This window comes from Amycolatopsis sp. DSM 110486, from assembly GCF_019468465.1.
Taxonomy (GTDB): Bacteria; Actinomycetota; Actinomycetes; order Mycobacteriales; family Pseudonocardiaceae; genus Amycolatopsis.
On sequence record NZ_CP080519.1, the window covers coordinates 5,154,481 to 5,210,777 of the forward strand.

Annotated in this window: 56 protein-coding genes (2 of these 56 only partly in view); 29 read left to right on the forward strand and 27 right to left on the reverse strand. The window is 70.1% G+C overall.

From position 1 onward, the window contains the following. A protein-coding gene (locus tag K1T34_RS25130; RefSeq protein WP_220246631.1) for an SDR family oxidoreductase crosses the window boundary here: on the forward strand, positions 1 to 125 show its 3' portion. It extends 580 nt beyond the left edge of the window; only the last 125 of its 705 coding nucleotides appear in the window; its start codon lies off the left edge, out of view; the stop codon is at positions 123 to 125. A gap of 173 nt (positions 126 to 298) precedes the next feature. On the opposite strand, the gene K1T34_RS25135 is transcribed toward K1T34_RS25130, so the two are convergent. Genes K1T34_RS25135 through K1T34_RS25145 form a run of 3 tightly spaced genes read right to left on the reverse strand, consistent with a single transcriptional unit; the run spans position 299 to position 3,634 of the window. Continuing rightward, positions 299 to 2,650: a WXG100 family type VII secretion target gene (locus K1T34_RS25135; protein WP_220246632.1), complete on the reverse strand. Its 2,352-nt coding sequence runs from the start codon at positions 2,648 to 2,650 to the stop codon at positions 299 to 301. Next, positions 2,647 to 2,964 (reverse strand): type VII secretion target, encoded by a 318-nt coding sequence (locus K1T34_RS25140; RefSeq protein ID WP_220246633.1) that lies wholly within the window; start codon positions 2,962 to 2,964, stop codon positions 2,647 to 2,649. Before K1T34_RS25140 ends, K1T34_RS25135 begins: the two co-directional genes overlap by 4 nt. Before the next feature lie 16 nt (positions 2,965 to 2,980). After that, positions 2,981 to 3,634: a YbaB/EbfC family nucleoid-associated protein gene (locus K1T34_RS25145; RefSeq protein ID WP_255638694.1), complete on the reverse strand. Its 654-nt coding sequence runs from the start codon at positions 3,632 to 3,634 to the stop codon at positions 2,981 to 2,983. 116 nt (positions 3,635 to 3,750) lie between these two features. On the opposite strand from K1T34_RS25145, the gene K1T34_RS25150 reads away from it, so the two are divergent. From K1T34_RS25150 to K1T34_RS25170, 5 genes are all read left to right on the forward strand, one after another. Then, complete coding sequence (locus tag K1T34_RS25150; RefSeq protein WP_255638695.1) at positions 3,751 to 4,377, forward strand: TetR/AcrR family transcriptional regulator; 627 nt, start codon at positions 3,751 to 3,753, stop codon at positions 4,375 to 4,377. Between the two features lie 154 nt (positions 4,378 to 4,531). Next, positions 4,532 to 5,770 (forward strand): cytochrome P450, encoded by a 1,239-nt coding sequence (locus K1T34_RS25155; protein WP_220246634.1) that lies wholly within the window; start codon positions 4,532 to 4,534, stop codon positions 5,768 to 5,770. A gap of 24 nt (positions 5,771 to 5,794) precedes the next feature. Beyond that, complete coding sequence (locus tag K1T34_RS25160; RefSeq protein WP_220246635.1) at positions 5,795 to 5,989, forward strand: ferredoxin; 195 nt, start codon at positions 5,795 to 5,797, stop codon at positions 5,987 to 5,989. 133 nt (positions 5,990 to 6,122) lie between these two features. Continuing rightward, the gene (locus K1T34_RS25165) at positions 6,123 to 6,644 is read left to right on the forward strand and encodes a hypothetical protein (protein ID WP_220246636.1); all 522 of its coding nucleotides are present in this window, start codon (positions 6,123 to 6,125) and stop codon (positions 6,642 to 6,644) included. Between the two features lie 44 nt (positions 6,645 to 6,688). Beyond that, entirely contained in the window at positions 6,689 to 7,474 is a 786-nt protein-coding gene (locus tag K1T34_RS25170) for a TetR/AcrR family transcriptional regulator (RefSeq protein WP_220246637.1), read from the forward strand. Between the two features lie 134 nt (positions 7,475 to 7,608). Here K1T34_RS25170 and K1T34_RS25175 read toward each other — a convergent pair whose 3' ends face one another. From K1T34_RS25175 to K1T34_RS25200, 6 genes are all read right to left on the reverse strand, one after another. Continuing rightward, positions 7,609 to 7,845 carry a ferrous iron transport protein A gene (locus K1T34_RS25175; RefSeq protein ID WP_220246638.1) on the reverse strand — a complete coding sequence of 79 codons (237 nt, stop codon included), beginning with the start codon at positions 7,843 to 7,845 and terminating at the stop codon, positions 7,609 to 7,611. Then, on the reverse strand, positions 7,842 to 8,066 hold the full coding sequence (locus tag K1T34_RS25180) for a glutaredoxin family protein (RefSeq protein WP_220246639.1): 225 nt from the start codon (positions 8,064 to 8,066) through the stop codon (positions 7,842 to 7,844). Before K1T34_RS25180 ends, K1T34_RS25175 begins: the two co-directional genes overlap by 4 nt. Then, entirely contained in the window at positions 8,063 to 10,183 is a 2,121-nt protein-coding gene (locus tag K1T34_RS25185) for a phage holin family protein (RefSeq protein ID WP_220246640.1), read from the reverse strand. The genes K1T34_RS25180 and K1T34_RS25185 overlap by 4 nt, the downstream gene beginning before the upstream one ends. Then, positions 10,180 to 10,773, reverse strand: coding sequence for a DedA family protein (locus K1T34_RS25190; RefSeq protein WP_220246641.1), 594 nt, complete (start codon positions 10,771 to 10,773; stop codon positions 10,180 to 10,182). Before K1T34_RS25190 ends, K1T34_RS25185 begins: the two co-directional genes overlap by 4 nt. Next, positions 10,770 to 11,558: an MBL fold metallo-hydrolase gene (locus K1T34_RS25195; RefSeq protein WP_220246642.1), complete on the reverse strand. Its 789-nt coding sequence runs from the start codon at positions 11,556 to 11,558 to the stop codon at positions 10,770 to 10,772. The genes K1T34_RS25190 and K1T34_RS25195 overlap by 4 nt, the downstream gene beginning before the upstream one ends. A gap of 446 nt (positions 11,559 to 12,004) precedes the next feature. Beyond that, entirely contained in the window at positions 12,005 to 14,239 is a 2,235-nt protein-coding gene (locus K1T34_RS25200) for a germacradienol/geosmin synthase (RefSeq protein WP_370643782.1), read from the reverse strand. Positions 14,240 to 14,492: 253 nt separating this feature from the next. Here K1T34_RS25200 and K1T34_RS25205 point away from each other — a divergent pair, with 253 nt between their 5' ends. Further along, positions 14,493 to 14,804, forward strand: a complete 312-nt coding sequence (locus K1T34_RS25205) for a GNAT family N-acetyltransferase (RefSeq protein WP_220246643.1) — start codon at positions 14,493 to 14,495, stop codon at positions 14,802 to 14,804. A gap of 13 nt (positions 14,805 to 14,817) precedes the next feature. Here K1T34_RS25205 and K1T34_RS25210 read toward each other — a convergent pair whose 3' ends face one another. After that, a complete protein-coding gene (locus K1T34_RS25210; protein ID WP_220246644.1) occupies positions 14,818 to 15,252 on the reverse strand; it encodes an SRPBCC family protein in 435 nt (144 codons plus the stop codon). A 274-nt stretch (positions 15,253 to 15,526) separates the two neighbouring features. Between K1T34_RS25210 and K1T34_RS25215 the strand changes: the two genes are divergently transcribed. The 5 genes from K1T34_RS25215 (at position 15,527) to K1T34_RS25235 (ending at position 19,753) form a co-directional block, all read left to right on the forward strand. Then, entirely contained in the window at positions 15,527 to 16,543 is a 1,017-nt protein-coding gene (locus K1T34_RS25215; RefSeq protein WP_220246645.1) for a S1 family peptidase, read from the forward strand. Between the two features lie 72 nt (positions 16,544 to 16,615). Then, complete coding sequence (locus tag K1T34_RS25220) at positions 16,616 to 17,470, forward strand: hypothetical protein (protein ID WP_220246646.1); 855 nt, start codon at positions 16,616 to 16,618, stop codon at positions 17,468 to 17,470. 98 nt (positions 17,471 to 17,568) lie between these two features. Beyond that, complete coding sequence (locus K1T34_RS25225) at positions 17,569 to 17,985, forward strand: hypothetical protein (protein WP_220246647.1); 417 nt, start codon at positions 17,569 to 17,571, stop codon at positions 17,983 to 17,985. Next, entirely contained in the window at positions 17,986 to 18,945 is a 960-nt protein-coding gene (locus K1T34_RS25230) for a zinc-binding dehydrogenase (protein WP_220246648.1), read from the forward strand. A gap of 52 nt (positions 18,946 to 18,997) precedes the next feature. Further along, on the forward strand, positions 18,998 to 19,753 hold the full coding sequence (locus K1T34_RS25235) for an SDR family NAD(P)-dependent oxidoreductase (protein WP_220246649.1): 756 nt from the start codon (positions 18,998 to 19,000) through the stop codon (positions 19,751 to 19,753). Here K1T34_RS25235 and K1T34_RS25240 read toward each other — a convergent pair. The 6 genes from K1T34_RS25240 to K1T34_RS25265 all read right to left on the reverse strand — a co-directional run bounded on the left by K1T34_RS25240 (position 19,750) and on the right by K1T34_RS25265 (position 26,083). Beyond that, complete coding sequence (locus K1T34_RS25240) at positions 19,750 to 20,166, reverse strand: VOC family protein (protein ID WP_220246650.1); 417 nt, start codon at positions 20,164 to 20,166, stop codon at positions 19,750 to 19,752. The genes K1T34_RS25235 and K1T34_RS25240 overlap by 4 nt on opposite strands. A gap of 61 nt (positions 20,167 to 20,227) precedes the next feature. Further along, the gene (locus K1T34_RS25245) at positions 20,228 to 20,644 is read right to left on the reverse strand and encodes a hypothetical protein (protein WP_220246651.1); all 417 of its coding nucleotides are present in this window, start codon (positions 20,642 to 20,644) and stop codon (positions 20,228 to 20,230) included. After that, a complete protein-coding gene (locus K1T34_RS25250) occupies positions 20,644 to 21,462 on the reverse strand; it encodes a heavy metal-binding domain-containing protein (protein ID WP_255638696.1) in 819 nt (272 codons plus the stop codon). The genes K1T34_RS25245 and K1T34_RS25250 overlap by 1 nt, the downstream gene beginning before the upstream one ends. Before the next feature lie 10 nt (positions 21,463 to 21,472). Then, complete coding sequence (locus K1T34_RS25255; protein ID WP_220246652.1) at positions 21,473 to 22,315, reverse strand: heavy metal-binding domain-containing protein; 843 nt, start codon at positions 22,313 to 22,315, stop codon at positions 21,473 to 21,475. Positions 22,316 to 22,373: 58 nt separating this feature from the next. Continuing rightward, positions 22,374 to 23,612, reverse strand: coding sequence for a diguanylate cyclase (locus K1T34_RS25260; RefSeq protein ID WP_255638697.1), 1,239 nt, complete (start codon positions 23,610 to 23,612; stop codon positions 22,374 to 22,376). 1,229 nt (positions 23,613 to 24,841) lie between these two features. Further along, complete coding sequence (locus K1T34_RS25265) at positions 24,842 to 26,083, reverse strand: MFS transporter (RefSeq protein ID WP_220246654.1); 1,242 nt, start codon at positions 26,081 to 26,083, stop codon at positions 24,842 to 24,844. Positions 26,084 to 26,216: 133 nt separating this feature from the next. On the opposite strand from K1T34_RS25265, the gene K1T34_RS25270 reads away from it, so the two are divergent. After that, complete coding sequence (locus tag K1T34_RS25270) at positions 26,217 to 27,707, forward strand: serine/threonine-protein kinase (RefSeq protein WP_220246655.1); 1,491 nt, start codon at positions 26,217 to 26,219, stop codon at positions 27,705 to 27,707. A 4-nt stretch (positions 27,708 to 27,711) separates the two neighbouring features. Here K1T34_RS25270 and K1T34_RS25275 read toward each other — a convergent pair whose 3' ends face one another. Continuing rightward, entirely contained in the window at positions 27,712 to 28,353 is a 642-nt protein-coding gene (locus tag K1T34_RS25275; protein ID WP_220246656.1) for an HAD family hydrolase, read from the reverse strand. A gap of 82 nt (positions 28,354 to 28,435) precedes the next feature. After that, positions 28,436 to 29,356, reverse strand: a complete 921-nt coding sequence (locus tag K1T34_RS25280; RefSeq protein WP_220246657.1) for an SDR family NAD(P)-dependent oxidoreductase — start codon at positions 29,354 to 29,356, stop codon at positions 28,436 to 28,438. A 126-nt stretch (positions 29,357 to 29,482) separates the two neighbouring features. Between K1T34_RS25280 and K1T34_RS25285 the strand changes: the two genes are divergently transcribed. The 5 genes from K1T34_RS25285 (at position 29,483) to K1T34_RS25305 (ending at position 34,226) form a co-directional block, all read left to right on the forward strand. After that, positions 29,483 to 30,043: a TetR/AcrR family transcriptional regulator gene (locus tag K1T34_RS25285; protein ID WP_220246658.1), complete on the forward strand. Its 561-nt coding sequence runs from the start codon at positions 29,483 to 29,485 to the stop codon at positions 30,041 to 30,043. A 232-nt stretch (positions 30,044 to 30,275) separates the two neighbouring features. Further along, the gene (locus K1T34_RS25290; protein ID WP_220247405.1) at positions 30,276 to 30,962 is read left to right on the forward strand and encodes a HEAT repeat domain-containing protein; all 687 of its coding nucleotides are present in this window, start codon (positions 30,276 to 30,278) and stop codon (positions 30,960 to 30,962) included. Beyond that, positions 30,949 to 31,944 carry a HEAT repeat domain-containing protein gene (locus K1T34_RS25295; RefSeq protein WP_220246659.1) on the forward strand — a complete coding sequence of 332 codons (996 nt, stop codon included), beginning with the start codon at positions 30,949 to 30,951 and terminating at the stop codon, positions 31,942 to 31,944. The genes K1T34_RS25290 and K1T34_RS25295 overlap by 14 nt, the downstream gene beginning before the upstream one ends. Positions 31,945 to 32,000: 56 nt before the next feature. Further along, positions 32,001 to 33,197 (forward strand): DNA polymerase IV, encoded by a 1,197-nt coding sequence (gene dinB / locus K1T34_RS25300; RefSeq protein WP_220246660.1) that lies wholly within the window; start codon positions 32,001 to 32,003, stop codon positions 33,195 to 33,197. A gap of 216 nt (positions 33,198 to 33,413) precedes the next feature. Next, positions 33,414 to 34,226: a DUF11 domain-containing protein gene (locus K1T34_RS25305; RefSeq protein WP_220246661.1), complete on the forward strand. Its 813-nt coding sequence runs from the start codon at positions 33,414 to 33,416 to the stop codon at positions 34,224 to 34,226. A gap of 251 nt (positions 34,227 to 34,477) precedes the next feature. Here K1T34_RS25305 and K1T34_RS25310 read toward each other — a convergent pair whose 3' ends face one another. The 4 genes from K1T34_RS25310 to K1T34_RS25325 all read right to left on the reverse strand — a co-directional run bounded on the left by K1T34_RS25310 (position 34,478) and on the right by K1T34_RS25325 (position 40,431). Then, positions 34,478 to 37,105 carry a PKD domain-containing protein gene (locus tag K1T34_RS25310; protein WP_220246662.1) on the reverse strand — a complete coding sequence of 876 codons (2,628 nt, stop codon included), beginning with the start codon at positions 37,103 to 37,105 and terminating at the stop codon, positions 34,478 to 34,480. A 117-nt stretch (positions 37,106 to 37,222) separates the two neighbouring features. Then, positions 37,223 to 38,434, reverse strand: coding sequence for a monodechloroaminopyrrolnitrin synthase PrnB family protein (locus K1T34_RS25315; protein ID WP_220246663.1), 1,212 nt, complete (start codon positions 38,432 to 38,434; stop codon positions 37,223 to 37,225). 22 nt (positions 38,435 to 38,456) lie between these two features. Next, positions 38,457 to 38,867 carry a DUF742 domain-containing protein gene (locus K1T34_RS25320; protein ID WP_220246664.1) on the reverse strand — a complete coding sequence of 137 codons (411 nt, stop codon included), beginning with the start codon at positions 38,865 to 38,867 and terminating at the stop codon, positions 38,457 to 38,459. A 163-nt stretch (positions 38,868 to 39,030) separates the two neighbouring features. Continuing rightward, the gene (locus tag K1T34_RS25325; RefSeq protein ID WP_220246665.1) at positions 39,031 to 40,431 is read right to left on the reverse strand and encodes a sugar porter family MFS transporter; all 1,401 of its coding nucleotides are present in this window, start codon (positions 40,429 to 40,431) and stop codon (positions 39,031 to 39,033) included. A 449-nt stretch (positions 40,432 to 40,880) separates the two neighbouring features. Here K1T34_RS25325 and K1T34_RS25330 point away from each other — a divergent pair, with 449 nt between their 5' ends. Genes K1T34_RS25330 through K1T34_RS25340 form a run of 3 tightly spaced genes read left to right on the forward strand, consistent with a single transcriptional unit; the run spans position 40,881 to position 43,368 of the window. Continuing rightward, complete coding sequence (locus K1T34_RS25330; RefSeq protein WP_220246666.1) at positions 40,881 to 41,180, forward strand: hypothetical protein; 300 nt, start codon at positions 40,881 to 40,883, stop codon at positions 41,178 to 41,180. After that, complete coding sequence (locus K1T34_RS25335; RefSeq protein WP_220246667.1) at positions 41,177 to 42,745, forward strand: alpha/beta hydrolase; 1,569 nt, start codon at positions 41,177 to 41,179, stop codon at positions 42,743 to 42,745. The genes K1T34_RS25330 and K1T34_RS25335 overlap by 4 nt, the downstream gene beginning before the upstream one ends. Beyond that, positions 42,742 to 43,368 (forward strand): hypothetical protein, encoded by a 627-nt coding sequence (locus K1T34_RS25340; RefSeq protein ID WP_360588343.1) that lies wholly within the window; start codon positions 42,742 to 42,744, stop codon positions 43,366 to 43,368. Before K1T34_RS25335 ends, K1T34_RS25340 begins: the two co-directional genes overlap by 4 nt. Before the next feature lies 1 nt (position 43,369). On the opposite strand, the gene K1T34_RS25345 is transcribed toward K1T34_RS25340, so the two are convergent. After that, positions 43,370 to 44,140, reverse strand: coding sequence for an SDR family NAD(P)-dependent oxidoreductase (locus K1T34_RS25345; protein WP_220247902.1), 771 nt, complete (start codon positions 44,138 to 44,140; stop codon positions 43,370 to 43,372). An 85-nt stretch (positions 44,141 to 44,225) separates the two neighbouring features. Here K1T34_RS25345 and K1T34_RS25350 point away from each other — a divergent pair, with 85 nt between their 5' ends. The 3 genes from K1T34_RS25350 to K1T34_RS25360 all read left to right on the forward strand — a co-directional run bounded on the left by K1T34_RS25350 (position 44,226) and on the right by K1T34_RS25360 (position 46,129). Beyond that, positions 44,226 to 44,819 (forward strand): TetR/AcrR family transcriptional regulator, encoded by a 594-nt coding sequence (locus K1T34_RS25350; protein ID WP_255638699.1) that lies wholly within the window; start codon positions 44,226 to 44,228, stop codon positions 44,817 to 44,819. A gap of 43 nt (positions 44,820 to 44,862) precedes the next feature. Continuing rightward, positions 44,863 to 45,177 (forward strand): helix-turn-helix transcriptional regulator, encoded by a 315-nt coding sequence (locus tag K1T34_RS25355; RefSeq protein ID WP_220246669.1) that lies wholly within the window; start codon positions 44,863 to 44,865, stop codon positions 45,175 to 45,177. 85 nt (positions 45,178 to 45,262) lie between these two features. Beyond that, positions 45,263 to 46,129 carry a TIGR03620 family F420-dependent LLM class oxidoreductase gene (locus K1T34_RS25360; protein ID WP_220246670.1) on the forward strand — a complete coding sequence of 289 codons (867 nt, stop codon included), beginning with the start codon at positions 45,263 to 45,265 and terminating at the stop codon, positions 46,127 to 46,129. A gap of 88 nt (positions 46,130 to 46,217) precedes the next feature. Here K1T34_RS25360 and K1T34_RS25365 read toward each other — a convergent pair whose 3' ends face one another. Further along, the gene (locus K1T34_RS25365) at positions 46,218 to 46,778 is read right to left on the reverse strand and encodes a YceI family protein (RefSeq protein WP_220246671.1); all 561 of its coding nucleotides are present in this window, start codon (positions 46,776 to 46,778) and stop codon (positions 46,218 to 46,220) included. Positions 46,779 to 46,887: 109 nt separating this feature from the next. Here K1T34_RS25365 and K1T34_RS25370 point away from each other — a divergent pair, with 109 nt between their 5' ends. From K1T34_RS25370 to K1T34_RS25380, 3 genes are all read left to right on the forward strand, one after another. Then, positions 46,888 to 47,367 (forward strand): MarR family winged helix-turn-helix transcriptional regulator, encoded by a 480-nt coding sequence (locus tag K1T34_RS25370; protein ID WP_220246672.1) that lies wholly within the window; start codon positions 46,888 to 46,890, stop codon positions 47,365 to 47,367. Between the two features lie 28 nt (positions 47,368 to 47,395). Beyond that, positions 47,396 to 48,388, forward strand: a complete 993-nt coding sequence (locus tag K1T34_RS25375) for a glutathione S-transferase family protein (protein ID WP_220246673.1) — start codon at positions 47,396 to 47,398, stop codon at positions 48,386 to 48,388. 108 nt (positions 48,389 to 48,496) lie between these two features. Beyond that, on the forward strand, positions 48,497 to 49,411 hold the full coding sequence (locus K1T34_RS25380) for a GlxA family transcriptional regulator (protein WP_220246674.1): 915 nt from the start codon (positions 48,497 to 48,499) through the stop codon (positions 49,409 to 49,411). A gap of 70 nt (positions 49,412 to 49,481) precedes the next feature. Here the strand turns inward: K1T34_RS25380 and K1T34_RS25385 are convergent, their stop codons facing one another. From K1T34_RS25385 to K1T34_RS25395, 3 genes are all read right to left on the reverse strand, one after another. Beyond that, positions 49,482 to 50,228, reverse strand: a complete 747-nt coding sequence (locus K1T34_RS25385; protein WP_220246675.1) for an SDR family NAD(P)-dependent oxidoreductase — start codon at positions 50,226 to 50,228, stop codon at positions 49,482 to 49,484. A gap of 108 nt (positions 50,229 to 50,336) precedes the next feature. After that, positions 50,337 to 51,221, reverse strand: a complete 885-nt coding sequence (locus K1T34_RS25390; protein ID WP_255638700.1) for a LysR family transcriptional regulator — start codon at positions 51,219 to 51,221, stop codon at positions 50,337 to 50,339. A 644-nt stretch (positions 51,222 to 51,865) separates the two neighbouring features. Then, positions 51,866 to 54,952: a BTAD domain-containing putative transcriptional regulator gene (locus K1T34_RS25395; protein WP_220246677.1), complete on the reverse strand. Its 3,087-nt coding sequence runs from the start codon at positions 54,950 to 54,952 to the stop codon at positions 51,866 to 51,868. A gap of 437 nt (positions 54,953 to 55,389) precedes the next feature. On the opposite strand from K1T34_RS25395, the gene K1T34_RS25400 reads away from it, so the two are divergent. Continuing rightward, complete coding sequence (locus tag K1T34_RS25400; RefSeq protein WP_220246678.1) at positions 55,390 to 55,995, forward strand: hypothetical protein; 606 nt, start codon at positions 55,390 to 55,392, stop codon at positions 55,993 to 55,995. 71 nt (positions 55,996 to 56,066) lie between these two features. Next, on the forward strand, positions 56,067 to 56,297 hold the start of the coding sequence (locus K1T34_RS25405; RefSeq protein ID WP_220246679.1) for a hypothetical protein. Its footprint extends 327 nt past the window's final position; only the first 231 of its 558 coding nucleotides appear in the window; it begins with the start codon at positions 56,067 to 56,069; the stop codon falls past the right edge of the window.

A 56,297-nucleotide genomic window follows, 5' to 3' on the forward strand; every position in this document is an offset into this window, starting at 1 on the left:
CCGCGCTGGCCCTGGACGGCCTTGAAAAGGGCGACTTCGAGATCGTCGCGGACGACGTCAGCCGCTCCGTGCGCGCGAGCCTGTCGGGCGACATCGCGGGGCAGTACCCGCAGCTCGTTTCCTGACTTCCGGCTCGCTTCGGCGGGCATCCACTGCTGGTTCAGGGCCGGCTTTTGGTCTGCCGTGGGGGTGAGGGCGCGCGCCGAGCCGGCTCGGTTGTTTCGTTGGTGTGCGGGCAAAACACCGCGCCCCTGGCGGCCTTGTGGGCTGCCAGGGCCGCGGTGGTTTTCGTGGCGGGCTAGTGGCCGCCGTCTGCTGGGGGCTGGTCGCCGCCCGCGTTGGCGTTGGCCCAGCCGGTTTCGGCTGTTTTCTGGATGTCGAGCATCTGCTTCATGATCTCCTGGCCGCCCTTGACCGGCCACGCCCACATTTCCTTGGCGCTGTCGGAGTCTGCGACCCACTGCTTGAGGATCGAGAAGGCTTGCGGGTGGTTCGCCTTCAGCTGGTTCTCGAGGTACTTGTACTTGGCGAAGGCGTCCGGCTGGTGCTGCTTCAGCCAATCCTCGTGCGCCTTCGTCCACGGGGTCTTCGGCGGCTGGTTGGCCGGGGGCGCGGCGGCGTCGTCGCCGTGGTGACTGGCAGGCGGCGTGCCGTCGTCTCCGTGGTGGCTGCCTTGGGTTCCGCCGTGGCTGCCGTCGGAGGCTGCGTCGTCTCCGTGGTGACTGCCTTGCGTGCCACCGTGGCTGCTGTCCGAGGCGGCGTCGTCGCCGTGGTGGCCGCCCTGGGTTCCGGCCGTCGAAGCCGCGTCGTCACCGGAGTGGGTGCCGGGCGGGGGCACGTCGTCCTTGGGTGAGACGGGCGGCGGCGCGTCGTCGCCCGCGTGGCTGCTCGGCGGAGGTGTCGCGGCGTCGTCGCCGGAGTGGGTGCCCGGCGGGGGGACGTCGTCCCTGGGCGGGACCGGCGGTGGGACGTCGTCACCGGCGTGGGAGGCCGGCGGAGGTGTCGCGGCGTCGTCGCCCGAATGGGTTGCCGGTGGCGGAACGTCGTCCTTGGGCGGCACCGGCGGCGGGACGTCGTCGCCCGCGTGGGAGGCCGGCGGAGGCGTCGCGGCGTCGTCGCCCGCGTGGGAGGCGGGTGGCGGGGTGGCCGCGTCGTCGCCGGAGTGGGTTGCCGGGGGTGGGACGTCGTCCTTCGGGGGCACGGGCGGCGGCACGTCGTCGTCGGCGTGGGAGGCCGGCGGGGGTGTGGCTGCGTCGTCGGTGTGGGTTGCCAGGGGCGGGACGTCGTCCTTCGGTGGGACCGGAGGTGGGACGTCGTCACCGGCGTGGGAAGCCGGGGGAGGCGTGGCGGCGTCGTCGCCGCCGTGGGTGCCGCTGCCGGAGCCGCTGCCAGAACCGGACCCGCTGCCAGAACCGCTGCCGCCGGCGGGCGGGGGGACGTCGTCCTTCGGGGGAACCGGCGGTGGGACGTCGTCGCCGGCGTGCGAGGCCGGGGGTGGGGTCGCGGCGTCGTCGCCGCTGTGGGCCGGGGGCGGAGGCGTGGCGGCGTCGTCGCCGGCGTGGGTGCCGCTGCCAGAACCACTGCCACTGCCCGAGCCGCTGCCAGAACCACTACCCGAGCCTGAACCCGAGCCCGAACCACTGCCGCTACCCGAGCCCGATCCAGAACCCGAACCACCCGCGGGCGGAGGCACATCGTCCTTCGGCGGCACCGGCGGCGGAGTAGCCGCATCATCACCACTGTGCGCACCGGAAGACCCAGCGCCGCCACCCGAGCCGCCGCGGCTGGGGACCGGGCCCAGCGGGATGTCGTCACCAGCGTGGGCCCCGCTGCCGGCGGCGCCGCTCGCGCCCGGGCGGGTCTTGAGGCCCTTGACGACGTTGCCGATGCGCGCGGCCGAGCGGGTGGCCTGCGCGACGACCGCGGCGAGCTTCGCGCCGAGCGAGGTGGCGGTGAGCGTCGCCTGCGCGACGCACCAGCCGACGCCCGCGACGATCGAGGCGCCGAAAGTCGGGATGGCCGCCGCCAAAGCGATCAGCATCGTGGAGATCATGTCGCCCAGCACCGTGGTGATGAGGTCGCGGAACAGACCCCGCACGGCGGCGATGATGGCCATGTTCGTCTGGATCAGGTACGCCACGATGTCGGTGCCGTGGGCCTTGCTGTCCAGGTCGGCGGCGAGCTCCTGCATGCGCTGCCGGAACGTGTCGCCGGCGTTGCCCTGCCACTCCTTGATGTCGCCGTCCAAAGAGGACTTCTGGTCCTCGCCGATCTGCCGGATGGTCTCGGCGATCGTGTGCACTTCCTGGCTCAGCAGCTGGATCTGGTCCGGGTCGCCCATCAGCATGTCGAGCGGCTCGCGCAGGAAGCTCACGTGCTCGATCAGCCAGCCGAGCCCGGCCGAGATCAGGCTGCCCAGCGGGTTGAGCGCGAACTTCACCGTGTCCACGGCCGAAGCCACCACGCCGAGCCCGATCGAGACGCCCAGGGCCGCCTTGTCGGAGTCGTCGGCGGTCTTCATGTCCTCGCAGCTCTTGATGAGGAACGAGTACGAGTCGAGGAAACCCGCGCCGGAGAACTTGTTGGAGTCGGTGATCACCACCCCGGCACCGAAGTCGGGCTTGGCGTTCGGGTCGAACGTCGTGGTCACGTCGGGGTCCCCGCTGTCGTGATCGTCTGTGCGTGGTTGGTTTCCGTGGTGCGGTACTGGTCCGCGGCTGTGCGCGTGTTGTTGGCCTGGTCCGTGATCGCCTTCGCGGCGCCGTTGACCTGGTCGTGCAGCACACCGAGCGCGATGCGCGTCGGGATCCCCAGCACCTGGCCGACGACCACGCCGAAGGCGTTGATGTCGCCGCCGTTGACTTCTTGGATGCGGTTGGCCGCGGCCGTCACCTTGCCGCCGCGATCGTCCAGACCACTCGCGTACGTCGTCAGCACGTCGGGTTCGACGGTGTACCCGTCCATCAGCGCATCTCCCTCGTCACCACGGCTGCATCTCGTCGTCGTCGCCGTCCATGCGGCGGCGGTGCGGGCCCGACTGCGGCCTCGGCTGCTGGTCCGGCCGCGGCTGCGGCGGCGCGGGCGGCCCCGGCTGCGGAGCCGGCGGAACGGGGGGAGCGGGCGGCAAGGGCGGCGGCGGCATCCGCGGCGGCAGAGGCGGAACCTGAGACGGCTGCGGCGGCACGCCACCGGCGGACGGCATCCGCGGCGGCGCGGGCGGCGGCGGGGTGCGGTCCTCGGCCTCGGGTTCACCGGGCTGGCGCGGCGCGTCCTGCGGTTCGTCTTCCTCGGGCTCCGGCGCGGGCAGGAAGGACCGGACCACGTCCATCACCTCGGTGCCGCCGGCCAGTGGTTCGAGCGCGTCGGCGACCTCGCGCGACACCTGTCGCTGGGCCTTGCCGTAGGTCTCCATGATGGTGGCGGTGAGCTGGGCCCCGCCGGACGAACGCAGCGCCCGGTCGTCGATGTGCAGGTTCTTCAGCGCGCCGTTGGGGGTGACGGTGACCGTGACCAGTCCGTCCGACGAGCGGGCCTTGCCTTCGGCCTCGGTGAGCTTCTCTTGCAACGCAACGCTTTTCGCGCGCATGTCGTCCACGCGCCGCTGGAAGTCGTCCAGCCACTCCTGCTCGTCCACCAGGAAAAAAATATCGAGATGTCCGGCCTGCCGGGGTGAACCACAGATGACGGGTCGACGACGAAACGAGACGGCCCGTCCGACGCCCGGGCAGGTCAAGCGGTAAGAATGGGCACGTGCCGGAAGAAGTCGAGGTCAGCGCCGGGCGCACCCGGAACAGGTGGGGCGAGGGCGACCGGCTGCGCGGGGAGATCCTCGACGCGGCCAGCCGGCTGCTGTCCGAGCTCGGCGGTGAGGACGGCCTGACGATCCGCGGCGTCGCCCGCGCGGTCGGCATCGCGCCGGCGAGTATCTACCAGCACTTCACGGACCGCTCCGCGCTCGTCGCGGGCTTGCTCGACCACGAGTTCGCGCGGCTGCGCGCCGCGATGGAGGCGGCCGAGGCGAGCGAGGACCCGGCGGACGTCGTCGGCCGCGTGCGCTCGCTGATCCATGCGTACTGCAGCTTCGCCATGGAGAACCCCGGCCACCACCGGCTGATGATGGCCAACGGCGCCACCCGCGCGACGCCCGACGCGTACCCGAAGGGTCCGTTGCCCGACCTCATCGAATTGCTCACGACCGGCTTCGCGCGGTGCGACGCGGCGGGCTTCTCGCTCAGAGTGCCCGCCGAGCGGGCCGGCGTGATCGCGTTCGTCGGCGCCCACGGCCGCGTCGCGCTGTTCCACAACTCGCCCGTGCGGGGCGGCGCCGACTCCGTCCTGCCGTTCGTCGACGAGCTCGTTTCGCTCGTTTTCGCCTGAGTCACGGGCGTTTTCTCCCGTTTCCACCCGACCGCTCTCGGCCGTCCCGGTGATCTTGTCCACGGAGGTGGCCAACTCTCCACCAGATTGCCTAACATGTGTTCAGTAAGTATCCGAACAATCGTTTGGTAACTCTCCGTGGGAGGGATTGTCGATGACGGAGGTTCTCTCGTCCTCGTCGCAAGGCGTGTCCGACGCCCGTGAGCCCGAGTACCCGATGTCGCGCGGGCGCTGCCCGTTCGACCCGCCGCCCGAGCTCGAGCGGCGGCTGCACGACGAGCCGGTGTCCCGCGTCCGGATCTGGGACGGCAGCGAGCCCTGGCTGTTCACGCGTTACGAAGACGTCCGCGCGCTGCTCCGCGACGCGCGCGTCAGCGCCGACACCGACCTGCCGGGCTACCCGCCGCAGTCGCCGGGCGTCGCGGCCCGGCGCAAGCGCGCCAAGGCGTTCATCAGCATGGACGACCCCGAGCACGCTTCCCAGCGCCGGATGCTGACCGCCGACTTCATGGTCAAGAAGATGGAGCGCCTGCGCCCGCGCATCCAGAAGATCGTCGACGAGCTGATCGACGACATGCTGGCCGGCCCGAAGCCCGCGGACCTCGTGCAGGCCTTCGCGCTTCCCCTGCCTTCGCTGGTGATCTGCGAGCTGCTCGGCGTGCCGTACGAAGACCGCGCGCTGTTCCACCGCCTCAGCAAGGTGCTGGTCTCGCAGGAGGCCACACCGCAGCAGTCGCTGGACGCGGTCGAGGAACTGCTGGCCTACCTGAGCCGGCTGGTGGAGCAGAAGCTGACGGACCCGGGCGACGACGTGCTGAGCCGTCTCGCGACCGAGCAGGTGGCCACCGGGACCATGACCGCCGACGACGTCGCGGCGATGGGCCAGCTGCTGCTCGTGGCCGGTCACGAGACCACGGCCAACATGATCGCGCTCGGCACCGTGGCGCTGCTGGAGCATCCGGAGCAGCTCGACCTCGTGCGCGACGGTGACGCACCGCTGGTCGCCAACGCCGTGGAGGAGCTGCTGCGCTACCTCACGATCGTCCACACGGGACGCCGGCGCGTCGCGTTGGAGGACATGGAGGTCGCGGGCCGGCGGATCCGCAAGGGCGAGGGCCTCATCGCCGCTTCGGACGTCGCCAACCGCGACGCCGAGGCCTTCCCTGACCCGGACAAGCTCGACGTGACGCGCAAGGCCCGCCACCACGTGGCGTTCGGCTACGGCGTGCACCAGTGCCTCGGGCAGCCGCTCGCGCGCGTCGAGCTGCAGGTGGTCTACAGCACGCTCTACCGGCGGATCCCGACGCTGAAGCTGGCGGCGCCGTTGGCGGAACTGGACTTCAAGAACGACATGCTGGTCTACGGCGTGCACTCGCTGCCGGTGACCTGGTGACTCTTTCGGAAAGGACTTGCTGAGATGAAGGTGGTCATCGACCAGGACCGGTGCGTCGGGGCGGGCCAGTGCGTGCTCGCGGCGCCGGAGGTGTTCGACCAGCGCGAGGACGACGGCATCGTCGTGCTGCTGGACGACAACCCGCCCGAACAGCTGCACGACCAGGTCCGCGAGGCGGCGCAGATCTGTCCCGCGCTGGCGATCGAGCTGGCGGGCTAGCGCGTTCCTTGTTGTCCATTGTGGAACCGGTCGGGCGCCACACGGTGGTGTGACGCCCGACCGGGGAATGTCGTGGTCGGCGCGGTGCTGGCTAGGGTGACTCGTCCTGGTTGCCGGGGAAGGGAAATCCGCCGTGTCGCTCCGCCGTCTCGTGTCCGTGCTGATCGCCGCGCCGGCCCTGCTCGCGGCGGGCGCCGTGCCCGCCGCGGCGTCCATCGCACCGATCCCGCCGTCGCCGCTGCGGTGTGCCGCGGTCGGTGACGTCGCGGCCACGCTGAATTCCCGCGTCGAGGCCATCGTCGCCGAGATGGGCTCCAACCCGAACGGCACGGCGAACCCGGTGGCCACGGCGTTCAACGACGCCACCGCCGACCTGCCCGCCGCGCCGGCCACGGGCTGCGCCACCGATTCGGCCGCGGCCGACACCGTCGTGCACTCGGTCTTCACCTACGTGCGCGCCGTGAACCGCTTCTCGCCCACATTGACGCCGACGATCAGCCTCGTCGTGGACCCGAGCGTGAGCAACTTCGTGTACGCCGTGCAGACCGCGTCTCCGGGCACCTACACCGACACGTCGCGCGCCATCACGCCGGAAATGCGCGGCGAGCTGCTGCAGGGCAAGTACGTGCTGACGGTCACCGCGCTCGGGTTCTGACCCGGGCTTTATGCTGTAAGGAGTCGCCGTTCAGGGGGTTCCTCGTGGTCGTCTTCGCCGGGCAAGGGGACGCCCGCCGCTCGATGGAGCTCCTGTGGCGCAAGGACGTCGCGCCTCGTGGCGGCGGGCCGGGGCCCAAACCCGGGCTGAGCGTGGACGCCATCGTCGCGGCGGCCGTGGAAATCGCCGACGCCTCGGGAATGGGCGCGCTGTCCATGCGGGCGGTGGGCGAGCGCCTGGGCCGGACGGCGATGGCGCTGTACACGTACGTGCCGGGCAAGACCGAGCTCATCGACCTCATGTACGACCAGACGCTGACCGAGCTGCGCGACGACCACGACCTGTCCGGCGGCTGGCGCCCCGCGGTGGTCGCTCTGGCGCGGGAGCTCTGGGACTTCCACCTGCGGCACCCCTGGTTGCTGCAGGTGTCCTACGCCCGGCCGGTGCTGGGGCCGGGCGAGTTCCGGATGCAGCAGCTGGTGCTGCGGGTCCTCTTCGCGACCGGTCTGCCTGCCGCGCGGGTGCGATGGATCGTGGGCGCGTTGCTGAATACGGTCCGCGGCTCGGTGCAGATCGCCGCCGAATCACGCCAGGTCTCCCGCGAGACAGGACTGTCCGAAGAGGACTGGTGGTCCTCGCGGGCGGCGGTGCTGGGGGAGCTGGTGCCGGATTTGGTGTCGCGGTATCCGTTGGTGGGCCGGTTGGGTTCGGAGCAGCCACCGGTCGCGTCGGACGAGCCTTATCTTGAGCGTGAGGCGCGGCTCAGCCTGGAGTCGGGTCTGGATCTCCTTCTGGACGGTATCGAGGCGGCTATCGCTCGGGAGAGCTGATCGACCACCGGACTGCGAAACGTTGGCGCGCTGAGTCGGGCAGGCGTTGTTCGGTTGCGTGAAAGGATCGAGCGACGAGAAGCCTCCGCGAGGGAGCGACTAGGGTCCCTTTGCTTGTTGAAGGGCACCGATCGTCACAGGTCTCCGGGTGGCGGGCCACTCGATTTCGGACGGCGGCGCTCCGGAGCGGGCGGCACCGGCTTCGCCGCGACTACGTCGGACAACGGCACCACCACGAGGCCACGCTTCGTTTCCACTGTGCAGGAAGAAGAATCACGGTCCCGCAGCTCGCCGAGGGCGTCCGTGAAGCCGCCCTCGATGCGGTAGCGGACCACGACGCGGGTGCCCAGTGGCAGGTCCAGGAGGATCACAGGCGTGCCGCGAGTTCGTCGTCCGACGGTTCCACCAGGTGGGTGCCGTCGGTGAAGACGATGGTCGGGATGCGGCGCGCGCCGTGCTGGAGGGAGCGCACCAGCGTCTCGGCGGCGGGGTCCGCCTCGACGTCCACGTAGTCGTACGCCACGCCGCGGGAGTCGAGCAGCGCGCGGCTGCGTTTGACGTCCGGGCACCAGTTCGCGCCGTACACGATCATGAAGCCACCTCCGAAACGGCAACCGAAGCAGACGAAGCGGGCACTCCATGCCCCAGGAACGTCAGCCAGTCGCGGAACACGTGGTGCACCGCCTCCGCCCCGACGGGTTCGCCGGGCGCGGGGAACGAGCGCGGGTGCAGGATGAAGCCGCGCTGCTGCGGGCCGCCGAGGGCGCCGTGGGACCCGACGTGCCGCTCGAACGGCGACGACTGGTCCGACTCCGGGTCGTAGCGGCTGTTGATCATGATGTCCGCGCAGTGCGGGAACGAGTCGACACGTTTGACCAGCTCGTCGGCGTACGGGCCGTAGTCCGCCAGCGGGTCCTCGCCGACGACGACGCCCGTCGCGAGGCGCTTCAGGCCGTCGCGGCCGAGGACGACGGGGCCGAACTCCGAGCTGTGCACCAGCATGAACCCGACGCCGTCGTGGTCGACCAGCGTCGGCAGCAGGTCCGGGTACTCGCGCTCGATCGTCTCCAGGTTCACGCGGCCCTCGTGCTCGGTGAACGACACCATCGCCAGGTGCCCGGACACCACGCAGACCACGCCGGGCGCCACGCGCGTGACCTCGCCGGGCGAGCCGCTCGTGGTGCGCGGCCGGTTCTCGGCGCACTCGGCGTCCTCGACGCGCGAACGCAGCCGGCGCGCGATCAGGCCGCCGGTGGTGGTCGCCTCGGCGAGCGCCGCGTTGACCTGCCAGCTCTCGGCCTGCCGGCGCTTGCCGTGCTCGGCCACGGGCGCGCCGCCGCACAGGCGGCCGACCAGGGCTTCCATGGTTTCGCCGAAGCGGTCGACGAACGCGTGGCCCTGGGTCTGGCCGTGGTCCGACAGCCCGACGATGTGGTAGCGCCGCGGCGCGATGCGGCTCGTGCGCAGCAGTCGCGCGAACTGCTGGTCGATCGAGCGCAGCACCTCCAGCGTGTCGAAGCGCTCGATGCCTGAGTGGTGCGCGACCTCGTCGTAGCCGAGGAAGTCCGCGTACACCACGGGCCGGCCCGCCAGCATGTCGCCGATGATCGCCGAGACGACCACGTCCCGCGCGATCACCGTGGTGCCCGGGCGCGCGAGCGGGTAGAAGCCGCCGCGCGGGATCCGCGGCACCACGCCCGCGCGGCGCTGCTTGGCGGCCGCGGACAGCTCGCGGAAGACGTCGATGAGGGCCACGCCGAACGTCCGCAAGACGTTGACCGGGTTCGCGAAGTACGCGCGGTAGCCGGCGCCGACGGAGTCGTGCCGCGGGCCGCGAACCTTGCGCGGCACGAGGACCGGGATGGAGCTCATGGTGAGGCTCACGTGCTCGGCGTCGCCGGAGAACAGGTTGCCGTGGCTGGCGCCGTCGCCCGCGAGCAGGCCGCGCCCGTTGGTGTGGCGGCGCTCGATCTCGGCCGCGTCGCTCGGGTGCGCGCACGCCATCACGTGGTCGCGGTCCTTCTCGTACCAGCGGAACCCGAGGATGTCGTGGTTGGAGCCGTGGAGGATGCCACACACGCTGGCGCCGGTCTGCGAGCTCCAGTCGGTGTGCCAGCGCGTGAGCGAATGCGTGCCTTCCGACAGCCACGCGGCGAACGTCGGCATGTCCCCGTCGCGCACGGCGCGGCGCACGGTGTCGTAGCCCAGCCCGTCGATCTGTAGGAAGACGACGCCGGGCGGCTCCTCGGCGAGGTCCTCACCGGGCGCGTGCTTGCGCCGACGGCGTGCGGCCCGGCGGAAGAAGATCTCGTCCTCGTCCACGGCGAGCGCGCTCGAGATCAGCGCGCCGACGGCCGACATCACCACCGTGATGATCACCGCCGTCCCGAACCCGGACAGCTCGACGCCCGGCACGGCCTGCAGGATCGCCAATGTCGCCGCGCCCAGCAGCAGGTACGTGCCCACGCCGAGCGTGAAGTACGCGATCGGCCACGCGACCCGCACCACCCACGGCCACACCACGGACGTGAGCAGCCCGAGGATCAGCGCGCACACGGTGGGCTGCCACCACGACCGCATGCTGAACCCGTCGAGCCACATGTCGAGCAGCCGCAACGCGCCCGTCACCGCGGCCCACACCAGCACCACGCGGGCGACGACCCGGCCGCCGCCCAGCAGGCGCCCCTTCGACGGAGCGGGTGTCGTCACTGATGTCCTCCAGTCCGTTCGGCCGCCCGCGCGCGCAGCTTGCTGATCACCGTCAACAACACGGTCACCAGCAGCACGAGCACGGTGGCCAGCAGCGTGGCGATCAACGGCGAATCGAAGATGCCGCCGCTCACGATGCCGAGCAGAGAATAGGCAACGGCCCACAACACGCAGGCCACGAGCCCCGCCGGCAGCAACTTGCGCCACGGGTACCCCAGCGTGCCCGCGGCCAGCAGCACCGGGATGCGCCCGGCCGGCACGAGCCTTCCGATCACGACCAGCTGCCAGCCTCGGCGCGCGAACTGCTCCCGCCCCTTGGCCAGCCGTTCGGCCTGCTGGCGCTTCTCCACCCACCGCAGCAGCGGTTCGCTCCCGAACCTGGGCACGGCGAAGGTCAGTACGTCCCCGAGATACGCGCCGGCGATCGCCAGCAGGATGACCAGCGGCAGCGACAGGTGATCCGTCGTCGTCGCGACGGCCGCCGCCGCACCCACCAACGCTCCCGTCGGCACGATCGGGATCACCGACCCCAGCAGGACCCCGCCGAACAGCGCCGGGTAGCCGATCGCCGACGGGTCCGACCAGTTCACGCCCGTTCCTCGGGGGCGGGCAAGGTCACTTCGGCGCCGGGCCGGGTGATCAGGACGTCCGTCGGCAAGCCCGCTTCGACCACGTGCTCGGCGAATGTTTCCGGCGGCTCTACGAGGAGCTTCTTCATCTGCTTCGTCAGGTGGATTCCGGGGACGGCCAGCGTCCCCCAATGGACGGGGACGACCGCCGCGGCTTTGAGCAACCCTGCTGCCACGGCGGCGCGTTCGGGGGTGAGGTGCCCGGGCCCGAGGTTCGGGCCCCAACCCCAGACGGGCAGCAGGGCGACGTCGACGGGACCGAGTTGCTTCATGCCTTCGAAGAGGTCAGTGTCTCCGGCCGAGTAGACCCTGGTGCCGTCCGCTTCGAGGAGGTGGCCGAGGGCCGGGCTCTGCGGCCCGTGGGTGAGCCGCGGTCCCCAGCGGTGGCCGGAATGGACGGCTTCTGTCGCGGTGATCCGGAGGTCGCCGTCCTGGAGGGTTTCTCCGGGGGCGATTTCTTCGACGTTGTGGACCCCGTGCTTCCTCAGCCACGCGCCGGCGCCCTTGGGGACGACGATCCGCGCCTTGCTGAGCAGGCGGAGCGAGGGAAGGTGCAGGTGGTCACCGTGCAGGTGGGAGATGAGGACCGTGTCCACCCCGGCCCAAGCCGACGAATCGGGCAGCGGGACCACCCGCGTTAACGGTCCCACACGCTTCGTGAGCACCGGGTCCGTCAGCACCACCCGCCCACCGAGCTCCACTCGCGTCGTCGCGTGGCCGAGGAAGTGCAGGTTCAAGCCTCTCACGCTTCGAGTATCACCTGATGAGGGCGAAAACGCCCGGAGGAGTGGTGGGTTGCACCCTGATCGGGTCGATCTTGTGTGGGGTTGGTGCGTGGTGGACGTGGTCGGATGGCTCGGCTACCTACGGAGCTGCTGGGCGGGGCGGGGCAAGCATGTTCCCAACGGTCACCGGTCCACCGTCACGCAGCTGAACCACCCGCCGGACGTACCGGCAAGACGGCCAACCATCTACCCAATGGTCACTTATCCACCGTCACGCAGCTGAACCACCCGCCGGACGTACCGGCAAGACGGCCAACCATCTGCCTAATGGTCACCGATCGGCAGACACGATTCCCGACTCAACCACCCGACAAAGCCGTCGGTTTCTCCGGCTAACCTTTCCCCGGCCGGCCCCCGGCGAAGCACTTTCTTCTACAGTTGGACGGTAGGTGGCTGCTTGGGGTGGGTTACCTGGCGGCAGAGAGGATGGAGGAGATCCTCAGTGAGCCTGTCCCCAAACCCGTTGGGCCTGCTGAGAAGGCCAGCGCGGCCAGGGCATCATCCGGAACGCCAGGGCGGCGGCGGATTTCCTCTTCCGTGTACCTGGCGCAGCCTTCGTGCCAGTTCAGGATTCCCGCCATCCAGTCCTTCAGTTCATCTGTGTAAGCCGTCAGTGCGGCTCGGACGTCCTCGTCGAGGGAGAAGTCCGAGAACAGGCCCGGTAAACCGACGTCGACAGCGTGTTCGAATTCCTTCATTCGGGCGGTCATCAAATCGTTGACGATCTCGAAAGCCGTCTGCTCATCCACGTCGAGGAAGTTGCGGACCACCAGTACCGAGTTGTGAAGCTCGCCTTCGTACTGGATTTCCTTCTTGTACGAGAACACGTCGTTCAGCAGGCAGGCATAATCCATCGCCGAGTGCTCGATGGCCTGGATGGTTCGAGTCCGGTAGATCTCCGGCGGTATCAACCGCCCGTGAGAAATTCGGGACAGGCTCATCGTGAGGTCTGAGCCGAAGGTCTTGCGCCGCATTTCGACATAGTCGATTGGATCAGGGATTCGGTTCTCGGCCTGGTTTGCCATTTCCCAGAGCCAGCTCTCGCACATGTCGACAACGGCCTTGCGGAAGGCGCGGCGTGACTCCAGGCTCATCGGGCCGGCCGTCCGAAGCCACAGGTCGGCGAGGCCGGCCTCCAGTGACCCCTCTGGAGCAGGTATGGGCTCGTCGTCGAGTGGCATGAAGAGCTTGAAGCGCTCCGTGGCCGCCTTCGCCGCGCCCAGGTTGCGGGAAGCTCCGAAGACCACGGGGTAGTAGTCGTCCCCATAGGTGCCCCAGGCCAGCCAGGCGCTGGTCAGGTCCAGTTGCTCAGGGGAAGCGTCGGGGTGGATGCCGGCCGAGCACAGGGGGAGGTCCATGGCCCGCATCTTGTGCTCGTCCCAGACCACGCCGTCGAGGAAGCCCATCGAGGTGCACCAGTCGGCCAGGCGGTCGCGGACAGCGGCCAGGTGCGGGCTCAGGCGGAGCTCGAAAGGCATGTAGATCTCGGGTCGGACGATCGGGCCCACGGCCTCGTGCGGCTGGTGGGAGAAGGACCGCAAACGCTGGGGAGCGGTGCTCACCAAGGAGGAGAAGATGCGAGCAGCCGAGGTGCCCAAGCCGGTCGGGCCGCCCAGCAACTCGGGGCCGCCGCGCGAGTCGAGCGCGCCTTCGTTCATGTAGCGGCTGGAGCGCAGGTGCCATTCGTGGCCGCCGGACTGCCAGTCCTGGAGGCCCTTGACGTAGGCGAAGGTCTCGGCGCGGCCGGACAGGTCCACGGCGTGTTCGTCGAATAGAGCCGGGACTTCGGTGAGGGCGGTGTGTTCGAACTGGTGCAACCGGGACGTGAGGAGGTCGTTGACGGCGTCGGCGGCTTCCTGGGTGGTGCAGCCGAGGAACTTCTCGAAGACGAGCACGCCATTCGAAAGCTCGCCCTCGTCTTCGACCTCGCGTTGGTAGGAGAACAAGTCGTTGCGGAGGTGGACGGCGTCGGCGAAGCAGTCGCGCAGGACCTCCATGGGGCGGGAGGCGGCGATGGCGTCGGGAACTTCGGCGTGGACCGAGTGCTCGATGAGGTTCGCGGACCAGGGTGCGCCGCCGACCTTGCGGCGCATTTCGATGTACTCGATGGGGTTTGAGACGCGGCCCTCGTTGATGTTGGCGAGTTCCCACAAGGACTCGTCCAGCAGGTTGCGCGTGCTTTCCACGAAGCGGCGGCGCCAGCCCTCGGAACGATGCGGGACGGTGCGGTTCCACAGGTCCTCGAGCCCACGTTCGACGGGGTTCTCCGCGGTCGCCGTGATGTCGCCCGTGACCGGCATGAACAGGGCGATCCGGTCGAGGTAGGCGCGGGCGCTGTCGATGTCGCCGGTGCGCTTGAACAGCTCCAGGAAGTGGTCGTCGAAGTAGAAGACCCAGACGTACCAGTCGGTGATGAGGTCGAGCTCCGTCGCGCCCGCGTCCGGGTGGGTGTAGGCGCAGAGCAGCGCGTAGTCGTGGGAGTCGAAGTCGTGTTCGTCCCAGATTACGGTGCCGTGCTGGGGGACGTCGATCATGTCCATCGTGTACGCCCACGCCTTGCTGTGCTCCCGCGCACCGTCGAGGTGCGGGTTCAGCCGGGCCGGGTAGGGCATGTAGAACTCGGGCAGAGCGAACGGCTGCACAGCGCGGTCCTGGCCTTCCCAGTGGTGGTCACCGACCCAGAGAATCAACCAAACGCGCCGGGCGCCCCGGAAGGTCCGCGCGGGCGTTCCACCCGATCGCTCGCACCGTGTCGCCCGGGCGGCCCAGCCCGGATCACGCCTGAGTCGTTTCCGGGGCCGCCGCGTCATACTTCGGTGAAGATCAACGCACGCCGGGGAAGTACGGCAGGCTGTCCGGCGTTCACCTGAATGCCCAGACTTCGAGGAGCGACGAATGAGCGACGAGACCCGCGTGGTCCGCAACGACGAGAAGCACCGCTACGAGGTGTACGCGGACGACCAGCTGGCCGGCTTCACGCAGTACCTCCTGCGCGACAACCAGACGGTGTTCACCCACACCGAGATCGACAAGGCCTTCGGCGGCCGCGGCCTCGGCACCACGCTGGCCACCTACGCGCTGGACGACGTCGTGGCCAACGGCGGGGTGATCGTGCCGGTTTGCCCGTTCATCGCGGCTTTCCTGCGCAAGCACACCGGCTACGAAGAGCACGTCCAGTGGCCGGAAGGCACTTCTGACGCGCAGTAAGTCCTTTGTGGACTCAGCCGAGCCGCTCGGCGAGGACGCCCGCGCGGGCGAGTTGTACCGCGCGGGCCCGTGAAGCGGCGAAGCGAAGTAGGCCCGGCGGCGTGTGCAGCCGCAGCGTGTCGGTGACGCGCGTGCCGCCGCCGTCGGGTTCGAGGTCGAACCGGTAACCCATCCGCACGCCGCCGGGCGACACCACGTCGCCGTGGACCGCCGCCGTGCCGGTGGTGCGGAGCGTGACGACGATCGGGTTGTCGTGGCGCAGAAAGCCGAAGAAGCGGAACCGCTCCACCGCGGTGTACCGCGTCAAGCCTTCTTCCCGTGCGACGTCGCGCACCTCCACCACCAGCGGTGACAAGCCGACGTAATTCGAAGGCTCCGCGAGGTGGGCGACGACGTCCGCGGGCGGTGCGGCCACGGTGAACGCGTGGCTCAGCTCGGTGTCGGGCACGCGCCGACCTTAACCGGAAGCGCCGCCCCGCGATTGCCCCGTGGCGCCCGGCGGGTAACCCATCCCGGTGAATGGTGCGGTCGCACGGCTGTTCGGCCTAGTGCTCCTGAGCCGAACGGGTGCGAGCAGGCCGATTTGCCCGGATGACTTGGTTATTAACCAACCTTCGTCGGTGGTGCGTTGGTTGCCTGGCAACAAAAGTGTGGGGAGTCCCACCGTGGTTTGCGCGAGCCGCTCGCGCAGGATCCGTCCAGCTCAACTGGAGGAAGATTCCATGACTTCCCGGAAAACGTTCGTCGCCGGCTTCACCGTGTTCTCCGCGGCGGCGCTTACGGCCGGCCTTTGCGTGAGCGCGGCTTCGGCCAGCCCGCTCGCCTTCGCGCAGATGCAGACCCAGGCCATCACCCAGGCGACGCAGGTCGTCGACAGCCTCGGCCTGTCGGGCGGTGGCATCTACCTCGACAACGGCAAGGCCATCGTCAACGTCACCGACGCGGCCGCCCAGCAGAAGGCCGAAGCCGCCGGCTTCGCCACGAAGCTGGTGAAGCACAGCTTCGCCGCGCTGACCAACGCCAAGAACTCCCTCGACGGCGTGAAGAACGTGCCGCAGACGGCGTGGGGCATCGACACCAAGAACAACCAGGTCGTCGTGAAGATCTACGACGCGGCCTCGAAGACCACCGTCGACAAGGTCACCGCGGCCGCCGCGAAACTGGGAGACTCCGCCCGCATCGAGCACCGCGCCGGCAAGCTGTCGACCTACATCGCCGACGGCGACTCGATCAACAACGGTCAGTTCACCTGCTCCCTCGGCTTCAACGTCACCCGTGGCGGCGAGCCGATGATGCTCACGGCCGGCCACTGCACCAACGAGGGCGGCACCTGGTCGGGCGGCGACGTCTCCGGCGCCCGCGTGGTGGAGAGCGACTGCCCCGGTGCGGACTCCGGTCTGCTGACCCGCCCGAACGGCTCGGGTGACGGCGCCATCAACACCGGCCAGACCATCAGCAGCGCCGGCACGCCGACCGTCGGCGAGCAGATCCAGAAGCAGGGCCAGACCACCGGTGGCGGCAGCGGCGAGGTCACCTCGGTCGACGAGTCCGTGAACTTCGACGTGGGCGTGCTCAACCACGAGTTCGGCACCACCGCGCACACCGACCACGGCGACTCGGGCGGCCCGGCGTACGACGGCTCGAAGGGCCTCGGCACGCTGTCCGGCGGCGACACCGTGACCAGCTACTTCTACCCGCTCACCCTCGAGCTGCAGTCCTATGGGCTCGAGCTCGCCTGATAAAGCGCTACGGAAGGCCCCTCCACTCGAAGCAGCGGTGGAGGGGCCTTCTTCGTGCGTACGCTGACGGTCATGGAGCCGAATTCGAGCCTGGCCAGGCGGTTCTGGGTCGCGCTGGAGCCCCTGCACGCCGTGGTCTACTTCGCGTCCGAGCCCGCCGCGGCGGCGAAGGAAGTGGGTCTGCGCGGCTGGTGGATGGGGTACTTCGCGGGCCGCGCGGCGCCGCTGGGCCCGATCGGCCCGGGGCCGGTCACGTCGATGTTCTACGGCTTCGCGCCCGGGATGGTCGCGCGCGCCCTGCCCGACGCGTGGACGTTCGCGAAGCCGGAAGACGTGCTGCAGACCCGGATTCTCGCCGTGGAAGCCGCTTTGACGCGGTTGCTGCCATCGGGCGCCGAACTCGACGAACTGACCGGGCTGCTCGAACGCGCCGTCGCCGGCTGCCGCTTCGACGGCCGTCCGCTCGCCGCCGCGTGGGCGTCGGCCGAACCTCCCGACCGTCCGCGCGCCCGCCTCTGGCTCGCCACCTGCGCCCTCCGGGAACACCGCGGCGACGGCCACGTGCTCGCCGGCGTGTCCGCCGGGCTGTCCGGCCTCGACGCGAGCCTCACCCACATCGCCGCAGGCGCCACGACCCGCGAGATCGTCCAGCGTGCCCGCGGCTGGACCGACGAGGAGTGGGAAGACTCGAGGGCCCGCCTGCTTTCCCGTGGCCTGCTGGACTCCGCCGGCCGGCTCACGGCGAGCGGCGCCGCCGTCCGCCACGACGTCGAGGAGATGACCGACCGCCTGGCCGCGGACCCGCTCGAAGCGCTCGGCCCGGACGGCGTGGACCGCGTGCTGCAGCTGGCCGTACCCCTCAGCCGCGCGGTCGTCGACGCGGGTGGCCTCCCGATCCCGAACCCGATGGGTGCCGTCCGGCCATAAAGACGGAGAAAACCCGCGGCTCGGTTCTCGAGTCGCGGGCCGTGCGGTGTCCGCAGGCGGTCTCGTGGACCGCGCGCGGACACCGCCGTCCTCAGTCGGTGAGCGGCGCGGCGGCGTTGCGGCCCCGCAACAGGTCGTACTGGCAGCGCAGCTCGTGCGCCTGCCTTGACAAGGTCGACTACTTGGTCGGACGTGAAGGGGAACTGCGGGCGCTCGCACGTGATCTCGACGACGACGCCGACTTTGAGGAAGTCGCCCGTAAGTTGCTGGCGATGCCCGTGGGTGCGGTTTGCGCGGTGGAAGCGTTCGGCTGCCGCATCCGCTCGAAGAACCTGCTGGAGCGCGTGAGCCTGCTGACGAACAACCTGGCCAAGGTCGCCGCGCTGGAAGCCGCGGGAATTGTGGTGAAGCGGGAGAAGTTGATCGTCGACCACCCCGGCGAGCACACGTCGCGCTACCTCGAAGCCAAAGAACGGCACGGCCACGCGATCCTCACCGCTGGTAGCTTCGCCTGAGTGAAGGCTGCGTTCGTCGAGAAGCCCGGCCCGGTCGAGGAGATCCGCTTCGGCGACCTCCCCGATCCCGTGCCGGCGCTCGGTGAGGTGCTCGTCGAGGTCGTCGCGAGCACCGTGAACCCCGTGGACACGTTCGTGCGCAACGGGATGTGGCCGGTGCCGGGGCCGTGGCCGCTCGTGCTGAGCCGGGATTTCGTCGGCCACGTCGCGGACTCGGCGAACGGCTTCGCGGCCGGGGAAACGGTGTGGGGCAACAGTCTCGGGCACGGCGGACGACAGGGTGCGGCGGCCGAACGCGTTGCTGTCGCGGCAGATCGGTTGTACCGCCTGCCCGCCGGAGTGGATCCGTTCGACGCCGTCGCCGTGGTGCACCCCGCGGCCACGGCGTACCTGGCGTTGTTCACACACGGCGGGCTGCGCGCCGGGCAGACTGTGCTGGTGGTCGGCGGTGGCGGCAACGTCGGGACCGCGTTGATCGAGCTCGCCGCCGCGGCGGGTGCGCACGTGGTGGCCACGGCGTCGGCGGCGGATCTGGACCACTGCGTGACTCGCGGCGCCGATCTGGCGCTGGACTACCGCAAGACCGAGCTGCCGGACGGCATCGACCTCTACGTGGACACCTCCGGCACCAACGACCTCGAAACCGCCGTGGCGCACCTGGCGTTCCGCGGCCGGGTCGTGCTGCTCGCGGGGCCGCGCACCCGGCCGGTGCTGCCCGCCGGCGAGCTGTACCTGAACGACCAGTCCGTGGTCGGGTTCGTCATCTCCCGGGCGACGGCCGCCGAACTGGCCAATGCGGCGGCGGCGCTGAACGAGCGGTTCGCCGCCGGTGGTCTGCGACCGCGGGCGGTGGAGCGGGTGCCGCTCGCCGAAGCAGCCGAAGCGCACGGGCGAATGGAACGTGGTGAGCTGCACGGGCGCCGGATCGTGCTCGTCGTCGGAGATCCTGTCGATTCCTGAGCACCTCGTTCGACGCACGGGTGGAAGCGGAAGCCCGACGAACGGAGAGCCCATGCTGCTCGAAGGAAAGAACGCAGTGGTCTACGGCGGTGGCGGAGCGATCGGCGGTGCCATCGCGTGCGCGTTCGCCGAGGAGGGCGCACGCGTCTTCCTGGCCGGCCGCACCCGCGCGAAACTCGACAAGGTCGCCGACGAGATTCGCGCGGCGGGCGGGCGCGCCGACGTCGAGGAGCTCGATGCCCTGGACGAGCAGGCCGTCGACGAACACGCCGACGCCGTTGTCGCCGCGGGAGGCAGCCTCGACATTTCGGTCAATGTCATCACCCACGGCGACGTGCAGGGCACCCCGCTGCTGGAAATGTCCTTGGCCGACTACGAACAACCGGTGGTCACCGCCGTGCGCACGACGTTTCTCACCATGCGCGCGGCCGGCCGCCACATGAAACGCCAAGGTGGCGGCGTCGTGCTCGTCTTCGGCGGCGACGGGGATCCGGTGCGCAGCCACCCGGTCGGCGGACTGCAGGTGGCGTTCGCCGCGCTCGAAGCCATGCGCCGGCAACTCGCCGCGGAGCTGGGCGGCCACGGCGTCCGCACCGTCACCCTGCGGACCGGTGGCGTGCCCGAATCGCTCCCCGCGGATTTCGCGCACACCGAGGCGGTCACGGAAGGAATCGCGAAGGGCACCATGCTCGGCCGACCCGCGACGCTCGCGGACGTCGGCGCGGTCGCCGCGTTCGTGGCCTCCGACCGCGCCCGCACCATGACCGCCGCGACGGCCAACATCAGCTGTGGCGCACTCGTGGATTAGCTCTTGCCACGCGCCGAGATCTGCTGCACGGCCCAGGCGTTGCCATCCGGGTCGGAGAAGTGAAAGAAGCCGATGTTGTCGAGGTCCTCGGGCCGGCCCGTGGCCGGGTCGGGCCCGAGGAGCTGGATCTCGCTGACGTCGACGCCGCCCGCGAGCAGCGTCTCGCGGGCGCGCGGCAGGTCGGCGACCACGAGCTGCAGGCCCTTGAGCGACCCGGGCGGCATCGGGGGCACCACGCCCTCGCCGACGACGATCGAGCACCCGGAGCCCTGCGGGGTCAGCTGCACGACGCGGGCGCCGGGCCCGACCACGGTGTCGTGGTCGACGTGGAAGCCGCACTGCTCGGCGTAGAACGCCTTCGCGCGGTCCACATCGGACACGGGAACGATGACGACCTCGAGTGTCCAGTCCATCCCCGAGTTCTAATCGGGCAAACCAGGCGGGTCAAGGTTCGGCGGTTCAACCACGCCGGAGTCAGCTACCCAGGAACCGCGACAACGCTTCGCGCGCCTTCGCGTCCCGAGAAGCCAGGGCCTGCAGCTCCTCGGCGAGCACCGTCACCCACTCCTCGACGTCGGTGTCCCGGCGGCTGATCACGACCCCGCGCACCACCTGGCGAATCTCGCCCGTGACCCCGCCGGACCGGCCGGCCGTGAGCACGAGCAGCTGGTGCGGCGTCGACACGCGCACCTCCACCGGCTGCCCGAGGCGCCCGGCCACGCGGTCGGCGAAGCTGCGCCGCCGGTCGATCTCGACCATGCCCGGCGGGAGGGCGTCGCCGAGGGTCTCGGACAGCACGCGGGTGTAGGACTCGACGTCGGCGCGATCGGCGCGCAGGGCGGCCACCAGGAGGTGGAACTCGCCGGCCGGGCCGAGCTCTGACCCGGACATCAGTCGGTGAGGGGCAGCACGAGCTGCGGCTTGGTGATGCGGTGGTCGGGGCGCAGCGGCTTCACGGCGGTGCCGATGGCGAAGAACTCCGTCGTGTGCCCGCCCCATCGATGCGGCAGTGACAGCAGTTGCACCCCCACGATGCCTTCGGCTTTCAGCTGCTCGGCCTCGGCCTGCATACGCGACATCGCCAGCTCACGCGCGTCGTAGAGGGCCTCGGTGTACTGCGGGATCTCCACGTTCTGCCCGATATTGCTCATCGCCTGGCGGAACCGCTGGTGCGCGATGTGGTAGACGCACGTGCCCATCACCATGCCCAGCGGTGCGTAACCGGCTTGCACGAGAGTCCAGAAGTCCTGGCCGGACAGGTCAGACGTGAACGGCTTGCCCGTGTTGTTGCGCCACTCGCCGGGCTCGTCGGCCTTCACCGCGGTACCGACGGCGACGAACTCCGCCAGGTCGCTGCCGAACTCCTTGAACTCGATCTCCAGGCGTACGGCCACGATCCCGTCGGCGCCCAGCAGGTCGGCCTCGGTCTCCATGCGCGTCATCGCGAGCTCGCGCGCGTGGTACATCGCGGCCGACAGGCGGTCCATCTCCTGGTTCTTGCTCCAGCGCCCCATCTGGAACCCGACGTGGTAGATGCTCGATCCGAGCACCAGGCCCAGCGGGCGGAAGCCGGCCTCGCGCACGAGCAGGAACTCGTTCACGCTCAAGTCGGACGTGAACAGGCTCGTTGCCTGCCCCGGCCGCATCTCGGCGAGCCGGCGCATCGCATCCTCGGGGATGTGTTGCGCGGCGGGGTCCGTGGTCGTCACGGGGCCTCCTTCAAACTCGGTTCAGCGGCAGGATGGTGAGCGCGGACGTGGGCGCGGAGCTGCCGACGTGGAATCGGGCGATGGCGGTGCCGAACACGCTCGCCACCCCGGCCACGGCCACCTCGCCCAGCTGCCACGTGTCGAGCGACATCCGCGAGACGATCGCCCCGTCGGCGCCGGTGGTCTGCACGGTCTTGCGGAACTGGCTGCGCGCGTCGGCCCGCACCTCGGTGACGAGCCGGGTGTGGGCGTCGACCTCGACGTTCCCGGCCCACATCGTGGTCTGGTACTGCATGTTGTAGTCGAACGTGGTGTGCGCCGAGATGCCGATCGCGACGGCCGCGGGCACCCAGCCGGCCTGCATCAGCTTGCCGACGTCCTGGCCCGGCAGCTCGGTGGTGAACACGCGCCCGGGCCGTTGCGGCGTCTCCGCGCGCACCGCGGAGCCGAGCGCGACGAACTCCTGCATGGTCTCGTCGAGCCGAGTGACGGACGTGGTGATGCCGAGGACGCCGTCGGCGCCGATCGCCTCGGCCTCCAGCCGCAGCCGGTCCAGCGCGACGCGGTAGCCCTGACGGAGCGCGTCGGCGTAGATGGCGGCCTGCTGGTTGGGCGTGATGCCGAAGCCGGAGGTCCAGCCGAGGCGCTCCACGACGCACCCCATGACCTCCCCCACGGGGGTGAATCCGGCGACTTCCGCGCCGACCGCGCCGGGGACGCTCAGCAGCGAGGTGCGCAGGCCGGACGAAGCGAACCGGTCGACGCGCGCCCGCGCGACCGGCGGCAGTCCATGGCCATCCCAGTCGGGCACTCGGACCTCCTCGCGGGCCTCGGCGCGGCCCTCAGCGTCCATCGTGGCACGAGGGGGAGACGAAGTCGGAACGAGAAGGCGGGGTTGTCCGGAACGTCCTTCAGTGTGTGGCGAGCTCCACGCGGTTGCGGCCCGCCTGCTTCGCCCGGTAGAGGGCGGTGTCGGTGGCGACCAGTACGTCGTCGACGCCGGTGAGGTGCTCGGCCGGGTAGAGAGCGCAGCCGATCGACACGGTCAGGTCGCTGATGACCGTGTCGCGCTCGGGCAGCGGCACGACGACCTGCGGGATGCGCCGGCGGATGCGGTCGGCGAGCTGGCCGAGCTGCTCCATCGTCGGCACGTTCGGCAGCACGATCGCGAACTCCTCGCCGCCCCAGCGGCCGCAGATGTCCTGGTCGCGCACCTCGCTGCGCAGCGCGAGGGCGATCTCGCGCAGCACGACGTCGCCCGTCGGGTGGCCGTAGGTGTCGTTGATGGCCTTGAAGTGGTCGAGGTCGAGCAGCAGCACGCCGACGGTGCCGTTGCCGGTGCGGGCTCGCTCGAGGTACTGCTCGGCGAGCGTGCGCCACCAGCGCTTGGTGGCCAGGCCGGTGGTCACGTCGGTGCGCGCGTCGCGCTGGAACTGCGCGAGCAGCAGGCCGCGGTGCAGCGCCACCAGCGCCACGACCACGCCGGTGAGCACCAGCGGGTTGGCCAGCAGGAGCAGCGCGGCGGTGACCAGGCCCAGGCCGATCGCGCCGGCTTCCAGCAGCTGGTCGCCGAAGCCGGAGAACAGGTCCGAGAGAGAGCGCGGCGGGCTCGAGAGCGCGATGGCCACCATCACCAGCGCCGTGTTGATGGCCCAGCGCAGGGCGGCCGCGAAGATGATGACGACCAGGTCGGTGAGGCCGGGCAGGAAGCCCGTGGCCGGCACGCCGGGGTAGTGGTGCATGCCCAGCGCGAGCACGGCGACCGCCGCCTGTGTGCCGCACAGCACGGTCGCGGCGGAGAAGATCCAGCGGTGGGGGAGCACGGGCCGTTCGCGTGGCCAGACGCGCCACCACGCCATCGCGTAGGTGAACACGACCATCGCCGTGGCCAGCACGGCCGGCAGCGCCACCACCGCCGCGATGCTCCACACGGCCTTGGTGTCGACGTACGCGACCGTGGGCGCGCGGTTGTACTCGCGCTGGCGCTCGATGTGGCGCGTCGCCTCGATGGCGACTGCCGCGCACACGGCCAGCACGCCGAAGCGGATCAGGTCCTGCTGGTGCACGGGCACCAGCCACGCGGTGCTCACCGACGCCAGGATCGCCAGGAAGTTGACGAGGAGCACAAAAGTGCGGACATGAGAGGGCAACCGCCAAAGGCGCCAGCCCGTGAACCATCCGGCAGACCGGTTTGCTCGTCCGCGCACTCTTCACCTCACCCGGTTGGCTTCTACCGTAAACGACGGGGCGCGCCGTGTGCCGCCCGTGGTCCGGACTCTGGGACCTGGCCGGGGAATTTCGCCCGGACAGCCCAGTGCCCGGCCTGCGCAGAGGGGAGGTGACCACTGAGCGTAGTGGTGGCCCGCCGCGATTCCTTGGCGTACCTGGGAATCCGCGGCCTCCGGCCACTGAAGCCACTGACGTGCGACAACCACGATCGGTGACCGGCGGGCTCAGCGAAACCGCCGGTCGGCGCGGCCCTGGCGAGGAGGTGACGACGGTGCGCGACAACAACTGGACGGTCTCCGCCTGAGTGGTCTGGACCGTTGAGCTCGACCTGAGGTCGAGAGTTCCGGTGTTTTCGGTGCGTTCTGCGGGAGGAGGTGTCCACGGTGCAGGACAACAACTGGTGAGTCCGAACTGTTGGCGAACCGCGACGTGGAAAGGAGGTCCGGCCGTGCGGGACAACAACTGGTGACGGCCGAAGTCCGCTGAACAGCCGAGGTGAAAGGGGGTATAGCCGTGCGTGACAACAACTGGTGACCGACGAGCCCGACGAAGCACTGGCAGGGAAGGAGGTTTCGGCGATGCGTGACAACAACTGGGCCCGCTGAGGTCCTGAGGTCAGACCAACGAACACGACGAACGGAGAGGAGACGCCGGTGCGTGACAACAACTGGACCCGCTGACGCAAGTGGCCAACGTCCGTGACGAGTGGAGAGGAGCCGCGCGTGCGTGACAACAACTGGACCCGCTGATCCCCGCCCGACAACCCCGATAACCCCGACAACTCCGACGAGCCGAGAGGAGCGCCAGGTGCGCGACAACAACTGGACTCGCTGATCCCCGCAGGCGACCCCGACGAGCCCGAGAGGAGAAGCACGTGCGTGACAACAACTGGACCCGCTGAACCCCGCCCGACAACCGAGACGACCCCGACCGAGACGACCCCGACCAGCCGAGAGGAGCGCCAGGTGCGCGACAACAACTGGACCTGCTGAACCGAGCCCGGCGAACACCCGACGAGGGGGTGAAAGGCATGCGTGACAACAACTGGACGTGAGTCCTGCCCGCGAGCGGGCCCGACCGTGCACGAGAGCCGCGAGCACCACGAGCACCACGAGGAGGTGGGTCGGTCGCCGGACGTGAGCCGTGAGGTTCAGGACGCGGCAGGTGGCGTGGCCCCGTCGAGAGGACTTCGACGGGGCCACGCCGCGCGCAGCCACGCCGTGGCGGCGAGGGCGGCGACCGTCGCACCGGCGACGGCCGCGACGGCCACCACGGTCGTGGGCGCGAGCACTTGCGCGAGCGCCCCGGCGGCCGCGATGGCGAGGCCCTGCGACGCCCGCAGCGCTGCGATCGCGACGCCGATCACCTGGCCGCGCTGCTCGGGCGGGGCGGCCAGGCTGTACTGCACCTGCGTGATCAAGTCGTGCGCGGAGAACATCCCGGACAAAGTCCACAAAACCACGATCACGACGAGCCCGGGTGTCCAGGCCGTCGGCAGCAGCATCAGGCTGGTCGCCATGGCGAGCGGCCCCAGCAGCCGCGCCTGACGTACGCGTGGCAGCCGGCTGAGCAGCACCGCGCCGAGCAGCGACCCGACGGGGTTGGCGATGAGCAGCCACGGCAGCACCCCCGTGCCGCCGAGCTGTGCGGCGATCGGCACGGCCAGGCCTTCGGGCACCACGTAGAACCCGCTGCAGCACGCGATCGCCAGCAACGACCGCAGCCGCCGGTCTCGCCCGACCAGCCGGCAGCCCGCGACGAGCGAAGCCCACTGGGAGGCCGCCGCGGGACCCCGCTCGACGACGTCGACAGGGTGCGGCCGCAGCCCGCAGCGCAGCGCGAGTGCCGACACCGCGAACGTCACCGCGTCCACCGCCAGCGCGCCCGTCACCCCGAGCCACGCGACCACCGCCGCGCCGGCGCCGAAGCCGATCACGAGCGCCGCCTGGTACGTCGAGGACAACATCGCCTGGCCGACGGGCAACCGGTCCGGCCCGAGGATGTCCGGCAGCACGGCCTGCCGCGCCGCCTGGAACGGTCCCGCCGCCAGCTGCACGGCCACCAGCAACGCCGCCGCGACCGGCCACGGCAGCCCGGGAATCGCCATCACGGCCACGAGCACGGCGCGCAGCACGTCGGCCACCACGAGCACCGTGCGGCGCGGGAACCGGTCGGCAAGGCCGCCGAGCGCGCCGCCGAGCAGATCGGGCAGGTAAGTCAACGCGTACGTGAGCGCCGCCCAGCCCGCGGATTCGGTACGGTCGAACACGAGAACCGTGAGCGCGACGCGAGCCAGTTGATCACCGGCGACCGACAGCACGTGCGCGAGCCACAGGGCCCGGAATTCGGTCACGCCGAACACGTTTCGGAATGACGGGGCCTCGGCGCTCATATGATCAGAGTGTCCCGGGTCGGCCACACGGAGCAACCCCCGCACTCACCGGTGGGTCGTAGGGACACCCGGGCGAGCGCCGTGAAAAACTTGGCGATCGCCGTCCGTGAACGTCGCACTGAGGGGTTTTTCGTTGACCGAGGAGAGCCGGCAGATCGCCGGTCGCTACCAGCTCGTCGAGCTCATCGGCAGCGGCGCCATGGGCATGGTCTGGCGCGGCGAGGACAAGATCCTCGGCCGCGTCGTCGCGGTGAAAGAACTCCTCATGCCGATGAACCAAGGCGAGGAGAAGGTCGCCGAGGCGAAGAGCCGCGCCATGCGCGAGGCTCGCATCGCCGCGCGCCTGCAGCACCCCAACGCCATCTCCGTGTTCAACGTGGTCGAGTACGAAGACCGCCCGTGGCTGATCATGGAGTACCTCCCCTCGCGCAGCCTCTCGGCGAAGCTGCACGACGACGGCCCGCTGACCGTCGACGAGGTCATCCCCATCGCCGTGCAACTGGCCGGCGTGCTCACCGCCGCGCATCGCGCCGGCATCGTGCACCGCGACGTGAAGCCGGGCAACGTCCTGCTCGGCGAAGACGGCACCGTCAAGGTCACCGACTTCGGCATCTCCCGCGCGGTCGGCGACGTCACGCTGACGGCGACGGGCGAAATCTCCGGTACGCCCGCGTTCCTCGCGCCCGAAGTCGCGCGCGGCGAAGAAGCCATGTTCGCTTCCGACGTCTTCGCCCTCGGCGCCACGCTCTACATGGCGGTGGAGGGCGCGCCGCCGTTCGGCACGGCGGACAACGCGATCGCGTTGCTGTACCGCGTGTCCAGCGGTTCGATCACCCCGCCGAAGCAGGCGGGGAAACTGGAGCCGCTGCTGCTGAAGCTGCTGGAGCTCAAGCCCGAAGACCGGCCGTCGATGGCCGAGGTGCTCACCGAGCTGCGGGAGCTCGACGGCGGCGTCACGCCCGTCGCGTCGGTGCCGATCCCGCTGACGGTGCCCGCGCCGATCCCGGCCGCTCCGGCTCCGGCCGTCGCTCCGACGACTCCCGCCCCGGCACCCGTCGATCGAAGACGGCGCTCGATGGTCCTCGCCGGCCTCGGCGCGGTGCTCGTGGTGGTCATCGTCGTGGTGATCGTGCTGGTGAACCGCAACAGCGGCACGACCCCGACCGCCGGTGGTGCGTCGCCGGTGGTCAACTCGTCGTCCGCGAACTCCCCGGCTCCGACCACGAACCCGCCGACTACGCCGACGACACCGCTTTCGAGCGCCCCGTCGGCACCCAGCAGCCCACCGTCGTCACCGACGTCGTCGAGCAGCTCGGTCAACTCGCCGCAGTCGATGGAGGCCGCGCTGACGAACTACTTCTCGCTCATTCCCGGCGACCTGCAGCAGGGCTTCGGCCTGCTCACGGACAGCTTCAAGGCGAGCAAGCACCAGACTTTCGCCACGTACCAGAACTTCTGGGACGACTACAAGTCCGCGCGCGCGAGCAACGTGAAGTCGATCGGCACCGACATGCTCAGCGCTGACATCACCTACGTGTCCGCCAGTGGGGCCAGCCAGACCAACCACCACACGTACCACATGGTCAACGACAACGGCGTGTGGAAGATCGACTCCGAGAGCTGATCGCTCACTCCAGCAGCAGCTCGATGGCCCCGGCCGCGTCGGCAACGATGTGGTCCGGGGCCTTTTCGTCCCCATCCCACGCGCGCCCGCGATCGACCCACACCGTGTGCAGCCCCGCGGCCCGGCCGCCGGCGACGTCGGTCTCTTCGCCGTCGCCGACCATCCAGCCGTCGCGCAACGGCGCCTCGCAGCGTGCCGCCGCGATCTCGAACAGCCGCCGGTCCGGCTTGCCGACGCCTTCGTGTTCCGAGATCGCCCACCCGTCCACGAGCCCCGCGACGCCCGTGCACAGCAGGGTGGCGAGCTGCTGCTCGGCGTTGCCGTTGGTCACCACGCCGATCCGCCAGCCCGCCCCCCGCAACCGCGGCAAGCCGGCCAGCACGCCCGGCGCGGCGGGGATCAAGGCCGGGTGCCGCTGCCGGTACGACTCGAGCAGCTCCGCGGCGGTGTCCCGCAAGGCGAACCGGTCGCGCACGTCCTTGAAGAAGACGTCGCGCGGGGCGAGCCCGTCCTGGTCGGCGGTCGCGAGCCAGGCGGCGTCGTCGGGCGTCAGGCGGTGTTCCGCGCAGAACTCCCAAGCCCAGCGCCGGAAACCCTCCGCCCGGTCGACGAGGGTGTTGTCGAGGTCGAACAGCACGAGCCGCACCGAACGACCCTAAGCAGACATCGCGCGCACCCGCACGCTGATCCGGCCCGAACGACCCGAGCGGCGCAGGCCGACCGTCGGGTCAGCGCGCGAGCAGCTCCAGCGAGACCTCCCACAGCAGCGTCGCGACTTCGGGGTCGAGCGCGTGGGCCGCGACGCCGTCGTGTGACGGCGGGACGTGGGGCTCGGCTTCGTTGTTGTCCTCGAAGTAGCGGCCGCCGACGCCGGCCAGCAGGGGAGACACGGCGAGCAGCACCGAGGTCGACGCGCCCTGCTCGGTGGTCTTCCACGCGTAGGTCCTGGCGATCTCGGCGAACTCGGGGTCGTCGGCCTGGTGGCGCTGCAGGTTGGTGCGGATGCCGCCGGGCATGAGGGCGTTGGCGGTGATGCCGTCGGTGGCCCAGCGCCGCGTGGCCTCGACGGCGAAGAGCACGTTCGCGGACTTCGACTGGCCGTAGGCGGACCACGGGTCGTACTCGCGGCGTTCGAAGTGGATGTCGTCGAAGACGATGCCCGAGCGCAGGTGGGCGCTGGAGCTCACGGCCACGATGCGTGCGTCGCCGGTTTGGGCGAGGGCGTCGTGCAGGCCGAGCGCGAGGCCGAAGTGGCCGAGGTGGTTGGTGGCGAACTGGTGCTCCCAGCCTTCCGGCGTGCGGTTGAGCGGTTCGGCCATTACGCCGGCGTTGTTCACGAGGATGTGGAGCGGGCCCTGCCAGTCGCTCGCCAGCTTGGCGACGGAGGCGCGGTCGGCCAGCTCGAGGTGCTTGACGTCGACTGCCGCGTTGCCCGTGGCCGCCGTGATCGCCTGGGCCGTGCGGTGCCCGGCCTCGGTGTTGCGGACGGCCAGCGTGACCTCGGCTCCGGCCTGCGCGAGCGCGCGGGCCGTCTCGACGCCGATGCCGGACGCGCCCCCGGTGACGATCGCGCGGCGGCCGGTGAGATCGACGCCCGCGCTGACGTCGGCGGCGGTGGACTCCCTGGTGAACGGAGTGGTGATGCGCATGGCGTTCCTGTTCTGGACTCGATGCGGAGGAGTCTCCGGTTGAGTCCGACACTAACCGGAGGACCCTCCGTTCGCAAGTATGCTTGAGTTGACGGGAAGGAAAAGGGGAGAGGTGACCAAGCCGCTGTGACCAGACCACAACGCGCGGACGCACGGCGCAACCGCGACCTCCTGCTCGCGTCCGCGGTGCGGCTGTTCTCCGAGAAGGGCCTCGACGCCACGCTCGACGCGATCGCCAAGGACGCCGGCGTCGGCATCGGCACGCTGTACCGCCACTTCCCGACGCGCGAGGCCCTGATCGAGGCCGCGTACCGCAACGAGCTGGACCAGCTGTGCGACGCCGGCCCCGCGCTGCTGCAGGAGCTGCCGCACTACGAGGCATTGCGCACGTGGATGGACCGCTTCGTCGACTACATGACCACGAAGATCGGCATGTCCGACGCCCTGCGCGCCGTCATCGCCTCCGGTGGCAACCCCTACGCCCACAGCCGCGACCGCCTTAACTCGACCATCGAGCAGCTGGTCTCCCCGCTGATCGCCGCCGGCACCCTCCGCGACGACGTCCTCGTGGACGACGTCCTCATCGGACTCAGCGGCATTGCCCTGGCGGCCGGCCAGCCTTCGCAACGCGAGCAAGCAGGACGGCTACTCGACCTGCTGCTGGACGGGCTGCGCTTCCGCGGCTGAGCGGCCGGGTCACGGCGCGGTCAGGGGACGGAGCCGGCTGCCGGCACGCGCGGAGACTGTGCGCGCTCTTGAGGCCGATGGCCGCGAAGATCGCCGATCGGCCGGCCCGATTCCTCGGCTGGCCCGGCATGCGCTCACGGTAGTTCGGCGCGTGGGGACCGGTCCCGATGGTGAAGTCGCGGGCCGAACTTGACCTTGACATCGTGACAAGGTCTTCACTGGGTTGCAGGAGGTGGTCCCGATCAACACGCCACACAAGAACCCCAACCTGCCCGAAGCACTCAGCGCCGCCAACTCGTCGGTGCGGCTGCAGGCGGCTCTGGCGGCCGGCACGGACGCCGACCCCGGGCTCCTCGAGACTCTCGTGGCGCGGTGCGCGGTGGAGCCGGACTTCTTCGTGCGCGACATGCTGACGTGGGCGTTGACGCGGCTGCCGGCGGAGCTCACCGTGCCCAGGCTCGTCGTGGAGCTGCGGTCCGGGCATGCTCAGGCGCGGAGCCAGGCGTTGCACACCGTGTCCAAGATCGGCGACGTGAGTGTCTGGTCCGAGATCACGCGGTCGTTGCTGCGCGACGCCGACGACGAGGTCGCGCGGAGTGCGTGGCGGGCGGCCGTCGTACTCGTGCCCGAGGCGGAAAAACCCGCGCTGGCCGAGGAGCTGGCAGCGCAGCTCGGACGGGGGGACCGGGACGTGAAGCTGAGCCTGAGCCGGGCGCTCGTCGCGCTCGGGGACGTGATCGAGCCGATGCTGCTGAAGGCACTGGCGAGTGCCGACCCGGTGGTGCGGGCGCACGCCCGCGCGACGGAGCGGCTGCTGCGCGACCCGGAGGCGGCGTTCGACCCGGCCGTCGACGAGGCGAAGCGGATCGCCGCGCTCGGACCGGAGCGTGCGGCGGAGGTGGCCGGTGCTGATCGGTGAGGTGGCGCGCCGCTCGGGGGTGAGTGCCCGGATGCTCCGGCACTACGACACCCTCGGGCTGGTGCGTCCCACCGGCCGCACCGTCGGCGGCTACCGCGAGTACTCCGCCGAGGACATCCGGCGGATCTTCCACGTGGAAAGCCTGCGGTCGCTGGGGTTGTCGCTGCGCGAGATCGGCCGAGCGCTGGAGGATCCGGCTTTCGCACCGTCCACATTGGTCGGTGAGCTGATCCGGCGGACCGAAGACCGGCTCAAGCGCGAGAAGGAGCTACTGGAGCGGCTGCGCCGGGTCGACGCGTCGGCGCCGCCGGGCTGGCAGGACGTGCTGCGCCTGGTCGAGCTGCTGCACGGGCTCGACTCGCCGGATGCCGCGCGCCGGCAGCAGGCCGCGCTGGCCCCGGTGGAGGAGGTTCCGGCGGAGCTGCTGGCGGAGGCGGTGCTCGCCGAACCCGACCAGAACGTCGCGGGTGCCCTGAGGTGGGCGCTCGCGCGGGCCGGCGGCGACGGGCTGGCGAGCTTGGCGACGGGTGTGCGTTCCGACGACGTCGAAGTCCGGCGGCGAGCGGTCCGGGCGATCGCCTCGCTGCCGGGGGAGGACGCGACGGCGGTGCTTCGTGAAGCGCTCGGGGACTCGGACCCGACGGTGCGCACGCGGGCAGCTTTGGCGTTGGGCGGCCGCGGTTTTCCCGAGGCCGTGCCGACGCTCGTCGCGATGGTGGTGGACGGGCCCAACGACGTCGAGGCGGCCGAGGTCCTGGGCGCGCTGTCGCTGGACGCCTCGTGCGCCGGCCCGATCAAGGCCGCGCTGGCCGACGAGCTCGCCGCCCACACGTCGGATTCGGCCGTGCGGATCCGGTTGACGCAGGCGCTCGCCGAGCTGCCGGCGGCCGAAGATCTCCTCCAGCGGCTGACCAAGGACGGCGACCCGGCCGTCGCCCTCGTCGCCTCGGCACTCGCGCGAATGCGGCGGTCTGATGGCTGATATTGCGCCATTCAGGTGACAAGGGCACCGCTTTTGTCGGTGTTCGATGCGAACATGTGTTCGTGTCGACTGAAGGCCCCATCCTCCACGCCGACCTCGACGCGTTCTACGCGTCGGTCGAGCAGCGCGATGATCCGCGCCTGCGCGGCCGGCCCGTGATCGTCGGGGGCGGGGTGGTGCTGGCGGCGAGTTACGAGGCGAAGAGGTTGGGCGTGCGCACGGCCATGGGCGGTGCGCAGGCTCTGCGGCTGTGCCCGCACGCGGTGGTGGTGCCGCCGCGGATGGGGGCCTACAGCGCGGCGAGCAAGGCCGTGTTCGAGGTCTTCCGCGACACCACGCCGGTCGTCGAGGGGCTGTCGATCGACGAGGCGTTCCTCGACGTGGGCGGGCTGCGGCGCATCGCGGGCAGTCCGTCGGAGATCGCGCAGCGGCTGCGGGCCGAGGTGCTGGCGCGCGTCGGGCTGCCGATCACGGTGGGGGTGGCGCGCACGAAGTTCCTCGCGAAGGTGGCCAGTGCGGTGGCGAAACCCGACGGGTTGCTGGTCGTGCCGCCCGACGGGGAGCTGGAGTTCCTGCATCCGCTGCCGGTGGAGCGGCTGTGGGGCGTGGGAAAGGTGACGTCGGAAAAGCTGCACTCACGCGGGATCCGCACCGTGCGGCAGGTGGCGCAGCTGCCGGAGGTGGACCTGGTGTCGATGCTCGGGCGGGGAGCCGGGCACCACCTCCACGCACTGTCGCACGGTCTGGACCCGCGTCCGGTGCAGGTCGGGCGGCGTCGGCGGTCCATGGGTTCGCAGCGGGCCCTGGGGCGGCGTCGGCGGTCGATGGCGGAGCTGGACGAGCTGCTGGTGTCCATTGTGGACCGCCTGGCGCGGCGGCTGCGGTCGGCGTCGCGGCTCACGCGCACGGTGGTGCTGCGCATGCGGTTCGCCGACTTCACGCGGGCCACGCGGTCGCGGACGCTGGTCGAGGCCACCGACCACACCGAGACGTTGCTGGCCGCGGCGCGGAAGTTGTTGGTGGAGGCCCAATCGCTGGTTTACGACCGAGGGCTCACGCTGCTGGGGATCTCGTTCTCGAACCTGACGCCGCACGGGTCGGTGCAGCTCGTGCTGCCGTTCGAGATCGAGGACGGGGTGGCTGTCGACACGGCCGTGGACGGGATCCGCGACCGGTTCGGGAGCGCGGCGATCACGCGCGGGTCATTGCTGGGGCACGACCCCGGGATGTCGGTGCCGCTGCTGCCTGACTGATCCCCACCGGGATTTGCCTGCATCAGGTGAAAAACTCACTGTGGATCAGCGGCGGATGCTCTGAATGGCGCTGTAACGAACGAAGGGCTCCGGGCGACGGAGGGGCAGCTACGTTTTCCCGAGTCTTCCCGAAAATGCCAGAGCGGTACCCCTCGGACGAAATAGTGAGAAAGCATGGACAAGCAAAGACGTCGGCGTGGTATCACCATTCTCTCGATGGTGGCGGCCTCCGCCGCGATGCTGTTCGTGGCGCCCGGCGCGGCGCTCGCGGCCCCGCCCAGCAGCGCTATCGACGTGAGCCCCACGAGCCTGCAGCGCGGTGAGACCTTCACGGTCACCGAGACGCTGTACAACCCGCAGGACTTCGTCGTCACCGGCGCCAAGGCCGCGCTGTACGGCAAGGAGACGCCGATCACCGACGTCGCCGACGTGGTCTCCTGCAACGTCGCGTGCGGCGTGCTCGGCAGCAGCCTGCGCGCGACCGTCGGCGACCTCGCGCCGAGCCAGAGCGCCACGGTCACCTTCACGCTCAAGGTCAAGGACACCGCCCCGACCGGCTCCCTCACCCTGCAGGACCAGTTCGTGGGCGACAACTTCGCCTTCGAAACCCTCGACGGCCCGGCCATCACCGTCACCCCGGCCACCGACTCCGCCGACGTCGCCGTGTCCCTGACCGCCGCCCCCGCGGGCGTGCTCAGCTCGGAGATCACGTACACGATCACCGCCAAGAACGCCGGCCCCGCCACCGCCACCGGCGTCAAGCTCCAGGCGACGCTGGCCAACGGCCTGCAGTACTCGAAGTCCTCCAACTGCACGGCTTCCGGCCGCACCGTCACCTGCAACATCGCGTCCCTGCCCTCGGGCTCCTCGGCCAAGGCGAGCTTCACGGCCCGCGCCGGCCTCCTGACCCTCGGCACGCTCACCACCACGGCCCAGCGCCAGGCGAGCTCCCCGACGGACCCCAACGCGGCCAACGACAAGGCGTCGCGCTCCTGCCACGCAGTCACCAGCCTGCTCATCAGCTGCTGACCGTTCCCCGCGAAGCGGCCCGGCACCCTCTTGACGGGTGCCGGGCCGATTCACGTTCTCTGCCTCCTCGCCTAATGTGCCGGTGGACTTTTTTCCTTACTCACCCGATCGGGTCGACAAGACATTTTCCACGCGGTCTGTCCACCCTGCCGGGATAACAATTCATCCCCGGCCCTATTTCCCTCGTCACATACGTCCGAATTGGCCGAACGGGTTCCGGAGACCACCAACGACCCCCGGAACCCTCGCCGTCAGAAGCCCATCCGGCAGCCCGACAGCACGATCTCCTGGCCGAGCAGCGTCACCACCCGCACGGCGTACTGCGCGAGCTGGCCGTTCGGTCCGGTGACCGTCTCGTTGAGGTGCACGGTCGCCACGCCGGGGATGCCGATGGTGACCGGCCCGGTGCCGATCGGCTGGCCGTTCAGCGTGCCCACGCGGGAAGACCCGTGCAGGCCCGACTCGTCGGCGACGCAGGACGTCTGGATGTCCTTCAGCGAGATCACGCCACCCAGCAGCGACGCGCCCGAGACGAGGGCGCCCGCGTTGGTGCGGCCGGTGGCCGCGTCGAGGGTGCAGTCGGAGTGGAGGGCCTGGACGGAGGCCAGCCCGAGCACGTTCAGCGAAGCCGTGGTGTGGTCGCTGTTCGGCGGGCAGCCGGCGAGCGGCGTCTTGCTGACGTTGATCAGACCGCTCGCGCTGAGCGACCACGCCTCGGCCCGCACGTACGACACGATCTTGACCACGGCGGTGGCCGCGCCACCGTCGTCGTCGGTCACGGTGACCAGCACGTTGTGCGCGCCGACGCCGGTGAAGGCGTGCGAAGCGGTGCAGGTGCCCGAACCCGGCGTCTCGGCAACGGCGCCCGTGGCCACCGGCGAACCGTCACCGAAGTCGACCGTGCAGGTGTGCGTGTCGTGCCGGCCGATGTCGGTGAACGGCGCGGTGACGCCGATGGACGCGTTGCGCAGCACGAGCTGCCCGTCGGGCGGCGACGAGATGCTCACGTGCGGCGCGACGTTCGTCAGCGTCAGCGTGGTCGTCTTCAGCACGGCCGGGTGCAGGCTGTCGTCGGCCGAGAGCGTCAGCGTCCACACGCCGTCGTCGTCACAGGTCACCGTGGTGGACAACGCGGCGGGATCCCCGAAGACACAGGAAGTCCCAATGTCCACACCGGACTGCGGAGCCGCGCTCCAGTGCGTGGCGAGCGTGGGACCGTCCGGATCGGACACCGAACCGGCCAGCGAAACCGCCGTGCCCTCCTGACCCGCGTACGGGCCGCCGGCCACCACCACGGGCGGATCGTTCACGATGATCCGCGCGATCGCGGTCGCCGCACCACCGTCGTCGTCGGTCACGCGCACGAGCACGTTGTACGTGCCCGAAACCGTGTATGCGTGCGAAGCCGTGCAGGTGCCCGAGCCCGGGGTCTCCGAGACCGAACCCGTGACGAGCGGCGAACCGTCCGCGTAGTCGACGGTGCACGTGTGCGTGTCGTGCTTGCCGACGTCGGTGAACGGCGCGGTCACCGCCACCGCCGCCCCGTGGTTGAACACCGCGTCCGTGGCCGGCGCGGTGACGCTCACGTGCGGGGCCACGTTCGACACGGTCAGGTTCGTCGTGCGCGAGACCGGTGGGTTCACACCGTCGTCGGCGGTCAGCGTGAGGGTCCACACCCCGTCGTCGTCACACGTCACGGTGGTGCTCAGCGCTGCCGCGTCGCCGAACGAGCACGTCGCACCGGCGTCGACGCCCGAGCCCGGCGCGACGCTCCAGTGCCGCGTGCCGGCAGGCCCGTCCGGATCGGTGACCGTGCCGGCCAGCGAGATCGCCGTGCCCTCCTGGCCCGCGTACGGACCGCCCGGCGCGACGACCGGCGGCGCGTTCACGATCACGTGCGTGCAGTCGGCCACGGTGCCCGGGCCGCCGCCGTCGGTGCCGTGCGCGGTCACGCACAGCTCGTGGCGCCCCGGCGCGAGGTCGCCGGTGGCCACGGAATACGTGACGGACGCCGGACCCGTGCGGGGCAGCCCGGGGTTCACGTTCGTCACGGGGGTCGCGCCGCCGCCGTCGACCGACAGCGTCAGCGCGGTGAGCTGCGAGTCGATCACGCCCGGGAGCACGTTGGGCAGGTTCGCGGGGTCGGGCACGGCGGTGCAGGTGCCGCCGGTGAGGTCGGCGATGGCCTGCAAGCTCGCCGGGTACGAGGTCCCGGCGCAGCTCGCACCGGCGCCGACTGCGAACGTGTAGTACGTGACGCTCGCGGGCACCGAGCTCAGCGGCGGCCGCACGTCACCGCCCGCGATGCCGTCGGAGAGGAAGACCACGACCTTGCGGTTCTCGGTCTGCGCGTTCGTCACGGTCTTCGCGGCGTTGATCCCGGCGACGTAGTCCGTGCCGCTCGGGAAGCTCTTCGCGGTGAACTTGCCGACGCCGCCGATCACGGCCGAGTCGAGCACCTCGTTGATGTCCCGGGCGCCGTTGCCGTTGTCGTCGGCGGTCGGGGTGGTCAGGGGCTGGTCGCCGGCCGCGGGACGCACGTCGGCCGCCTCGCCGCCGCTGCCGAACACGGCCGCGCCGACGCTGCCGATCACGGTGTTCGGGACCGCCGCATCGTTGTTGAGCGCCTTGGCCGCCGCGACCTCGCAGCCCAGCACGGTGGTGTTCGCGCAGCCGGAGCCGGTGCTGCCGGACACGTCGAGCACGTAGGTGAGCCCGGTGTCCTTCACCGCCGCGCCGGTGCCCACCGACGCGGTGCCGGTGACGGTCGCGGGTCCCTGGGGGATCACGGTGTCCTCGGCCGGCCCGGTCACGGTGACCGCGATGCTCGATCCGCCAGGCAGGTTCCCGGTCACGGCCGCGGCCGGTATCGCACTCATGGCAAGAGCCGTCACGGCCAGCGTTGCGGCGCCGGCCCACATTCTCGGTCTCAAGGCTTCACTTCCCTTTCGTCGATCGGAATCAACGGTGGGAAAGTCGCCGCCGGACCCGCGTAGTTACTGGGCCGATGCGGTGAGTGACGCAGGGTGGCCGTCACCGGTTCCGGGCGAAGCCAGTTCCCGGAGCCGGTCGAGGTCTTTTCGCGCCGACGGTTTTCCGGGCCGGTCGCGGGCCGAACGCAGATCCGCCAGGTACGAAAGACCGGAAATCACGACCTCCAACGGCGGACCGCTCGCGGTGAGTTCCGAAAGCCGTTCCGGTGGCGCCGTTTTCGCGGGTTCGACGAGGAACGGCAAAACAAGCTTGTGATGGTGGTAGGTGTACGCGGCACCATGGGCGCGGCACACGGCGAGGAACAGTTCCGCGTTGCGGCTCAGCTGCGGGCCGGGTGAACTCTCGGCTTCCCTCAGGAATCGCGTGAGCAGTGATTCCTCGTCACCGATCGCCCGCAGTCGCACCTGGTCCTCGGGGGTTACGTACGGGTACTTCTCCACCACCACGTTCTGGTAGAAGGGATCCCGCGTGGTCGCCAGTCCCAGCAGGACGTCGAGTTCATTGATCGCGGAGAAGTCGCCGGCGTTCGCGCCACGGTATTCGGCGTTGCCCACGCGATAGGTTTTGAAGTACGGCCGCACGTTGAAGAAGAACCGCTCCACGTCCAACGTCTTCGACAGCGTCCGGTTGAACTGCAGCACGTCTTCCAGCGCCGCCCGCGCCGTCTCCAGCAAATACGCCGAAAGCGGGCTCGACACCCCAATCGGAACAACCCGCCGAACGGCCTCGGCCGCGCGTTGGTAAGCGAAGACGGCGAGCCCGTTGTTGGTCAGGAAAACAGCCTCGTCTTCGAGCGAAGTGAAGGTCTGGAACTGCCCGCCACTGGCCGGGTTGTACATCGCCTGGTGCGCGAAAACGAACCGCGGCGCCACACCCAGCGAGGACCCGAGCAACGATGCCAGCGACCAGGCGGACGACAGCTCCTCGGCACCCGGCGCAACCGATTCGTGCCTCCGGCAGGCAGCGAGGTGGTAGCCCACCATTCCGAGAAGTTGGTACTTCTCCCGCTCTACCACGGGTAGCGCGCCCTCTTCGAGGATGCGGCCGATCAGGTGGTGGCCTTCGGCGACGATGGCGCGCTTGAGCTCGTCCAGGTCGGGACGGCCGTCGAGGACCTCGCGCCGCTCGGCGAAGTACGCCTCTTCCAGTGCGGCGTTGTACTCGACGAACTCGTTCCTGATCCACCGGTCGAACCGGGCCACGGAAGTCGTCACCGCGCCGAGGATATCCGCGGTGCTACAGCCGGTCGAGCCCGCCGAGCATGCGGTCGAGCGTCTGCGCGCGGGCCTGGGCGTCGTACGCGCCGACCGGCGGGTGGGCGTAGAGCAGCTCCTCGTTGAGCAGTTCCTCCACGAGTTCTCGCGCGGTGCCGATCGAGAGGTTGAGGTACGCCGACAGCTCGGCGACCGACACCGTGGACACGCACAGCTCGCACGCGCTGCCGTAGGGCTCCCGCAGCAGGCGGCTCAGCCGGCGGCCCAGCTCAGTGGTCGAGACCAGTGTCTCCAGCGCGAGGTCATGGCTGACGTGCACGGGCGTGCGGGTGCGCGCGTACGGCCGCACGAGCGGCAGGTCGTCGGGTTCGCCGGCGCCTTCGGCGGGATCGGACACGCGGTGCCGGCCCGGTGTCCCGTCCGGCTCGGTCATGTCGCCACCTCCTCGCGCTCTGGTGGCAGTACAGCACCGTGATCACCGCTGTGCCAACTCCGCGCGGCAAATTCTGTCCGAAGTGGACCTGGCGCGGACCTGAAAACGACGGCAGCCGGGGTGCGGCGCGAACGCCGCACCCCGGCCGTCCGGGCGGAGGTGATCAGGCCGCTTCGGCCTTGGCGCGCGCCTTGTGGCGCCCGCGCAGGTCGAGCTCGATCTGCTCGAGCGTGCGGCCCTTCGTCTCGGGGACCAGCCACTTGGTGAGACCGAACAGCACGACGTTGATCCCCGCGAACAGGAACATCGAACCGCCGAGCCCCAGCGCTCCCGGATCGGAGATGATCGGGAAGATCGCGCTGATGATGCCGGTGGCGGCCCACAGCACCACGCTGCTGATGCCCATGCCCGCCGCGCGGGCCTTGAGCGGGAACACCTCGGCCATCATGACCCACACGACCGCGCCCCAGCCGAGCTCGTAGCCCACCAGGTAGAGCACCATCGCGACGAGCATCAGGATGCCCTTGGTGGTCACGTCGTCCACCTCGATCACGATGAACCCGGCCGCGACGAGCGTGATGACCATGAGCACGTTGCCGATCAGCAGCAGCGGCTTGCGGCCCCAGCGGTCGACGACGAACACCACCCACGCGGTGAACAGGAACTTCGTGACACCCAGCAGCACACCGGACAGCAGCGCCGCCTGCGTGGCGAAGCCGAGGCCGATCAGCATCGTCGGGAAGTACGCGTTGACCGCGTTGACACCGCTGAACTGCTGGCCGACGGCGAGCAGCAGAGCCACGATCAGCATCGGGCGCACCATCGGCGCCCACAGGTCGCGGAAGCGCGTCTTGGCCGATTCCGTGTCGAGGCGGATGACGTCGCGGATCGTGCTGATCTCCTCGTCGACGTTCACCGAGTTGCCGTGCGAGCTCTTGAGCACCGAGCGCGCCTGCTCCTCCTGGCCGTTGGCGAGCAGCCACCGCGGCGTCTCGGGCAGGAAGATCAGGCCCACGAGCAGGATCACGGCCGGCACGACGGCACCGGCGAACATCAGCCGCCAGTTGCCGGACGGGCCGAGGCCGTAGCTCACGAGGAACGCGATCAGGATGCCGAGCACGATGAAGATCTGGTTGAGCGCGCCCATGGCGCCGCGCTGGCGGGCCGGGGCCAGCTCGGACAGGTAGGTCGGCACCGTGGACGAGGAAAATCCGATGCCGACACCGATCACGAGCCGCGAGATGATCAGCAGCGCGAAGCTCGGCGAGACGCTCGCCGCGATCGTGCCGATGATGACGATGACCGCGGCCACCATGATCGTGCGGCGCCGGCCCAGTTTCTCGTTCATCCGCGAGGAGAAGAGAGCACCGACGATCGCGCCGACCGACAGGCTGGCGGTGATCACGCCCTTGTCCCACCCGGTCAGGTTCCAGGTCTTGCCGATGAACGGCAGCACACCCGAAATGACACCGAGGTCGTAACCGAACAGGATGCCGCCGAGGGCACCGAAGAAGTACAACGTGGTCCTGTTGATGGGCCGCCGCGCCGCGGCTGTCTGTGTCATTGCCGAGCCGTCTCTTTCTGGGGCTGGCCGGCCGGTCCGGTTCGCTGGGGGGTGGCCAGCGCCGTCGGGCCGAGCATGGTGGGTCTCGAATAGCCGGATTTCCTGACTGGGCGCGCCGGAGTTTCACAGCGCAGGGCTGTGAAACGGCTGGTTCCCCCGCCCGCGACGCCTTTCCTCGTCACGGACCGTTCAGCCGCCAAATCCGCCGGCGCGTTCCGACGAACTTCGCCGTACACATTCACACGCGGCCCATCCGTGGGCAATACACCGGCTGATAACTATTCAGTCACGTGACTGGTGTTCACATATGTGGACGAGGTAAGGGCGAGAGTGCCCAGGTCAGGCGCGGTGGTACAGACAATCCGGATTTCCGGTGTCGTCTCGGAACCGCGCGCATACGCCGTTCGTCGTACGGTGTCGTCTGGTCACCTGGGGAAGACGAGGTACGCATGGGTGCGGGGTTCGAAGTCGTTCCGGCGACGGTGAGTGAGGCGGCGGGCCACGCCCACCGCGCGGCCGCGACCGTGCGTCCGGTGGACCTCGCCGGCCCGCTCAGTGGGATCGCGACCGGGATGCCGGGTGGCACGAGTGTGACCGCGGCGGCGCAGCTGAGCGATGTCTGGCACGAGGCCGTGCCGCAGTGGGCGACCGACACGGACGCGTACGGCGAACAGCTCGACGACGCCGCGCGCGGCTACCGCGGCGCCGAGCAGCAGGCCACGGACGACGTGAACGGGGCGCGCCGGTGATCACCTGGGGCGATGTGCGGAGCTGGAACGCCGGGGCGATCGGCACGGTGGCCGATTTGCTGAACCAACGCTGCGAGCAGCTCCTGGCAGCCGACGGCGACGTCGAAGGCATGTCGCGCCTTGACGGCTGGACCGGTGACGCCGCGACGGCCGCACGGGCTCGCGGCACCGCGTTGACCACGAGACTCGAGCAGCTCGTGGCCGAGGCTTCGGCCGTGCGGCGCGGCGCGCACGAGACACAGCCGGCCGTGGAACGTATCACCGCCGACGTGCGCGATACCGACGATTTGGCTTCGCACAACGGGTTCGCCATCGACGACGGCGGCTGGGTCACCCCCGTGCCGGGCCCGGGAGCGGCACCCGACGAGCGGATCCGCGTCGAGCTCTCCGACCGGATCGAGCAGATCCTGCGCCAGGCCACCGATGTCGACGCCGATTTCGCGGCCATCCTCACGCGCACCGCGCGCGGGGAGATCACCGACCAGGGCGCCACAACGCTTGCGCAGGCGGCCGACGCCGGCGCCGCGCAGAGCGGCCTGTCCACCATCGGCCCGCCGCAGGGCGGCACGCCCGGCGACAACCGCGCGTGGTGGGACAGCTTGTCGACCACCTCGCAGGGCACGATCCTGCGCGACAACCCAGACCTCGTGCGCAACCTCGACGGTGTCCCCGTTAAGGACCGTGACGCCGCCAACCGCCTTGTCCTGCAACGGGAAATGACCCGTCTCCGGAACGATCCGAGCGACGACGCGAAGGCGAAGCTGCGCGGGCTCACCGACATCGAGAACCGCCTGAACGGCACCGGTCCCGGCAAGCCGCAGGCGTACCTGGTCCAGCTCGACACCAGTGGCGACGGCAAAGCCGTGGTCGCCGCGGGAAACCCCGACACCGCAACGGATGTCGCCACGTACGTGCCCGGCACCGGCAGCGAGCTCTCGAAGATCGGCGGCGATCTCGGGCGCTCGGACAAGATGTGGCAGTCGGCGACGATGGCGGGTTCGCCCTCGCCGTCCGTGATCACGTGGGTCGGCTACGACGCGCCGGACGAACTGTGGGACGCGGCCGGCGAAAGCTATGCAGACCACGGAAAAGCCGATCTCTCGAAGTTCGAGGAAGGCCTGCGCGCCTCGCACGACGGCACGCCGTCGCACAACACCGTGCTCGGGCACAGCTACGGCACCACGGTGGTCGGCCACGCCGCGCGCGACGGTGGCCTCGACGCCGACGAGATCGTGTTCGTCGCGAGCCCGGGCGTCGGCGTCGACCACGCGAACCAGCTGCACCTCGACGGCGTGCCGCAGGACCAGATGGCGCAGCACGTGCACTCCACCGTCGCCGAGCACGACATGATCAAGATCACCAACGTCGGCGTCGCCGGCCACGACCCGCTGGGCCCGAACCCGGCGGGCTCGGGCTTCGGCGGCCAGGTCTTCGACTCCGCGCCCGGCACCAAGGGGCCGTGGTACGAGGGCGGGCTTTCCGGTGCGGCGCACAGCCAGTACTGGGAGGACAACAACCCCTCGCTGCGGAGCTTCGGCCGCATCATCGCGGGGAAGCCGGGGTGAGCGCCCGCCGCGCGCTCGCCGCGCTGACCGTCCTGCTGACCTGTGTCGCCTGCTCCCCCGGAGGTGGGGCCATGGAAACCACGATGACCGAGAAACAAGCCCACGACCGGGTCGAGGACTACGTGCGCGCCGCGTTCGAGGCACTCCCGGGCACGGCGTCGCGCACCTTGTTCTCGCAGAACCGGTCCGAGTGCACGGACCCGACCGACGACGGCCCGCCAGGGCGCTTCGAGATCTCGGTGACCTACGAGATCACCGGCGTGCAGGTGGCGGCGTTCGGCGAGCACTTCGACGCCGTCGTCACCTGGTGGCGGGCGCACGGCTTCACCGTCGTCACCGATCGGCGGCCGACCGACCAATACGTGTTCGTGCGCAACGCTTCCGATAGCTTCGACATGTCGATCCAGGCCAACGAGCTCGGCAAGCTGTACCTCGGCGCGACCTCGCCGTGCGTGTGGCCGAACGGGGTGCCGGAAGCCGCGGGGGAGCCCGCGGAAACCGCCGTGGCCTCGGCGCCGGAGCCCGAACCGGCTCCGAAACCGCAGCCGCGTCCTCGTCGTGCGGCGGTGGACGACGAGGACTTCGGCGAGACGAACTGGTCGGACGGCGGCACGGCCTTCTGACTCAGGCCGACCGTACGGCCGAATAGCCGCCGTCGACGCTGAGCGTGGTGCCGTGGATGTTCAGCGCGTCGTCGCCCGCCAGGAACAGCACGGCGTTCGCGATCTCCTCCGGCGTGCTCGCGCGCCGCGACGGGATGGTCGCGAGCATCGGCTGCACGCGCTCCAGCGCCTGGTCGGACCCGGCGATGCGCTCGGTGAACGTGGGCCCGGGCGCGACGGTGTTCACGCGCACGCCCGACGGCCCGTACTCGGCGGCCCACGACTTGGTCAGCGAGTGCACGGCGGCCTTGGTGGTGCTGTAGAGCGCGGAGCCGGCCATGCCGTCGAGGCCGTTGATCGAGCCGAGGTTCACGATCGCGCCGCTGCCGCGCGCGGCCATGCCCGGCGCGAGCAGGCCGGTGAGCAGCATCGGCGCCTTGATGTTCACGGCGAGCGCGGCGTCGATGAGCTCTTCGGCCAGATCCGTGGTGGGCGACGGGAAGATCAGCAGGGCGGCGTTGTTGACGAGGATGTCGAGCGCGCCGCCGGCTTCCCGTTCGGCGGCTTCGGCGAGCTCGCGCACGGCCGCGCCGGTGGTCAGGTCGGCGCGCAAGAACGTGGCGCGGCCGCCTTCTTCGGCGATGCCGGCGGCCACCTTCTCGCCGCGTTCGGCGTCGCGGCCGCTCACCAGCACGTGGGCGCCCTCGGCGGCGAACGCGCGCGCGATGGCGACGCCGATCCCGCCCGTCGACCCGGTGACGAGTGCGGTGCGGCCTTCGAGACGTGAGGTCACGGTGGATCTTCCTTTCGTGGAATGGACTGGTGGGTTCAACCGTGCCCGCGCTAGATTGGACCGGCAAGTCCAGAAAGGTGTGCTCGTGACCCAGACACTCACCGCCAAGGGCGCCGCGACCCGGCAGCGCATCGTCGAGGGCGCCGCCGCGGAGATCCGCGAGCGCGGTGTGTTCGACACCACGCTCGACGACGTCCGTGCGCGCACCGGCACCAGCAAAAGCCAGCTGTTCCACTACTTTCCCGAGGGCAAGGAGCAGCTGCTGCTGGCCGTCGCGGAGTTCGAGGCCGAGCAGGTGCTCGGTTCGCAGGAGCCCTACCTCAGTGCCCTGCGCACGTGGGGCGCGTGGCAGTCGTGGCGCGACACCGTGGTGGCGCACTACACCGAGCAGGGACAGCTCTGCCCGCTCAACGTCGTGATGTCGCAGATGGGCCGCAACACCCCGGGCGCGCAGGCGGTGTCGACGCAGCTGGTGGAGCGCTGGCTCGCCGAGCTCGCGGCCGGCATCCGCCACCTGCAGGCGGCCGGCGAGGTGGGATCGTCGGTCGACCCTTCGCGTGCGGCGTCGGCTTTGCTGTCCGGGCTGCAGGGCGGGGTGATAATGCTGCTGTCCACGGGGTCGGCGGAGCATCTGGAGAACGCGCTGGACGTGGCGATCGAGAACCTGCGGCGGAGCTAGTTCGGATCGGGATACCGCGAAACGTGCGCGGTATCCTGGCGGTGTGGAAACAGTCGCGGATCCCGAGGTCGTCCGGGCGTTGCGCGCGCTGGCCAACCCCGTGCGGCTGCAGCTGCTCGCGTGGCTGCGCGAGCCCGCGCAGCACTTCCCGCTCGACGGCGGGGTGCTCGATGTCGGCGTCTGCGTGAGCCACATCCAGGCGAAGGCGGGCCTGGCGCAGTCGACGGTGTCGGCGTACCTCGCGGAGCTGGAGCGCGCGGGCCTGGTGCGGTCCACGCGGGTGGGGAAGTGGACGCACTACCGGCGCGACGAGGAGCGGATCGCTTCGCTGGTTTCCGCGCTGGGTCAGACGTTGTAGGTCTCGCTTGTTGGCTGTGCGCCTTCTTGCTTGCGCTTCATATCGTAATTCTGCGATACTTCGATGTGTGACTCGAGGAGATGGCATGGACGGGCTGGGGAAGTTCGGGATCTGGACGTTCGACTTCGAACACCAGCCTGCCGCACTGATGCGTGATTCGGTGCAGGAGCTGGAAGGACAGGGCTGGCGCGCGATCTGGGTCCCGGAGCTGCTGGGCCGCGAAGCCATGACGCACGCGGGTTTCCTGCTTGCTGCGACCCAGCGGATGCACGTCGTCAACGGCATCGCGCAGATCTGGTCCCGCGAGGCCCGCTGGACGCAAGGCGCCGCCCACCTGCTCGCCGACGCCTACCCCGGCCGCCACGTCCTCGGCCTCGGCTACGGCGGCGCTCGTTCCGACGTCAAACCGCTGGCCGCCATGGCCGCGTACCTGGACGAGATGGACGCGGTGGAAAGCCCGAACCCCGCTCCCGCGTCGCCGATCCGCCGCATCCTGGCCGCCTACGGACCCAAGATGCTGCAGATGGCCCGCGACCGCGCTTCCGGCGCCCACGCCTACCACGTCACCGTCGACCACACCGCCCAAGCACGCGAGATCCTCGGCCCGGACGCCTTCCTGGGCGTCGAGCACGCCGTCCTCTTCGAACCCGACCCGGCCGTCGCCCGCGCCGCCGCGCGCGAACACCTGGCGCGCTACCTGACGTCGACGTACAACGTCGCCAAATTCCGCCGCCTCGGCTACACCGAAGCCGAAATCTCAAACGGCGGCTCCGACCGTCTCATCGACGCCCTCGTCTTCTGGGGCGACGCCGACACTGTCGTCGAGAAGCTCCGCAGCCACCTCACGGCGGGCGCGGACCACATCGGGATCCAGGTCATCGGCACCCCGCCGGGCACGTCGGCCATGCCGCACTGGCGCCGTCTCGGCGAAGCCCTGCTGTCGGACAACTGACCCCCAGAAACGCCGACAGGCCGGCTCATCGACCGAAGTCGGTGAGCCGGCCCTGCGCGACCCGGTTACCCGGGGTCTGAGGCGAGGTTTAGGCGCTCTTGATCGCCGAGACCTCGAACTCGAGGGTGACCTTGTCGGACACCAGCACGCCGCCGGTCTCGAGCGCGGCGTTCCAGGTGATGCCGTAGTCCTTGCGGGAGATCGTGGTGGAGCCCTCGAAGCCCACGCGGTCGTTGCCGAACGGGTCCTTCGCCGAGCCCTCGAACTCGAAGGGGATGGTGATGGACTTGGCAACGCCCTTGATGGTGAGGTCGCCGGTCACGTCGAAGCTGGTGTCGCCGGTCTGGGTGATCCCGGTGGACACGAAGGTGATCTGCGGGTACTCGTCCATCGAGAGGAAGTCGTTGCTGCGGATGTGACCGTCGCGGTCGGCGTTGCGGGTGTCGATGCTGTGCGCCTGGATGGTGACCTTGGCGCTCGAGTTCGCCGGGTTCTCACCGTCGACGGTGAAGGTGCCGTCGAACTCGTTGAACGCGCCGCGGACCTTCGTCACCATCGCGTGGCGGGCGACGAAGCCGATGCGGCTGTGGGCGGCGTCGATCGTGTACTCGCCGGTCAGCTGGGGGTAAGTGGTGGTCGCGCTGGTCATGAGATCTCTTCCTTCGGGTTCGCTCCCCCAACCGCTTGGTTGAGGGCTCAACAAGACTCTAGCCCACATAACCTGATTGCGCGAGCAAGTATTCCGGTAGACTGCCCATATGGTGGACAGAGTGCCGTTGAGCAGGGAAGAAGAGGCCGTGTGGCGGCCGTTGATACGGATCATCACCGTGTTGCCGCGGGTCCTGGATGACCAGTTCGTGAACGAGACCGGCATCTCGATGACCGACTACACCGTGCTCGTGTCCCTCTCCGAGGCCGAGGAGGGGTGGCTGCGGCTGTCCGACCTGGCCAAGGCCACGGCGCTCTCGCTCAGCCGCATCAGCCGCGTCGTCGACAGCCTGGTCAAGCGCGGCCTGGTGGAGAAGGCCAAGTGCGAGAGCGACGGCCGTGCGGCCAACGCGTCGCTCACCGAATCGGGTCGGTCGAAGCTCGCGGGCGCCTACCCAGGGCACCTCGCGCGCGTACGGTCGCACCTGTTCGACCACCTGACCCCCGATGAGATCCGCGGCGCGGGCCCGATCCTCGCGCGGGTGGCCGCGGCGCTGGAGCCGGACGGCGCCCAGCCGTGCCCCGAGTGACCTGCAACCCTTCGACGAAAGTGGTGTCATGACCGCCGACAAGGGCGAGTTCAAGCGCGACCAGAACTACATCCCCGACCGCATCACCGCCGACGGCCGCGACGGCTGGCCCGTGGAGCCCGGCCGCTACCGCCTCGTGATCGCCCGCGCGTGCCCGTGGGCCAACCGCGCGTCGATCGTGCGCCGGCTGCTGGGCCTGGAAGACGTGCTGTCCATGGGTATCTGCGGGCCGACGCACGACCAGCGCAGCTGGACGTTCGACCTCGACCCGGGCGGGCGCGACCCCGTGCTGGGCATCGAGCGTCTGCAGGAAGCCTTCTTCAAGCGCGACCCGCAGTACCCGCGCGGCATCACCGTGCCGGCGATCGTCGACGTGCCGACCGGCCAGGTCGTGACCAACGACTTCAAGCAGATGACACTCGACCTGTCCTTGGAGTGGCGCGCGTACCACCGCGAAGGCGCGCCCGACCTGTACCCCGAACCCCTGCGCGACGAGATCGACGACGTCGCCGACAAGGTGTTCCGCGACGTGAACAACGGCGTCTACCAGGCCGGTTTCGCCGGTTCCCAGGAGGCGTACGAGACGGCGTACAACGCGCTCTTCGCCCGTCTCGACTGGCTCTCCGAGCGCCTCGCGAACCAGCGTTACCTCGTCGGCGACACGATCACCGAGGCCGACGTGCGGCTGTTCACCACGCTCGTCCGCTTCGACCCGGTGTACCACGGCCACTTCAAGTGCAACCGCGAGAAGCTCACCGAGATGCCGGTGCTGTGGGCCTATACGCGTGACCTGTTCCAGACCCCCGGTTTCGGTGACACGATCGACTTCGACCAGGTCAAGGAGCACTACTACGTGGTGCACCGCTCCATCAACCCGACGGGCGTCATCCCCGCCGGACCCGACCTGTCGGGCTGGCTGACTCCGCACGGCCGCGAGGAGCTTGGCGGTCGTCCGTTCGGCGACGGCACCCCGCCGGGGCCGCCGATCGAAGGCGAGCAGGTGCCTTCGCTGGCGGCGTGACGAGTTTCGCCACTGCCGGGCCCTCGAGGGCAGCACCCTTACCCGAGGTCCCCCGGACCTGCGCCGATGCCGCCGGTCCGGGGGACGCTCGCGGGTAGCGTCGCGCTCATGACGAGGGTGGTGTTCCTGCTCGCACCTCAGGCGTACCTGCTGGACATCGCGGGCGCGGCCGACGTGTTCCTCGCCGCGCGTTCGCTGGGCCTGCCCTACGAGCTGGCCTACTTCGCCGAGGAACCCGACGTGCCCACCGCCGAGGGCCTGCCGGTGCGCGCCTCGACCCGCGTCCCCGTCCTCGGCCGCGACGACATCCTCGTGGTCCCCGGCGGCGCCGGCTTCACCCCGGGCATCGCCCCGGCCATGCCGCGCGGGCTCGACCTGCTGCGCGTCCACCACTCCGCGGGCGGCCTCGTCGCGAGCGTCTGCGCGGGCACCGTCGCCCTCGCCGAGGCGGGCCTGCTCGACGGTCACCGCTGCACCACCCACCACGACCTCCAAGACGACCTCGCCCTGCGCTACCCGGCCACCACCGTGGTCCGCGACGTGCTCTACGTCGTCGACGGCCGCGTCGCCTCCTCCGCCGGCATGGCCAGCGGCATCGACCTGGCGCTGCACCTCGTCGCCACCGCCCACGGCCCCGGCGTCGCGGGCCGCATCGCGCGTTCGCTCGTCTTCTACGCGCGCCGCAACGGCCAGCAGCCCGTCACCGGACTGCTCCGCCACCGCAACCACCTGTCCGACCTGGTGCACCGCGTGCAGGACCTGATCGAGACGCGCTACGCGGAACCCCTGCGGCTTTCGTCCCTGGCGCGGGAACTGGGCTGCAGCGAGCGGACTGTGACGCGGCACTTCGTCGACGCGGTGGGGATGACTCCGTTGCGCTATCAGCAAACGCTGCGGTTGGAACACGCCGAGCACCTGCTGGCCGACGGGTCGACTCTCGAGGCAGCAGCTCGCAGTGCCGGCTTTGCGGACTCGCGGTCGCTGCGGTTGTTGCGGAAGTCGAAGGAACTGCAGCACCAGTAGGTTTTGTCCACAACGGAGCTATGGGTGAGCCGGCGCCCGAAAAGCGCCGGCTCACCCACCCGAGAACTCCTTACACCGCAACCCGTCCGCCATCCACCGGCAGCACCGCGCCGTGGATGAAGCTCGCGCCGCCGGTCACCAGGAACACGATCGCCGCCGCGATCTCGTCCGGGCCGGCGGGGCGGCCGGCGGGGGCGAGCGACGCCAGCTGATCCAGGGTTTCGCCCATCACGGCCGTGCCTTCGGTGCGTGTCGGGCCGGGGCTGACGGCGTTCACGCGCACGCCGCGCGGGCCGAATTCCGCGGACCACGACTTCGTCAGCAGCTCGAGCGCCGCCTTGCTGGAGCCGTAGAGACCCATGCCCGCGGCGCCGAACTCCGCGACCATGGTGGACACGTTCACGATCGATCCCGCGCCGCGCGCGGCCATCGCCGGCGCGAGGGCCGCGACGAGGAAGTACGGCGCCTTCACGTTCAGCGCGTACACCGCGTCGAAGTCCTGCTCCGACGTGTCCTCGGTGGGGCCGAAGGGAAACACGCCGGCGCTGTTCACCAGCACGTCCACGCGTCCCGTTACCGCGAGGGCGCGCGAAGCGAGGTCCTGCGCCGAGGCCACGTCTGCGAGGTCGGAAGCCAGGAACGCGGCCTGCCCGCCCTCGGCGACGATCTCCTTCACCACCTGCTCACCACGGCCGGCGTCGCGACCGCTCACCAGCACGTGGGCGCCGAGCTTCGCCAGCGCCACTGCCGTCGCGCGCCCGATGCCGCTCGTCGCGCCCGTGACCAGAGCGGTGGTTCCCGACAGTTCTGCCGTCATTTCAGTCACTTCTCCCGAATCCGGCCGCGCCGTGGTGCGCAGCCGCCTCGTTCAAGCGAAACAGCCCGGTCAGCCTTCCGACCTGGCGATACCGCTCGCTTATGACCCTTATAAGACGTCCAGTGCCGCCACCAGATGCCCGAGGTCACGCCGGTGCGACGCCGCCGCCCACACCGCCCACGTCCGTCGCACGAGTGGGGACCCGAGCAGCGGACACCAAGCCAGGTGCTCGGGGATGGGCTGCGTCCAGTTCGGCGGCGCGAGCGTGAACGTGCCACCCGCGCTCACGGCGGCGAACTTGAGCTCGGAGATCAGCGAGTGCCCGGCCGTCGGATCGGGGCCGATTTCGAGACCGTGCGAACGGAAGATCGCGGTCACCTCGTCGTACCACGCCGGGCTGCCCTCCCTCGGGAACCCGATCCACTCCAGCCCGACCAGCGCGTCGAGCCGGATTCCGTCGGGCCCCGCGAGCTTGCCGGCCTGCTCCTTCGACAGCAGCACCCCGAGCTTCTCCTCCAGCACCGGCATCGCGTCGAGCTCCGGCCCCACCGGCCGCTCGCGCACGAGGCCCAACTCGAGCTCGCCCTTCTGCAACAGCCCGAACTGCCCGGTCGTCGACGCGTGCACCACCTGCACCCTCGTGTCCGGAAACGCGGCGGCCAGATCGGCCAACGCCCGCGCCATCAAATCCGGCGGCAACTCCAACGGCATCCCGACGCGCAACAGACTCCCCGACGCATGCCGCGTCACCGCCGCCACCGCCTGGTCATGCCGCGCCAGCACCGCGCGCGCCTCACCCGCCAACGTCATCCCGGCCTCGGTGGGCTGCACACCCGCGTTGCTGCGGACCAGTAACTGCACCCCCAGCTGCCGCTCCAGCGCCTGCACCGTCTGCGACACCGCCGGCTGGCTCACGTGCAACCGCCGCGCCGCCGCCGACAGCCCACCCTCCTCGACCACGGCGACGAAGGCGCGCATTTCTCGGATCTCCATGGTGTTCATCGCACCACGGCTGTCTATGAGGGGGTGGGGGTGAGTGTCTCGGCGCCCGGGCGTGGTGGGGGACGGATCGTGTGGGCCTTGGTGACCGACCTATCCAACGGTCACATTCCGACCGTCACGCGGCTCAGCCACTCTTGGAACGCACCGGGTCAGCGGGCCAACCATCTTCCCAATGGTCACCGATCGGCAGGCACGACTCCCAACTCAGCCACCCGACAAAGCCGTCGGTTTCTCCGGCTAACCTTTCCCCGGCCGGCCCCCGGCGAAGCACTATCTTCTACCATTGAGTGCGGCGGGGGCGAGCCATGTGTATCTTCTTTTAATCGTTTGTCTTTGGTTTTAAAGATCAAAAGATTAAAAGACAAACCTTCAGATGGCTCCCCGAAGTTCAATTGTCACTACGGCTCGGGGTAGCTTGTCAAGGCGGGAAAGAGTACCTTGACAAGCTACCCCGAGCCGTGTGGTTTCACCTTCGTCGGGGGCCGGCCGGGGAAAGGTCGGGGGATTGGTTGGGGAGATCCTGGGTTGGGTGCACCCGCTGTCTGTCGATAGATGGCGTATCTGGCGGAAAGTGGGTGCCTGGCCGTCGGTGGAGGGTTATTGCAGGTTCGTGTGGCGACCGGCGAGCCTGGGTGCTACTCGAGAACCGAGGTGACCATGGTGTCCAAGACATCCATGCTCATCGGTTCCACATCATCCACATTGATCAAGTGGCCCAACCGCACTGCGTCGGGTGAGCTGTGGTCTGGGCCGCCGCTCAGTTCGTAGGCTGTCTTCAGTAGGTGTGCCGCGTGTTCCGGCTGGCCGATGCGAAGGGCGTGATCTGCAATCCCCACAACCACTTGTGATAAATACATCGCGTCGCCGGCTGTGGTGGTCAGGTCGAAGGCGGCGCGGCGGCGGGTTGCGGCCTCGGCGAGATGGCCGTTGTCGGCGTTCACGAATGCGCGTGACTGAGTCATCATTGCTTGGAAGAGGGGATGCAAGGGCAGGTGCTGGACCAAGCTCTCGGCCCGGTCAAAGAACCTCACCGCAGCGCCGGAGTCTCCGCGCCACCGGGCCAGGTCGCCCTTGGCCTGAGCGAGGCCGGCGAGTGCGTCCGGAGAAACTACTACCGCAGCATCACGGTCGGCGGCGGCGAGGGCGGCGTCGGCAGAAGCGGGGTCGCCCATCAGCCAGAAGAGTTGGGCTTGGCGGCCCCAGATGTACAGGACGTCTTCTAGCGTGCCGATTTCCGTGACGACGTCGATGGCTTCGGAGTAGTGGTCGACGGCTCGGTGGAGTTCGCCGTTGCGGGCGATGAGTTCGGCGAGGCTGCTCAGGGCCAGGGAGCGGCCCCAGCGTTCGCCGGTGAGGCGGAACAAGCGCACGGATTCTTCGAGGTCGGCTTCGGTGGCGGCGCGGCCGTGGCTGGTGTTGAACTGCAGGCGGGCGCGGGTGAGGCGGGCGTGGGCGCGGAGCCAGGGGTCTTCGTCGGCCAGGAGGGTGTCCAAAGTGTCCAGACGTGGGGGTGCGCCGGTTGGGGTGCCGGACAACAGTTGTTCGAGCGGGGCCATGAAGCGGAGGGCCGGGTGGGCGCGCGGGCCGCCGTCCGTCAGTTCCATGGCGGTGTGGATCCAGGACTCGGCGGAGCGGTCGTCGGCCAAACCGGCTGTGGAGAAGAGGACGCAGAGGGCGTTGGCGGAGGCGCGGTCTTCGTTGTCCACCTCGCCGGGGACGGCGAGGGCGGCGACGATCAGTTCCATGCCTTCGGCGCGGTGGCCGCCCAGGAGCCAATACCAGCCGGAGGCGACGACGAGGCGGATCGCCGTGGCTGCGTCGCCTGCGGTGATGGCGGAACGGACGGCGGAGGTGAGGTTGCCGTGGTCAGCGGTGAGGCGGGCGAGCCATTCGAGCTGTTCGGCGCGGCGCAGGTGGGGATCGGCGGCTTCGGCGAGCTGGGCGAACCAGGTGGCGTGGGCGCGTCGCAACAGTTCGGGTTCGGCGGCTTCGGTGAGGCGCTCCAGGGCGTAGGCCTTGATGGTTTCGAGCATGGTGTAGCGCGGTTCGGGCGTGTCCGAAACGACGAGGAGAGACTTGTCGACAAGGGCTGTGAGCAGGTCAGGAGCATCCTCGGTGCCGCAGACCGCAGCGGCTGCTTCGGAGGTGGCGCCGCCGGAGAAGACGGCGAGGCGGCGCAGCAGGGTGCGCTCGGCGTCGGACAGGAGTTCCCAGCTCCAATCGACGACTGCGCGCAGGGTGCGGTGCCGGGGGAGCGCTGTGCGGCTGCCGGCGGTCAGGAGACGGAAGCGGTCGTCGAGGCGGGCGGCCAGTTGGGCGATGGTGAGGGAGCGCAGGCGCGCGGCGGCCAGTTCGACGGCGAGGGGCATGCCGTCGAGGGCGCGGCAGATGCGGGTGACGGCGTCGACGGTCGACGCGCTCACCTCGAAGCCCGGGCGCACCGCCGCGGCGCGGTCCGCGAGGAGGCGCACGGAAGCGCAGGCCATGGCGTCGGCGACGGTCGCGTCCTGCGGTGGCAGGGCGAGCGGCTCCACCGGCCACAAGGCTTCCCCCGTGACGGCGAGCGGTTCGCGGCTCGTCGCGACGATGCGCAGGCGGGGGCATTCGCCGAGAAGCCGTTCGGCCAGCTCGGCGGCGGCGTCGATGACGTGCTCGCAGTTGTCGAGCACCAGCAGCGCTTCGCGGCCACGCAGGGCGCCGACGGCCCGGTCGACGGGCGTGCCGCCGGCGGTCAGGCCGAGCTGGCCCTGTTCGCGCAGGCCGAGGGTGGTGAGGACGGTCTGGGCGACGTCGGCGCCGTCGGTGATCGGGGCGAGTTCGACGAGCCAGACGTCGCCGCGCGTGCGATCGAGGAGCGTGCGGGCGGTTTCGGTGGCCAGGCGCGTTTTCCCGGCGCCGCCCGGCCCGGTCAGCGTGGTGAGGCGGTATTCGGCGACGAGCTTGGCGACCTGGGCGACGTCGGCGTCGCGGCCGACGAAGCTCGTGAGGCCGGCCCGCAGGTTGTTGCGCGGCTCGTCGTGACTGTCCACAGGGGAATCGCGCAGGATTGCCGTGTGCAGCGCGGAAAGCTGCGCCGACGGGTCCGTGCCGAGCTCTTCCGCGAGGGCTTTGCGGACGCGTTCGTAGACCGTCAGCGCGTCGGCAGGCCGCCCGGCGGCACGCAGGGCGCGCATGAGCGCGGCGGCGAGGCGTTCGCGTAACGGGTGTTCCGACAAGAGCGTGGTGAGCTCCGCGACCAGCTCCTCGCCGCCGCCCAACCGCAGCGCCGCCTCGGCGTGGTCCTCCGCCGCGCCCAACCGCAGCTCGGTGAGCCGGGCGAGCGGGGCTTGGAAATAAGTGCTGTCGGCTTGACCGGGACCCCGCCACAGATCCAGCGCCTGCCGCAGCAGCGTGACGGTCTCCGCATCGCCCACCTGCCGCGCCTTCGCGACCAGTTCCTCGAACCGCGCCGCGTCCACACTCGCCGACAGCCGGTACCCCGTGGGCGTCGACTCCAGCGTCACCCCGGCCTTGCGCAGCCGCGAAACGAGCGCCTGCAACGCGTTGCTAGTCGCCGGCGGGTGCTCGCCCCACACCGCGTCGACCAGCCGAGCCGCCGACACTTCCCGGCCGGGCTCCAGCGCCAGCGCACTGAGCAGCGCCCGCAGCCGCGCGCCCGCGACCTCGACGGGCGCGCCGTCGTCCGTCCGGACCTCCAGAGGGCCGAGCAAGCTGATCCGCACCGCTCGATTCTGCCCGGTCCACGGCGGCGGCACCTCGGGGAGATCCCCGGAGTTCAACCGCGCGTTGCGCCTTGCCGCGCGGAATCGCTCGGACGGCGGTGAACGGTTGTCGATTAGCGGGATGCGCTGGTGATTCGGCCCTGGAGAACTCGCCCAGCAGCCCCGGTTTTGCCGCTCAACGGAGGGCTGAACGGAAGTTGTCCACACCCACCCCGAGTTGTGGACAACTTCGCCCTCCGACTGGGTTGGCCACGGGTTTTGTCGGGGGTGGCCGATAGACTGGACAAGGGCACGCCCCCCAGGGAGGGCGGGGGTCTGTCTGGCGGCGGAGGGGGCACTGAGGGGCAAAGTTCGGCGGCTGGGTGCTGCGCCAGCCTCGGCGAGAATTACGCTCGCGATGTGGGTAACTTACGTTCGGTGAGCTTCCGAGGACGACGATGAGTTACCCGCCGCAGCCGGGTGGGCCGTATCCGCAGCAGCCCTACCCCCAGCAGCCGTACCCGCAACAACAGCCCTACCCGTCCCAGCAGCAGCCCTACCCGCAGCAGCCATACCCGCAGCAACAGTGGGCCCAACCCGGCTACCCACCACCCGGCTACCCGCCGCAGCCCAAGAAGCGGAGCCTCCTCTGGCTCTGGATCACCCTCGGCGTGGTCGTGGTGCTGGCGGCCGGCGCCGCGATCACGGGCTTCGTCGCACCCGGGTTCTTCCTGAACAAGAACCACCCGGTCGGCGCCGCCGGCACTCTGCCTGAGCCGCAGTTGATGAACGAGCTTCTCGGCAAGCTCAATGCCCACGACCTCGCCGGAGCCGCCGCGTATGTGTGCGAGTCGGCGGACGAGAGTCCGGCCTCGCTGGTGCACGGGCATTTCGCGGACCCGAACGTGGGGCACTACCGCGTCCGGGAGGTCGAGCCGCTGCACGAGATCACGCAGTTCGTAGACGTCGACTCGGACTTTCCCGGAAACCCGACGCCCTACCGCGCCACGTTCACGCTGCGGCAGGGGCCCGACGGCGGGTTCTGCCTCTTCGGCGTCATCTGACCGGCGGCGACACTCCACGGCAAGCCGCGTCGTTCCCGGAGGTTGGCGCGGTTCGTACCTACAGTGGCCGGGTGACTACGCCAGCGCAGCACAAGCGCGAGCAGGCGACGGCGCGCGTCGCCCGGGTGCAGGAGACCATGCGGGCGCGGCTGGGTGCCCTGCCGGAAGCCGGGGATGAGCGGACGCGTGCCCTCGACAGCCTGGTCGACGCGGCGGAGGACCTGCTGCGCACGGAGCACGAGGTGGAGATCGCGACCGAGCAGGTGCGCGCGGCGAAGCTGGAGGCGCGGCGGACCGGCGCG

Bases quoted from the DNA above. Each gene is read 5' to 3' on its own strand.
- K1T34_RS25240 (WP_220246650.1), bottom strand. From the start codon at position 20,166: ATGGACTGGACACTCGAGGTCGTCATCGTTCCCGTGTCCGATGTGGAC.
- K1T34_RS25390 (WP_255638700.1), bottom strand. From the start codon at position 51,221: ATGGAGATCCGAGAAATGCGCGCCTTCGTCGCCGTGGTCGAGGAGGGT.
- K1T34_RS25155 (WP_220246634.1), top strand. From the start codon at position 4,532: ATGACGGAGGTTCTCTCGTCCTCGTCGCAAGGCGTGTCCGACGCCCGT.
- K1T34_RS25205 (WP_220246643.1), top strand. From the start codon at position 14,493: ATGAGCGACGAGACCCGCGTGGTCCGCAACGACGAGAAGCACCGCTAC.
- K1T34_RS25160 (WP_220246635.1), top strand. From the start codon at position 5,795: ATGAAGGTGGTCATCGACCAGGACCGGTGCGTCGGGGCGGGCCAGTGC.
- K1T34_RS25265 (WP_220246654.1), bottom strand. From the start codon at position 26,083: ATGAGCGCCGAGGCCCCGTCATTCCGAAACGTGTTCGGCGTGACCGAA.
- K1T34_RS25310 (WP_220246662.1), bottom strand. From the start codon at position 37,105: ATGAGTGCGATACCGGCCGCGGCCGTGACCGGGAACCTGCCTGGCGGA.
- K1T34_RS25380 (WP_220246674.1), top strand. From the start codon at position 48,497: ATGACGAGGGTGGTGTTCCTGCTCGCACCTCAGGCGTACCTGCTGGAC.
- K1T34_RS25215 (WP_220246645.1), top strand. From the start codon at position 15,527: ATGACTTCCCGGAAAACGTTCGTCGCCGGCTTCACCGTGTTCTCCGCG.
- K1T34_RS25370 (WP_220246672.1), top strand. From the start codon at position 46,888: ATGGTGGACAGAGTGCCGTTGAGCAGGGAAGAAGAGGCCGTGTGGCGG.
- K1T34_RS25235 (WP_220246649.1), top strand. From the start codon at position 18,998: ATGCTGCTCGAAGGAAAGAACGCAGTGGTCTACGGCGGTGGCGGAGCG.
- K1T34_RS25140 (WP_220246633.1), bottom strand. From the start codon at position 2,964: ATGGACGGGTACACCGTCGAACCCGACGTGCTGACGACGTACGCGAGT.
- K1T34_RS25180 (WP_220246639.1), bottom strand. From the start codon at position 8,066: ATGATCGTGTACGGCGCGAACTGGTGCCCGGACGTCAAACGCAGCCGC.
- K1T34_RS25245 (WP_220246651.1), bottom strand. From the start codon at position 20,644: ATGTCCGGGTCAGAGCTCGGCCCGGCCGGCGAGTTCCACCTCCTGGTG.
- K1T34_RS25400 (WP_220246678.1), top strand. From the start codon at position 55,390: ATGAGTTACCCGCCGCAGCCGGGTGGGCCGTATCCGCAGCAGCCCTAC.
- K1T34_RS25385 (WP_220246675.1), bottom strand. From the start codon at position 50,228: ATGACGGCAGAACTGTCGGGAACCACCGCTCTGGTCACGGGCGCGACG.
- K1T34_RS25280 (WP_220246657.1), bottom strand. From the start codon at position 29,356: ATGCGCATCACCACTCCGTTCACCAGGGAGTCCACCGCCGCCGACGTC.
- K1T34_RS25365 (WP_220246671.1), bottom strand. From the start codon at position 46,778: ATGACCAGCGCGACCACCACTTACCCCCAGCTGACCGGCGAGTACACG.
- K1T34_RS25320 (WP_220246664.1), bottom strand. From the start codon at position 38,867: ATGACCGAGCCGGACGGGACACCGGGCCGGCACCGCGTGTCCGATCCC.
- K1T34_RS25330 (WP_220246666.1), top strand. From the start codon at position 40,881: ATGGGTGCGGGGTTCGAAGTCGTTCCGGCGACGGTGAGTGAGGCGGCG.
- K1T34_RS25220 (WP_220246646.1), top strand. From the start codon at position 16,616: ATGGAGCCGAATTCGAGCCTGGCCAGGCGGTTCTGGGTCGCGCTGGAG.
- K1T34_RS25360 (WP_220246670.1), top strand. From the start codon at position 45,263: ATGGACGGGCTGGGGAAGTTCGGGATCTGGACGTTCGACTTCGAACAC.
- K1T34_RS25375 (WP_220246673.1), top strand. From the start codon at position 47,396: ATGACCGCCGACAAGGGCGAGTTCAAGCGCGACCAGAACTACATCCCC.
- K1T34_RS25325 (WP_220246665.1), bottom strand. From the start codon at position 40,431: ATGACACAGACAGCCGCGGCGCGGCGGCCCATCAACAGGACCACGTTG.
- K1T34_RS25255 (WP_220246652.1), bottom strand. From the start codon at position 22,315: ATGGACGCTGAGGGCCGCGCCGAGGCCCGCGAGGAGGTCCGAGTGCCC.
- K1T34_RS25305 (WP_220246661.1), top strand. From the start codon at position 33,414: ATGGTGGCGGCCTCCGCCGCGATGCTGTTCGTGGCGCCCGGCGCGGCG.